This is a genomic window from Nocardia sp. NPDC058633 (assembly GCF_042717045.1).
Lineage (GTDB): Bacteria > Actinomycetota > Actinomycetes > Mycobacteriales > Mycobacteriaceae > Nocardia.
The window spans coordinates 1-56,218 of the sequence record NZ_JBHXRA010000021.1; the positions used below are offsets into that span (position 1 = coordinate 1).

Below are 56,218 nucleotides of genomic sequence, written 5' to 3' on the forward strand. Positions count from 1 at the left end.
AAGCTCGAGGGCCTGAGTCCGGTGCAGTACCGGGCTCAGGCCCTCGCGGTTTAGGCTCTTACTTGGCCAGTCCAACTATCGGGGACCAGTTCATTCCTGACAGTGGCCCCTTTTTCGTCGTCGTGGTCGTGGCCACCGATGCGGTGGGTTCGTCGGAGGAACGGGCAGCGATCGCGACGGCGACAGCGACCCCGACAACCAGCACCAGCACCACCGCTATCGCCGCGATGATCGCACCCGAGCCGCCGCGGCGACGTGGCGGAGTCGAAGAGGGTTGCGGTCCGGGCACATAGCCGTAGGGCTGCTGCCCGTACCCCGGCTGAGCGAACGGTGGCTGACCCGGCCCGAACTGCGACCCGTACGGCTGTTGGCCGATTCCGGGCTGGGAGGCATACTGCTGTCCGCTTCCGGGTGGCGGTGAATACGGGCCTTGCCCTGTTCCGGATTGTTGCCCGTACGCTTGCTGCCCGGTCCACGGCTGGCCGACCACAGTAGGCGGCGCGAACGGATGCTGCCCGCTACCGCGATGGTGCGACTGTGGATGCTGTCCGGTCCCGTACGACTGCGCACCGGCCCCCAGCTGCCCGAACACGGTGGGCGGCGCAACCGGATGTTGGCCGCTACCAGGCTGTTGCGTTCCCGGCTGCGGACCGTGTTCGGGTCGGGCGCTCGAGTGCTCGGCCGAATTGCTCGGCGAGCGCAGGATGGTGGGATCGGCGGGAGGTCGGGCGGGGTCAGGGGCGGGGCCTGACATTCCCGGCGCCTCCCACCACCGATCACTGTCGTTTGCCACGGCCCATCCTTCCTCGCCGTCTGCCCGGGCGACCGTCGAGCGGGTCACCTCCGGGCAGAGCCACTCTCAGCGTAATGGCGAATCGCCGTCACCGAGAACAGGAAATCATGGGATCGCGACCAGTTCGGGTGATCGGTCGCGCGCCTGCGGTGCCGCGCGGTCAGTCCCCCAGCCCGCCGGCGATTCGGTCGGCGGCTGCCATCGTCGCCGCGCCGAGCTCGCTCACCGCGGATGTCGACAACCGGCTGTCGGGGCAGCTCACGACAGCGGCCACGACAGCACCCGCGTGGTCGCGGATCGGCGCGGCGAGGGTGACCACGGCGTTCTCGGGGCCGAGTTCGTCGGGGAGGTAGTCGATGGTGATCAGTTCGGTGATCACCGACCCGAGCTGGGCTCGCAGGGCAGCCGTGATCGGTGAATCACGCAGACCTGCCAGCACTTCCAGCATCGGTGTCGAATCGTCGACGAGACGTTCGACGGAGTAGCCGCGGGTACGGATCTCGGCGAGGACGAGGGCGAGGCGATCGCGGTGCGCCGGATCGGCGGTGGCGAGCCAGGCCTCCTGCACGGGCGCGGCGGCCCAGGCCACGAATTCGCGGCAGACGGGGGGCGCGAGCGGGAGGCGGCGACCCGGGCGGATCCAGCCGGCCGACGGGTCCCCGACGACCTCGGTGACCACGATGCTCTCGCCAGCGCGCTCGGCCAGGAACACCGGCACCTGCATCTCCTCGGACAGGACCTGCAGGTGCGGTACAGCGGTGCGGCGCAGCGGAAACGCCGATTCGGCACGCCGGGCCACCGTCAGTAGTCGCAGTCCGATGCCATAGCAACCGTCCTCGTCGCGCGCCGTCCAGCCGTCGGCGGTGAGCTGGGTGAGCACGGCATGCGCGGTGGCGCGCGACAGCCCCGCTTCGCGCACGATGCGCGCCAACGACAGGTGTTCGGTGGCGTGGCGAGACAGCAGCTCGAGCACCTTCACCACGCGCTGGGTCGGCGGGGACGCGGCCCCGGGAATCTCGGGATCGCCCATCGAATCCGGGGTCACCTCTTGACCGACCCGCTCGGCCCGGCTTATCGTCGGTGTCACAATACCGAACAATAGCGTCGAATATTCGACATTGCAACTCTGCCGAGGAATTCTCCCTCGGGGAGATGCGCGAACGAAGAGGGTGAACAGTGCAGGCGGGGTACGAGTTATCGCATCTGGCGGCCTTGGAGGCTGAGTCGGTGCACATCTTCCGGGAGGTCGCGGCCACGCTCGCGCGACCGGCCCTGCTCTTCTCCGGCGGCAAGGACTCCGCCGTGTTGCTACACCTGGCGCGGCGCGCGTTCTGGCCCGCGCCGCTGCCCTTTCCGCTGCTGCACGTGGACACCGGCCACAATTTCGACGAGGTGATCGAATTCCGCGACCGCACCGCGGAGCGCACCGGCGCCCGCCTCGAGATCGCCCGCGTCCAGGACGACATCGACGCGGGTCGCGCGGTGGAACGTCCCGGCGGCACCCGCAACCCCTTGCAGACCACCACCTTGCTGCGCGCGATCGGTGAGCACCGCTTCGACGCGGCGTTCGGCGGCGCGCGCCGCGACGAGGAGAAGGCCCGCGCCAAGGAGCGAGTGTTCAGCTTCCGCAACAGTTTCGGCGAATGGGACCCGCGCGCACAGCGGCCCGAGGTGTGGAACCTCTACAACGGCCGCCATCAACCCGGCGAGCACATCCGGGTGTTCCCGCTGTCGAACTGGACCGAGCTCGACATCTGGGAATACATCGACCGCGAGGCCGTCGAGCTGCCGTCGCTGTACTACGCGCACCGGCGTCAGGTCATCGAACGTGACGCCATGCTGCTGTCGGCGACACGATTCATCACGCCGGCCCCCGGCGAGCGCACCTTCGAAGCCACCGTCCGTTTCCGCACGGTCGGCGACGCCACCTGCACGGGTTGCGTCGAGAGCACCGCCGATACCCCCGCGAAGGTGATCGCCGAGACCGCCGCCACCCGACTCACCGAGCGCGGCGCCACCCGTGCCGATGACCGGATCTCCGAGACCGGCATGGAAGACCGCAAGCGAGAGGGCTACTTCTGATGCGCCGCAACCTTTTACGACTGGCCACCGCGGGCAGCGTCGACGACGGCAAGTCCACCCTCATCGGCCGGCTGCTCTACGACTCCAAGTCGCTGTTCGACGATCAACTCGCCGCCATCGAACGCGTGAGCACCGAACGCGGCGGCACCGCGGCCGATCTCGCGTTGGTCACCGACGGGCTGCGCGCCGAACGCGAGCAGGGCATCACCATCGATGTCGCCTACCGCTACGTGACCACGCCACGCCGCAAGTTCGTCATCGCCGACACGCCCGGACACGTCCAGTACACCCGCAATATGGTGACCGGCGCGTCCACCGCCGACCTCGCGCTGATCCTGGTCGACGCACGCACCGGCGTTTCCGAGCAGACCCGCAGGCACGCGTTCCTCGCGACACTGCTCGGCGTGCCACACCTGGTGGTGTGCGTGAACAAGATGGACCTGGTCGACTGGTCGCAGGAGCGTTTCGAGGAGATCCGCACCGAATTCGCCGCGTTCGCCGCCAAGTTGACGGTCGGAGATCTGAGCTTCGTGCCCGTGTCCGCGCTGCTCGGCGACAATGTCGTCGACGGCTCCGAGCACATGGACTGGTATCCGGGACCGCCGTTGCTGCGCCACCTCGAGGACGTGCACATCGCCTCCGACCGCAACCTCATCGATGCCCGGTTGCCGATCCAGTACGTCATCCGGGCTCAGGAAGGACTCGACCACCGCAGCTATGCCGGCACCATCGCGGGCGGAATCTTCAAGCCCGGCGACGAAGTGGTGGTCCTGCCCTCGGGCAAGTCGACCCACGTCGGGCAGATCTGGGGACCGGGCGGTAGCAAGGTCGACGAGGCGTTCACCGGGATGGCCGTCTCGCTGACCCTGGACGACGACATCGATGTGGGCCGTGGCGACCTGCTCGCCCGGCCGGGTAACCGTCCACACATCGGCACCGATCTCGACGCGATGGTGTGTTGGTTCTCGGAGACCTCGCAGTTGCGCGAGGGCGCCCAGTATTTGGTACGCACCGCCGCTCAGACCTCGTCCGCCCAGGTCACAGCCATCGAATATCGGCTGGACGTGAACACCCTGCACCGCGTCGAGGACGTGGAGTCCTTGTCGCTCAACGACATCGCGCGCATTCGACTACGCAGCCGTCATCCGCTGCTGTCGGATCCGTATCGGGAGAACCGGCGGACCGGCAGCTTCATCCTGATCGATCCGGTCACCGATCAGACCGTCGCGGCCGGGATGGTGACGGGCCGAGAATCCGGGTTCGACCACGCTCAGCGCACACTGATCGCGTCATCGGTCGATTCCGCCACCGAGAGCGAAGAGAGTGTGCGCGTAGCCCAGTCTCTGGTCTGGCATCGCTCGGCGGTGAGTCGCGCCGAACGCGGGCATGCAGGCGCGACCGTCTGGTTGACCGGTCTGTCCGGGTCCGGAAAGTCCACCCTGGCCGTCGAACTGGAGCGCCAGCTCGTCGCGGGCGGGCGCCCCGCCTATCTGCTCGACGGCGACAATCTGCGCCACGGTCTCAACGCCGGTCTCGGCTTCTCCCCCACCGACCGGGACGAGAACGTGCGCCGGGTCGCCGAGGTGGCCGCACTGTTCGCCGATTCGGGCGCGGTGGCGATCGTGTCGGTGATCAGTCCGTTCGCCGCGCAACGGGCCGATGCCCGGACCACCCACGTCGACCGTGAACTGCCGTTCCACGAAGTCTTCGTCGACACCCCGCTCTCGGTGTGCGAACGCCGCGACCCCAAGGGCCTCTACGCGAAAGCCCGTGCGGGCGAACTGCCCGGTTTCACCGGTATCGGATCCCCGTACGAACGACCCGAGCACGCCGACCTGGTCATCACCCCCGATCTCGGCTCACCTGTCGAGATCGCCACCCATATCCTCCGAGAGCTAGGAATCGCAGACCGTTGACCCATTCCAGTACCGCCACCGAAGCCGGTAGCAGCGCGCCACCGGAGCCGCTGACCGCGCCGTTGCTCGCCGCCGTCGCCCAGGCCGAAACACTCATCGCCGGAGCCGAGTTCGTTCGCAGCGACCAGGACCTCGCCGAGGGTTACGACTATCTCGCCGCCGGCGTCGCCGCCTGCCTGCGCCTGTCCGGTGCACACGGCACCTCACATCCGTACTTCGTGTCCTCGACCGGCCCGTACGCCAAGATGGGCCTGGACAATCCGGACACCCTCTACTATCACGCCAACATCGAGCCGACCGCCGAGTACGTGGTGAGCGGGGTGCGCGGCAGCACCGTCGACCTGAGTTTCCAAGTGCTCAAAGGCGATTACACCGCGACCGATGTGCCCGGTGGCGCCGACGCGTTCGACGACCGGCGCATTCCGATCGCCGCCGACGGCAGCTTCTCGCTGCGCTTCGGGCCCGCGAAGCCCGATGCGGGCCCGGACTATTTCCCGCTTGGAGAAGGCGCGTCCATGTTGGCCGTGCGCGAGGTCTACAGCGACTGGTCCGAGCGCAAGGGCTCGATCCGGATCGAGCGGGTCGACACCATCGGCACCGCACCGGTCGAACCGGATCTGGCGCGAATCCGCAAACGGTACAGCGCGGCGGCGAAGATGCTGCTCACCCGCGTGCACACCTGGTTCAACTTCCCGAAGTGGTTCTATCTCGATCTGCCGGTGAACACCCTCACCGCGCCCCGCCTCACCCCCGGCGGGCTGAGCACGCAGTACTCCTCGGTCGGACATTTCGATCTGGCCGACGATGAGGCGCTCGTGATCACCGTCCCGAAGTCGGACGCGCCGTACCAGGGTTTCCAGCTGGGCAGTCTCTGGTATATCTCCCTCGACTACGTCAACCACCAGACCAGCCTCAATCACGCGCAGGCACAAGTCGATTCGGACGGTCTGATCCGGATGGTGGTGAGCAAGCAGGATCCCGGCATCGCGAACTGGATCGAGACCACGGGCCGCACCCGCGGAATTCTGCAGTTCCGATGGCAGCGCACCGATCGGCCGATCACCGAGGCCGACGGCCCGACGGTTGACGTCGTACCGATGGACGAAGTCACACAACACCTTCCCTATCTCGAACACAACCGGATCGACGCCGCCGGATGGCGCGACCGAATCTCGGCCCGGCAGCGGGCTTTCGCCGAAAGGATGCTGGGATGAGCGGGGCACTGTTGGACGGCAAGGTCGTCGTCGTTTCCGGGGTCGGACCGGGGCTGGGTCGGTCGATCTGCCTGGAAGCGGCCGCGGCAGGTGCGACGGTCGTGCTCGCGGCACGCACCGAATCGCGATTGCACGAGGTGGCTGCCGAAATCGAGGCTGTCTGCGGCGCCACGCTGAGCGTGCCCACCGACATCACCGACGAGGCCGCGGTGCAGAACCTCGTAGCGCGCACGGTCGACACCTTCGGCCGGGTCGACGCACTCGTGAACAACGCGTTCTCCGTGCCGTCGATGAAGCCGCTCGACCGCACCGACTTCGACCACATCCGGTCCAGTCTCGATATGACGGTGCTCGGCGGGCTGCGGATGACGCAGGGATTCGCGCCCGCCCTCGCCGAGGCCAAAGGTGCTGTGGTGATGATCAATTCGATGGTCGTGCGTCATTCCGAACCCAGGTACGGCAGTTACAAACTCACCAAGGCCGCACTACTGGCCATGTCACAAACCCTGGCCACCGAGCTCGGCGGCAAGGGCGTGCGGGTCAACAGCGTGCTACCCGGCTACATCTGGACCGACCAGCTGAAGTGGTACTTCGGTCAGGTCGCCGAGAAGTACGGCATCACCGTCGAGCAGGTCTACGAACAGACCGCGTCGAAATCCGATCTGAAGCGGCTGCCCGAGCCCGAAGAAATCGCCCGTGCCGTGGTGTTCCTCGCGTCCGACTGGTCCTCGGCGATCACCGGTCAGACCCTCGACGTCAACTGCGGCGAATACCACAACTAGGAGCTTGTAGAAGATGACTGTGCGCACCGATGTCGGCACCGTAGCCGACCTGCACGCCTCCGCCACCAAACTCACCGGTCTCACCGATTTCGGCAGCGATGATTACACCGAGGCGTTGCAGGTTCTGCTCGACTCGTATCGCGACGAAGCCGGGCTCACCGAGCTGGGCTCGAAGATGTCGCGCTTCTTCCTGCGCGGCACTCTGGTCGCCCGTGCGCTGAGTGAAGCCGCGTGGGCGGCCAATCCCGGCTATGTCGAAACACCGGTCACGAAGCCGATTTTCGTCACCGGCCTGCCCCGGACCGGTACCACCGCTCTGCACCGGCTGCTGGCCGCCGATCCGGCCAATCAGGGGCTGGAGATGTGGCTGACCGACTTCCCGCAGCCGCGGCCACCGCGCGACACGTGGGAGGACAATCCCGCCTACCAGCAGATCGACGCGGGTCTGCGCCGGCACCAGGTACAGAACCCCGAGTTCATGGGCCTGCACTACATGAGCGCCTCCGACGTGGAGGAATGCTGGCAGCTACTGCGCCAGTCGGGCATGTCGCATTCCTACGAATGCCTCGCCTACGTACCGGGATACGCGCGATGGTTGTCCGGTCAGGATTGGACACCCGCCTACGCGCGACACCGCCGCAACCTGCAGCTGATCGGCATGAACGACACCCGCCGCTGGGTCCTCAAGAACCCCAGCCACCTGTTCTGCCTTGACGCTCTGCTGGCGACCTACCCCGACGCCATCGTCATCCAAACCCACCGCGACCCCGCCACCATCATCCCGTCGGTCTGCAGCCTCAACGAGCACGCCACCCGAGGCTGGTCCACGGTCTTCACCGGCGAAACCATCGGCCGCACCCAACTCGATCTCTGGGCACGCGGCCTGTCGGAGTTCACCGCAGCCCGCACCCGCCATCCCGAAGCCACCTTCATCGACGTCGACTTCGACGACCTGCGCGCGGACCCCGTCGGCGTCGTCGACCGCATCTACACCCGAACCGGAACCGCCCTCACCCCCGAAGCCCGAGCAGCCATCACCGCCCTTGACCACGAAAGCCGCACCGGCGCCCGCAAACCCACCCACCACTACGCACTCTCCGACTACGGGCTGACCGAGGAGATGGTCGCCGACAGCTTCGGCAACTGATCTGGATCACCGCCTAGGTTCGACGGGCAAGGCGGCCCGGAGGGCGGTGAGCCTCTGTACGTCCTGTCGGTCGGCGAGGCCGGCATCGACTGCCTGCAGAGAAGGCAGACGGAGCGGGCGGCGATCCTTCGCCGCCCGCTTTCAGCTTGTGATTCGAGGCAGTGCGAACCTTCTGGTGAAACCGCGTTACTCGGGTGACGTCGTTCCAATTCGGTGGAACCATCGGAACAATGAACTCGTACAGGTGGGCGTTCAGCACTTGCCGCGGTATCGAAGGTGCGGTAGTAGACCGTGCGCGGGTGGGCGGGCAGCCCCCAGAACGAGTCGATACCCCACGTCTCGACCTGCTCGCGCGCGAAATAGTCGTCGCTGTCGAGGGGACGTACGAGTCGAGGGCTGATATCCAGCAACATCGGCTGGTACCTCCCCAACGGAAGCAACGCGGCGAACGACTCGATCACCGAATCGTCCAGCCCCGCAGCGCCGTGCGGGCTACCCCGCTCTCGGATCGCGCCACCGGCAGGCATCGTCATCAGGCCACGGCAGCCCGTGCTGCGCGCGGTTTGCGGTGCGGGACTTCACGATCCGGATCGAGGGCGGCCAATCCAAGGCGTCGGCGTCAACGAATGAATTCCAGGCGGGTCGGCACCGGACAACCGGTTTCCATTCACTCCCCAGAAGCCGACCCGCCTGCTTGTCACCGGCACTGAGCAGTGACTGACGGAACCTGTTCGGGATGTCGGCCTCGGAGGCCCTGCGCTCGGAGTTTCGATCGACCTCGAAACCACGCCTGCGCCATGTCAGCTGGAGCTACCTGGCACGTGGCACGGCGAGCAAGCCGACCTCAGGACTGGTCGGACAAGGCGGTAGCCGCCGGGTTCGTGGCATCACGGATCAAGCGCAGGCCGGTGATCAAGCCGTCGAGCTGAGTCGGGGTCAGCAGGCCGGTGAGCCATTGTTCGAGGGCGGCGAGGTAGTCGGGAAGAACCTGTTCGAGGCGGCGGACGCCCGCGTCGGTCAAGGCCGCGTAGGCGCTGCGGCGGTCGGTCGGGTCGAGTTGACGTTCGACCAGTCCCGCGGCGGCCAGACGGTCCACCAGGCGAGTGACGCCGCTGGTCGAGAGCTCGGTCTGGGTAGCCAGATCCGACATCCGCAGGCGGCGAACCGGAGATCGGCTCAGTCTCAGTAGGGCATTGAGGTCAAGGCCGGAGAGGCCGTGCGCTTTCCAGGTCGGCTCCAACTTGGCGATCAAGCCGCTGTGCGCCTCGAAGAGCAAGCCGGAGACGGTGAAGCGCGGGTCGTCGAACAGCTCGTGCACGGACATGAGGCCAGCGTAGCCGATGCTTGCTGCGCGGATAGTTGACACGCGGAATAACCACGAGTACACCTATGCATACGCATTATTCCGCACAGCAAGTATCGGAGAGATCATGCAGCACACCACGTGGGTCGCCGGCTTCCGAACCGGGGTCATCGACCCGAACGAGCAGATCAAGCTCGCCGAGCCACGGGAGTTCGGTGACGAAACCGTGCGCCACGTCCTGCGCATGGCAGGTGGCGGCGACGCGGTGCGCGTGCGGTTGACCAACCGCTACGGTGGCACACCCTTGCGGATCGGGGCCGCACGCATCGCGCGACGCAAGATCGGTTCGGCGATCGGCACCGACCGCGAGATCACCTTCGACGGCTCGGCGCAGGCAACCATCGACGCGGGCGCCGAGTTGGTGAGCGACCCCGTCGAATTGCCGGTCGCCGCAGGTGAAGACCTACTGCTCAGCCTGTACATCCCGACGTCGACCGGTCTCGCCACCTTCTCCCACCAGCCCGGCGAGATCGCCTACATCGTCGCCGGCGACCACACCTCGGATGTGGAACTCACTGATGCGCAGGAGGTTCCGCGACGCTTCTTCGTCACCGGAATCGACGTGCTGGTCACCGAGGAGACGCCGGTCGCCGTCGCATTCGGCGACTCCTGGTTCGAGGGATTCGGCACCACGCTCAGTGCCAACCGCCGCTCGGTCGACGCTCTCAACGCCCGCCTCACCCACGGGTGGGTGGTCAACAACGGCATCTCGGGCAACCGCCTCACAGCCGAGCAGATCGGCGAATCCGGCATGCGCCGTTTCGATTCCGACGCGTTGCGGGTGCCCGGTGTCACCGACATCCTGGTCAATTTCGGGATCAACGACCTCATCCTGGGCGCGATGGGCGCACAGCCCTGCGCCACCACCGAAGAATTGATCGCCGGTTTCCTCGACCTCGCCGACCGCGCCCACGCCGCCGGACTGCGCATCCACGCCGCCACCATCGGCCCCTACGCCGGGTGCGTGTACCCCGGAATGCCCCTGCTGGAAACACAGCCGACCCGCCACGCCGTCAACGCATGGCTGCGCAGCACCGACGTTTTCGACTCGACCTTCGACGTGGACAGGGCCGTAGCCGACCCCCACCGCCCTGATTACATCCGCCCCGAGTTCGACAGCGGCGACGGCATGCACCTCAACGACGCGGGCGCCGCCGCCATGGCAGCCACCGTCGACCTCACCGCCCTTTTCCGCTGACCCACTGTCGAGACCACCACGCTCGCACCGTCACTTCGGTGCGAGCGTGGTGATCGACTGCCGACCGGGAACCCGTGCGGTATCGGGCCAGTAGTGCGGGTTCGGCGAGCGCGCCGGGGTCGACAACGGCCACGCACTGCGGTTATCGGGCGCTCCACCCTCCGTCCATGACATAGGAGGAGCCGGTGACCATGCCCGCATCGCCGGAGACGAGCCAACCAACCAGTGCCGCAACCTCTTCCGGCTCGATCAATCGCTTGATCGCGCTCTCGGTGAGCAGCACTTTCTCGAGCACCTCCCGCTCCGCGATCCCGTGCGCGGCCGCCTGCTCGGCGACCTGCTTGTCCACCAGGGGTGTTCGCACATATCCGGGACTGACACAGTTGCTGGTGACCCCGTGCGGACCACCTTCGAGCGCGGTTACCTTCGACAGTCCCTCGAGCCCGTGCTTGGCCGTGACGTAGGCGACCTTGAACTGCGAGGCACGAATCCCGTGCACCGAGGAGATGTTGACGATCCGGCCGAAACGCTGGGCGTACATGTGCGGGAGGGCGGCGCGGATCAACAGGAACGGTGCTTCGACCATCAGCGTCTGCATCGCGCGGAAACGATCCGGTGCGAATTCCTCGATCGGACTCACGCTCTGCACGCCCGCGTTGTTGACGAGGATGTCGATCTCGAGCCGCGAGTCGGCCAGCGCTTCGACCTCGAGCAGATCGACAGTCCAGCAGTGCCCGCCGATCTCGTGCGCGACGGCTTTCGCACCCGCTGCGTCGATGTCGGCGACCGTGACCTCGGCGCCCCGCGCGGCCAATTCCCGCGCGCACGCGGCACCGATTCCGCTCGCACCGCCGGTGACCAGCGCCTTCCGTCCCGTGAGGTCGGTCATGCGGCAACACGTTTCGTAGCGGTGGCGTCGGCGAGGTCGACAGATTCCAGATCGATGCCGCGGGTCTCCTTCGCGCACACCACCGCGATCACCGTGACGGTCGCCGCGATCGCCAGGTACCAGGCGATCGGCACCGAGGATCCGAACTCGTCGAGGAGCTTGACCGCGATGATCGGCGCCAGCGAGCCCGCCACGATCGAGGTGACCTGATAGCCCAGCGACACCCCCGAATAGCGCATCCGGGTCGGGAACATCTCGGCCATGATCGCCGGCTGACCGGCGTACATGAGCCCGTGGAACACCAGCCCGATGATGATGGCGGACAGGATGATCACGCTGTTGCCGCTGTCCATCATCGGGAAGGCGAAAAAGCCCCAGGTAGCCGCGGCGACGGCACCGGCCAGGTACACCGGGCGGCGGCCGACGCGGTCACCGAGCCTGCCCGCCACCGGGATGACCACGATGTGCACGGCGTGGGCGATGAGCAGCCACCACAGGATGGTCTTGGTGTCGGCGTGCACGTGGACCTTGAGATAGGTGATCGAGAACGTGACGACCAGGTAGTACATGATGTTCTCGCCGAACCGCAGGCCCATCGCGGTGAACACACCGCGCGGGTAGGTGCGCAGCACCTCGAACGGGCTGAACGAGGCGGCCTTGGCCTGATCCATCGACTGCTGTGCGGCGAGGAAGATCGGGGCGTCGGTCACCTTGGTTCGCACGTAGTAGCCGACGAGAACCACCACCGCCGACAGCCAGAAGGCCACGCGCCAGCCCCAACTCAGGAACGCCGCATCCGACAGGGTCGAGGTCAGCACCAGCAGCACGACCGTGGCGAGCAGATTGCCCGCGGGCACACCCGCCTGCGGCCAACTCGACCAGAATCCGCGACTACGACTCGGACTGTGTTCGGCGACCAGCAGTACCGCCCCACCCCATTCGCCGCCGATCGCGAAGCCCTGGACGAACCGCAGGATCACCAGCATCGCGGGCGCCCAGTAACCGATCTGGGCGAAGGTCGGCAGGCAGCCCATCAGGAAGGTCGCGGCTCCGACCAGTACCAGACTCACCTGCAACAACTGCTTGCGACCGTAGCGGTCGCCGAAGTAGCCGAAGACGATGCCGCCGAGTGGGCGGGCCACGAAACCGACGGCATAGGTGACGAAAGCGGCCAGGATCGCGTCGAGGTCGCTGGTGTCCTCGGAGAAGAACACCTTGCTGAACACCAGGGTCGCCGCGGTGCCGTAGAGGAAGAATTCGTACCACTCGACAACGGTGCCCGCCATCGAGGCGGCGACCACCCGCCGCAGTCCGGTGGGAGCTTCATCCGGGTCGTCGGTCGGCCGTGTCGCGTTCCGCACGCTCATCGCACTACTCCTTCGATGTTCCGAGTCACATCCCGAGCCCACTGTGATGCGGCCCACAAGATGTGAGGAGAGTATTCGTGCAGATCGTTCTCGGTGACAATGGCCAGTTTCGCAACAGCAATCTGCGAAACTGCACACGTGAGCCGTTCTTCTTCGACTTCGGGGCGCAAGCCGAGTGCTGATGATTTGCTGGTGCTGCTCGCGGTCGGCCGATCAGGGCGCTATATCAGCGCCGCCGAGGAACTGGGCATCAACCACACGACGATTTCGCGACGCATCGCGGCGCTCGAACACGCCATGGGCGGGCGGGTGCTGACCCGGGTCAGCGGCGGCTGGGAGCTCACCGACCTGGGCCGCGAGGCGCTCACGGCCGCCGAAGCAGTCGAGGCAGCCGTCCGATCGCTCGGTTCGAACGCGGGCGAACGCATACTCGAGGGCGTGGTGCGCATTTCGGCGACCGACGGTTTCAGTGCCTACCTGGCCGCGCCGACCGCCGCGCGCGTGCAGCGCAGCCATCCCGGCATCGCCGTGGACCTCATCGCCGCGACCCGACGAGCATCCACCCAGCGAACCGGGCTCGACCTCGAGGTAGTGGTCGGCAAACCGCAGGTCCATCGCGCCGAAGCGATCGAACTCGGCGACTACTGCCTACGCCTCTACGCCTCCCGCGACTACCTCGCCGAACACGGCATCCCGGCCACTGTCGCCGAACTCGCCCGCTACCCGCTGGTCTACTTCATCGAGTCCATCCTCCAGGTCGACGACCTCGACCTGGCTCTCGCCTTCGCCCCCACCATGTCCCGGTCCGTCTCCTCGACCAACGTCTTCGTCCATGTGGAAGCCACCCGGGCCGCCGCGGGCATCGGCCTACTCCCCTGCTTCATGGCCGACCGTCACCCCGACCTCGTCCGAGTACTGCCCGACGAGGTCCGCGTCCAGCTCACCTACTGGCTCGTCACCCGCTCCGAAACTCTGCGCCGCCCCGAAGTCGCCGCGGTCGTGGAGGCACTGCGCGCCACCGTCCGCGAACGCAGCGAGGATCTACTCGGCGACCGCGCGCTGCCGGCCGGCTGACGGACCGCCGACCGCGGTACGGCGGGTATCGCTGTGCCGGGCACGGTAGGCCGGTCCCGCTGTACGGAGCGTGGTGCGCGGAAATTGTTTCCGCGCACCACGCCTGCGCGCTGCCGCGCCCTGCTCTCGCCGAATCCGCTATCCGCGTGCGGCGTTCGCGGCGGTGATGAACTCGATCTGCGCGGGTGACGGTCCGCAGAACTTGCTCTCGATGCGCTCGGCCTCCTCGGCCTGCATCCGGTACATGCTGTCGCGCAGGCCCGCGTCGCCACCATGGAACCCTTCCAAGAGCTCCATCCATCGCGCCGCCATCTGCTGCGCCTCGAGCGAGGCCGGGTCCATTCCCGCCGCGATCGCCGCGTCGACCCGGGGAATCAGCTCGGCCCAATCCGCTTCGACCTGCTGAATGTGCTGCTCTCCGAGCTCCTCCCGGCGCTGGGCGAGCTGCGTCAGCTGATCTTCGCTGAAGTATTCCTTGATGGTGTCGTCGACCATGACGGTCCTCCTGATCAGTTCCAGGAAGTGATCGGTGGATGTATCCGACCGGCTCTCCGCCGTGGCGGCCAGCGCCGCGACCAAGGCATGAAGATCCTGGGTCGCGGCCAGGTGCGCGGCCAGATAGTCACGATGAGCAGCGAGTACCTGCGGCATCGCGACAGCGCCCTCGAGCAGTTCGGCGATCTGGTCCAAGCCCAGTCCCAGCTGACGCAAGGCCAGCACCTGGTACAGCCGCTCGACATCGCCCACGGTGTAGAGCCGGTGACCGGTCCCGGTGCGCCCTGCGGGGTGCACCAACCCGATGCGGTCGTAATGATGCAGCGTCCGCACCGTCAGTCCGGCCTCGGCCGCGAGCTCGCCGACCTTCCACACGCGCTCGGATTCGCGCTGTTGCATCCGTTTCATCCCACTTCCACCAGCGCACTGTGCGCCGGTGTCATCGACGGTAGGACCTGACCTTACGTCAGGTGCAAGCCCGAATACGACCGCCGTCTCCCGGCATCGACGCACTGTTCGAACCGGTGCCGCAGTCGCGGTGCTGCCCGGTAGTTTTCCCGCTCAGCGCGGGGCGGGGCACTGGCCTTCGTAGCGGCTCAAGCCCAGGCCGTTGGCCTTCTTACTGCGGCCGACCGGGCCGTTCTTGGCGGAGCGGACCCAGGAGCCGTCGGTGTCGAGGACGGGCATGCGTTCGCTGAAGGCTCGGCTGTACTGGATGGTGCCGTCGACGGTGAGGATGCCGTCGCGGACGTCGATGTGGGCGACGGTGGCCCAGAAAGAGCTTTTGCCGTTGCCGATGACGACGGTGATCTGGTCGGCGTCCTTGTCGGGCAGGCCGTCGGGGCCGGGGCGGCCGTAACGAACGCGCACGCGAGGGTTGCCGAATTTGTCGATGGCGCCTGCGCCGTTGTCGACGGATTGGTAGACGTTGAGCAGCAGGTCGCCGTTTTCGGTGGGGCGGACGGTGACCTGTTCGGTGGCGGGGAGGTTGTTGGCGCCGGGGCCGCGGGTGTCACCCTGGTGGTGGACGAACGGCCACTTCGTGATGTCGCCCTGGTGGCCCTGCTCGCCGCTGAGGACTACATAGTCGCCGGTGATCTCGTTGCGGCAGAAGAAGTACACGTCCAGGTCGCCCACACCGAATTCGGTGACGCGGCCGTTCGCATCGTATTTCGCGCCCCGGCCGTCCCATTCGAGGCCGACGGTCAGGACATAGCCTGGATCGCCCTTGCGAAGGTCGATGGTGGCGCGACGGTCCGGAGAATCCTTGGTCAGGACGACATCGACTTTGCGCAGATCTATCGAGGAGGCAGGGGGCGTAACGCTCTGGGGTGCAGGCACTTCGGTCACCCGCGCAGGCGTGTCGGCCGGTTCGTCTTCCGCGTCGACGTCGATGCCGTGATCGGTGGCGAACGCCGCCAGCCCGGCGCTGTACCCCTGGCCGATCGCGTCGAGTCGCCACCCGCTCCCCCGGCGATACAGCGCGACAGCCTGCAGCACCGTCTCGGAGTCCAGACCCGGTGGCACGAAACTCACCGATTGGCTCGTGCCGACCGCCGAGACCCGCAGCCCGGTGACCGCACCGAACCGGATCCCCTGCGCCTCGGTGCTACCGGTGATCACCACTCGGTGGATCTCGGCGGGCAATGCCGAAAGATCGACCGCCACAACAGCATCGGACTCCAAGCGGACACCGGGAGCAGCCGGGTTGTTGAAGAACACGAAGTCGGCGTCGGAGCGCACCTTGCCGTCGGCGGTCAGCAGCACCGCGGCGATGTCCACCGCCCCGGCCGGGCTGTCGAGATCCAGTCGCACCGTGTACTGCCCGTCGACCAGATCGGTTTTGGAACCTTTGGACACCTCGACCATCGTCGTCGCGCTCCCACTCATGATCGTGCCCCTCCGCCGGTCGAATGAACCCCACGGTACCCGCACGGCCTGGTGGCGTTGCGCGCTCGGTGAACGACCCCGGGCATGTAGCTATGACCAAGCACCGTCGAAAATCCGTTGGAGTCGGTCACAGGATCGGCGCGCACGGGTAGCGGCGACAGCGACTGTGTCGTTGACTGGCCGGATGGATGTCGGAGAACTGATCGATCGCAAGGCGGGTCGTCGGGTCTCGGTGGTGGTACCCGCGCTCGATGACGAGGACACCGTCGCCGGGGTCGTTGCCTCTGTTCGCCCGCTGCTCGGTGGGTTGGTCGACGAGTTGATCGTGATCGACGCCGGGTCCGTCGACCGCACCATCGCCCGAGCACGGGACGCCGGGGCCGCGGTCCACACCGGTCAGGAGGCATTGCCCGCCGTGGCGACACGGCCGGGCAAAGGTGAGCTGCTGTGGCGGTCGATGGCGGTGTGTACCGGCGATCTGATCGTCTTCTTGGACGCGGACCTCGTCGAACCCGATCCGATGTTCGTGCCGACCCTGCTCGCACCGTTGCTCGCCGACCCCGGTATCGCGTTGGTGAAGGGCTTCTATCGCAGGCCGATAGCCGATGAGGGTGGCCGGGTGACGCAGTTGGTGGCGCGCCCGCTGCTCACCGCGCTCGCGCCCGCGCTGGCCGAGATCATCCAACCGCTCGGCGGCGAATGTGCCACCACCCGGGCGTTTCTCGGGCAGATCTCCATCGCCGGCGGTTACGGCGCGGAGATCGGGATCCTGCTGGATTGTTGGCAGCGGCGTGGTTTGTCGGCCATCGCCCAGGTCGACCTCGGGATCCGGGTCCATCGCAACCGGCCAACGCACGAACTCGCGGTGATCGCCCGCCAAGTGGTGGCGACACTGCTCGACCGACTCGGCATCCGCGATTCCGGGATCGGCCTGGTTCAGTTCCTGCCCGAGGAAACCGGTTGGCGGCGAACACCGTCGGAGGTCAGCCTCGCCGACCGGCCACCGATGTCGGGCTACCTCGCCGAGTACCGCGACATCGCCTGATACACGAAAACGCCGGCCCGAGCGGACCGGCGTTCACGCCCTACGCGGCGACGAGACCGAAGTCGAGCTTCACCAATTGGTCGGCGCAGTCGAAGTACCGGTCGTCGTGGGTGATCACGATGACGGTCTTGCCGCGGCGCTTCAGGTCGGTGAGGATCTCGCGATAGAACACCTCGCGGAAGCGCGGTTCCTGGTCGGCGGCCCATTCGTCGAAGACGTAGATCTGCCGGTCTTCCAGCAGGGCGGTGAGCAGGGCCAGGCGCTTGCGCTGCCCCTGCGACAGATCGACGGTCGACAACCGCCCGTTCTGCACGGTCACCTTGTGCGCGATCTGCAACTCGTCCAGATACCGCTGGACATCGGCGTCGATACCGGGACGGTCGAAGCCGAGGTAGTCCTCGAACAGATGGAAATCGGTGAACACCGCCGACGAATTCTGCCGGTACCACTCGATGTTGTCGTGGTCGATCCTCTCCCCGTTGAGCGACAACGACCCCGTGCGTGGCACATACAGACCGGTGATGAGCTTGGCCAGCGTCGACTTCCCACTGCCGTTGCCTCCGACGATGAAGGTGATCTGGCCCGGCTCGAAGACCAGGTCGATCGGGCCGAGCCGAAAACCGGTGTCGGAGGACTCGTCGAGCTCGGGCGGCGGTGCCAGCGGGCGTACATCGGTACCACCGTGGTCGACCCAACTCTTGCCGTTGACATCCACCTGCGCACCACCCGGATGCGCACCGGGGTGGGCGGGATGCGGATGCGGTGGTCTGCCGTTGCCCTCACGCGGTGGCATCCCGGGACGCGGCGGATGCCCGCCCGGACCGTGCGATCCCGGTGGCGGCGGCACCGCGGACGGCGCCTCGGAGCGATACACGTAGCTGACGTTGGCCAGTTCCAGCTTGGCCTCCCCCGCCCCCGGACGCTCGGTGAACGGCAGCGACTCCTCGTCGTGCAGCGTCGTCATCGACAGGTTCATCGCCCGGATCTTGTCGAGTGCGACGTCACCGCGCAGCAGATCGGGGATGCGGTGCATGAAGTTCTGCATCGGCATCGCCAGGAACGTGGTGACCAGCACGTAGCCGACCATCGTCTCGCGCGGCAGATCCAGTGCGGCCGCGATACCGAACAGGATCAGCGCCATCGTGCCCAGCTGCAACGCCTGGCCGAAGCCCTGTGCGTAGGAGAACTTCGAGCCCGCGTCGGTGTTCTGATCGCGCAGTGTCCCCGCCGAACCGAGCAGGTGCCGGTCCATGAAGTCGCGGCGACGGCCACGGTGCAGCTTCAGTTCCTTGATGCCGAGGGTGACGGCCTGGAACGATCGCAGCAGCGCGTCCTCGTTCTCGCGGGCTTCCCGGTAGATTCCGCGGACCCGCTTGAGAACCATTTCCACACACGCGATGCCGACCAGCGTGCCCGCCACCGTGACCGCGAAGATCGGACCCGAGACCACCGCGAGGAACACGAAGCAGCCGACGATGGTCGCCACGTCCACGCAGATCGAGGGAATGGCGGTGACGGCCTGCGACAGCGAGCGCACGTCTTCGGTGAGCGTCGCCATCAGCCGATGCATGCCGAGTCGTTCGAGGTGTTCCAGTGGGGCGGAGACGATTCCGGAGCTCAGATCACTGCGCAGCCGATAGATCGCGTCCTGGGACAGCTGGATCAGCAGAACCTGCGACAGCACACCACTGACGAGGATCACCAGACCCGTCGCCGCGAACTGGACCAGCAGGTTGTCCGGCTGCGGCCGCGGCGAGACGACCGCGTTGATCAGCGTCACCAAGTAGGTGTTGGCGGCGCCGCAGATCAGGCCCGCGGCGACGACCGCCGCGATCCGGGCCGGCGACAGCGCGGCGAGAAAACGGAGCAGATGCATGACTTTGCGCTCTCAGCTGCGGATGACATCGAACACGATGCCCTCGAGGGTGACACCGGGTGCGAACGAGAACGCCACACCGGTCGAGATCGGTGCCGCCGTCTGCGTGTCGCGGATCATCCGCTCCAACACGAAGATCAGCGAAACACTGAGCATGTTGCCGTGCTCGGCGAGCACCTCCCAGCTCGGCGCCGCCACCTCGGCGGGGATGCCGAGCGAATGCGCCGACTCCTCGATGATGCGGGGTCCACCGGGGTGGATCGCCCACAACTCGATGTCGGACTTGCCGAGCCCGTTGCGCGCCAGCACTTCCGAGACCACCGGATCGACACCGCGATAGATGTAGTCGGGCAGGTCGGTCGCCAGCTCGCAGGTGATGGCCGTGTCCTTCACGCCGAGCACGATGCCGTCCTCGGCGTCGTCGAACAGGTGGCTGAAGCTGTCGCGGATCACGACGCTGCCGGCAGCGAGCGGCTTGTGCACCTGGTTGGCGCCGATCACCACCGCACCGCAACCGTCACCGAACAGGCTGTGGGTGATCACGTCGTTGACGTCGTCGTCGAACACGGCGTTGACCGAGCTCAATTCGATGCACAGCACCATCGCCTTCTTGTCCGGATGCGCCCGGACATAGTCGACGGCGGCGCGGATACCGTTCATGGCCGCGGCGCAACCCATGAAGTTGATGACCATCCGGCCGACCGTCGGCGACAGACCCAGTTGCTTGACCACCGCGACGTCGACGCCGGGGGCGATGAAGCCGGTGCTGGTGACGAAGATCAGCTGGCCGATGTCGTCGGCCGGGTTCTCCAGGCCGGCGACCGCGCGTCGGGCCACGTCGACCGCCAGCGGCACCGCGTGCTCGAGGAACAGGTTCATCCGCTCCCGGATGGTGCCCGGTGTGCGGCTGAACGCGAGGAACTCGGGGTCGAGCGGGTCGATGGCCAGGTGCCGGGTGTCGATCCGGGTCTTGGCGTAGATCCGCGGGATACGTTGGCGCTGAACGGGGTCCGAGAACAGTTCGGCGACCCGCCCCGCGTTCTCGGCCTGATCGACGAGCAGCGAGGGTGACCCGGTGGCGACGGCTTCGATCACGCCGACGGTCGTCGGCGGCGTGGGAGGTAGCAGGTCGTGCCCGCGCTCGACATCGGGCGTGCGGAGCAGGTCAAGGGAAACAGACACGGGCACAAATCCTTTCGAGACAGAACAGATGTGGCAACGGCCGGGTCAGACGGTTCCGATGCCGGAGAAGCCCTGCGCGGTATAGGTGACGCAGGTCTTCAACGCCGAGGGTGCGCAGTGTTCGCGCACGAATCCCCACCGGTTCTCCTCGGCCGCACGGGAGGGCGCGAGCAGATAGGTTCGGCACAGCTTGGGGAAACGGTCTCCGAAGAAGCTCTTGGCGGGCAGCCACTCCACACCGAACTTCGCGGCCTCCTCACGCACCACGTTCTCCGAGGCGATGTTGGCGAAACCACTGCGCTGGAACGGGAGTACGTGATGGGCACGGTGTGAACTCAGGCCCGCCGAGAGGAAGCAGTCGACGTACTTGTTGCCGACCACGGTCAGGTCGTAGGCCTGCTCGAGCTGGTTCACCGCCCAGTCCTCGGTTTCGACGTGCAGATCCTCGGTCGGGATCTCGAAGTCGTGGCTGGCCACCACCATGAAGGTACTGATCCACAGCGTGATCACGAACTGCAAGCCCCAGGCGAACAGGTCGCCCGCGACAGCGAAGGCGACGAACTCGGCCACCAGCAGCAACCGCATCCCGAACGAGCCGATGAAGTGCGGCAGCGCGCCACGCCAGCTGCCGTACATGTCCTTGATGCCCACCTTGCGGGTGAGCCGGCAGACATCGAGGAGCCGGATGATCATGCCCGTCAACAGATGCCCGAACTTGTGCACCGTGTGCACCGGCACCCGATACAGGCGCGGGATCTGCATCATCATCGTGAAGACGTTCTTCTTGATGTCGACTTCACTCTGGGTGTGCGGGTGGTGCAGCAGTGCGTGGCCATCGGCGGTGACGAAGGACAATGCGACATAGTTCATGTCGAACGCGTTGACCGCGTACTTGTTCCAGCCCTTCTGCGCGCGGTGGATCGCGTAGTGGCCGAAGCCTGCCAGCGAGCTGCGCAGCAGCACCATCGCGATCACGAAGGCGGGCAACGGCATCCAGCTCGTGTCGTAGAGGCGCAGCGCCTGCACGGCGACATAGGCGAAGATCAGCACGCCGACAACGATGTTGAACGCGCGGTCCATCCGCTTCAGTCGCGCCGCCAGCTCCGGCTCCTTCAGCCGGGCCTTCACCTGGTGCAGCAGATCGGACTTGTCGTCGAACTTGTACTTGGGCGTGTCGTCCCAGCTGTTGAAGCCATCCTTGAACAGGAAATCGGGGGCGTTGTTCTTCGGGTGGATGTCCTCGGGAATGGCATCGCGACCGAGACTGTAACGCTCGATCATCCGCGCGATTTTTTCCGGATCACGGTGGTAGGAACCGATGATCGACGTGATGTCACGATTTTTCGTGCGGCCGATGAAGAATTCACCGCCCGGGTGCTTGGAGATCCAGTCACTCAGGTCGTAGGCTCTGCCGTTATAAACCCATACGTTGTTGACGGGAGGCCGACCCCCCGGGCCGGGCGGTGGCGGGAGCTCGCGCTCGGCTTCATCAGGTCGATCATCGATCGTCATTAGTTCTTCCTCCGTGTCCGATCGGCGTCCGATGCGTGTTGCCTGCCGACCAGCGTCCCGACACGTATAGTCCTTGTGGCGCCTTGCATCTCGCTGAACATTCTCTTATTGGATGCGCACTCGTGCGTGCGTGATTCGCTTACCGCCGACGACACCCAGACGACACACCGGCCCGGGGCTGCGGAGGGCACTACGTGCCAGGCTCCGCTGACCCCGGACCGGTGTGGGTTGATCCGGTATTACCGGTAGATGTCAGCCGGCGGGCTTGATGATGTTGACCGGCTTGGCCCAGTTCGACAGGCCGACGGTGACCTCGCCCTGGTCCTTCTTCACCACGGCGCGAACAAGATTCGGGCCGTCGCCGGTGGAGGGCGCGTCCGAGGGCTTGGTGGAATCCGATGCGGGCGGGGCGGTGTCCTGGATCCACACGGTGATCGGCATGGTGCCCGCGTTCTGCCCGATGCGCGGCACGATCGGATCGATCACGGCGGCGTCGATGGTGCCCGAGACCTTGACGGTGTTGATGCCGTCGATCACCTCGCGGCCCTCGGTCTTCGCGTTCTGGATATTGGCGATCACATTCGCGATGCCCTTGTCCTTGTCCAGGATGACGCCCGGATCGTAGACCTTCTCGGCCGGGCCCGCAGGCACGTAACGGCCACCGGCCTGGGTGTAGAGGACCTTGTCCACCACGAGGAATTTCGCCTCGGTGAATTCGGCTTCCGGAGTGAGCTTGACCTTCGCCTCACCCATCGCGGCGCCGGAGCCCTGGGTCTCGTTGGTCACGTCGGCGGAGACCGTCTCGACCGGCAGGTCGGGCAGGTTCTTGACGTTGATCTTCAGGTGCACGTTGTGCAGGGTCTGCGTGGTCTTCGCCGACTCCTTCACGAGCTGTGCGCCTTCGGGCAGCTGGCCGGTGGGCGCCGGGCCCGCCGTGGTGGCCGAATCGTCTTTTGTGCAGCCGGTGACGAGGGCCGCGCAGACCGCCGCCACCGCGACGACCGAAGTGATGCCGGAACGTCGCGAGAAGCGGCGACGCGAGGTGGGGTTCGGTGTCATGTCGATCAAGTTTCATCCCCTGGAGATGGTGGTATATCGGTACAGGGCAGCCGAAACCATTGTTCATCTCGTGCTCCCCCGTCGGCGATAGTACCCGAGGAATTCGATTCGCGAGTCCTCCGGACGCACTACCGATTTCGGATATCTGAGACCCGGTGGCCGATCCCGTTGCCCCAGGTCAGCCGACCGTGTGGAAGCGCCGCCGATGCTCGTCGACCGGTCGCAGACGCGCTTCGTTCGACATCGCCAGTAGCACGGACAACTTCGCGGCCTCGGCCTCGGCCTCGTTGATGGGTGTGAAGATCTGGATCCACTCGCCGTCGGTGGCGGGCAGCGCCATGATCGTGAGGTGCATCGCGAGATCGCCCACAGCGGGGTGCTGGACCACCTTGATCAGGTTCACCGGCACCGCGACGTCGTTGCGGGCCCACATGCCGGCGAATTCGACACTGGCCCCGCACAACTCGTCGACCAGCCCCTGCCAGATCGGGTCGGCGAGATGTCGGATGTACGCGCCGCGCAAGTAAGCGACCATGCGGTGTTTGTCGTCGAGGTTGTGCTGGTAGGGATTGCAGCACTCGGGCGTGAGGAACACCGTTCGCAGGACATTGCCGTCCGGGTCGGCGAGGGCAGGAAACAGTGCGCGGTAGGAGACGTTGTGAGCCAGGACCTCGTACTTGGAATCGAGCAGCACAGCGGGCAGCGGTGAGAGCTGGTCCAAGATCATCGGCAGGCCTGGCGGCATCGTCGACGGCACCGGCGGCGCGGGTACCGACGGCACATCTGCAAGTTGGTAGAGATGCGCCTTCTCGGTGTGGTCGAGACCGAGGGTGCGCGCCACCGCATCGAGTACCTGGACGCTGGGGTTGATCGGTCGGCCCTGTTCCAGCCAGGTGTACCAGGTGACCCCGATGCCCGACAATTGCGCGACTTCTTCGCGGCGCAGGCCGGGCGTACGTCGGCGCGGACCCGGCGGCAGACCGACATCACTCGGCGAGATCTTGGCGCGACGCGATGTGAGGAACGCGCCGAGTTGGGCTCGGCGCTCGGTGCGCACCGAGCGCATGGCGACCACTTCACTGATCCCACCATCGTCGCCGATACCGATCCCGGTATCCAGGCAGCGCGGGTACCTGGATGGGTGGGACGCTGCGCTTCCTTTCTCTCGGCAAGCTCACGGTTTACGGCGGTCTCATCGTCGTCACGAGAACATTGCCTGGTGCGTGGCCCACAGAAATAAAAAGCGGCCGACGATACTTCTCAAGGTGGGACAACGCAAACAGCGAACCATCGCATCGACCCACGAGGACTCATGGCTGACCGACTGACGATCATGGCTGTACACGCTCACCCGGATGACGAAGTCATCGGCACCGGCGGGATTTTCGCGCGATACGCCGCGGAAGGTATTCGGACGGTCCTGGTGACCTGCACCAACGGTGAGCAGGGCGACGGCCCGGGCGGGATCAAGCCCGGGAATCCGGGACACGACGCGAACGCGGTCAAGGCACAACGACTCGCCGAACTTCGCGAGTCGGCGGCGCTGCTGGGTATCGAGCACGTCGAACTGCTCGGCTACCGCGACTCCGGCATGGACGGGTGGGACGGCAACGACGATCCCGAGGCCTTCTGGAACACTCCGGTCGAGCAGGCCGCGACCCGGCTGGCGGAGCTCATGCGGCAGTACCGACCACAGGTCGTCGTCACCTACGACGAGAACGGGAACTACGGTCACCCCGACCATATCCAGGCCAACCGCATCGCCTTGGCGGCTACGGAATCCTCGGGCATCCCGGACAAGCTCTACTACACTGCCATCCCCCGCGAATCGGTCAACACACTGTTCGCGGCCTTCAAGGCGAGCGGGCAGGACTTGGGTGATTTCGAGCCACCGGAGGACTTCGGCACACCGATGGCGGAGATCACCACCGTGGTGGACGTAGCCCCTTACGTCCGGCGCAAGGTCAAGGCGCTCGAAGCCCACGCCAGCCAAGGTGACAGTATGCCGTTCCTGCAGCTGTCCGAAGAACTCCAGCAGCTGGTCTTCGCCACCGAGAGCTTTGTTCGCCAAGTCAACCGCGTCGAATCTGCCCCTGCCGAGGAGACCGACCTGTTCGCCGGCCTCCGCTGACTACCAGAGCAGGCATCGTCGCCCGCGCAGTCCTGGCAACTGCTGCGCACCGATCCGGCTCCGGGCGACAGCACAGCCGATTGCTCGTCCTGCGGCCCGTCAGCGGGCGATGGCCAGGTACTGCAGTTCCTGGTATTCCTCCAGCCCGGTGCTGCCGCCCTCTCTGCCCAGACCGGAGGACTTCATCCCCCCGAAGGGGGCGGCGGGGTCGGAGATCACGCCGGTGTTGACGCCGACCATGCCGGTCTGGAGGTTTTCGGCGAAGTCGAGGGTGTCGCCGAGGTTTTCGCCGAAGACGTAGCCTGCCAGGCCGGAGTCGGTGTCGTTGGCCAGTCGCAGCGCCGTTGCCGGGTCGGTGAACGTGCGGATCGCGGTGACGGGGCCGAAGACCTCCGAATTCCAGAGGCGGGTTCGGGTGTCGACGTCGGTCAGGATCGCCGGTCGCAGGAAGTGGCCGGGCGCGTCGGTGTCGGTTCCGACGGTGTGCAGGTGTGCGCCCTGGGTCACCGCTTCGTCGATGAGTGCGGTGATCCGCTGGACTGCCGCGCCGTCGATCACGGGTCCGATGCGGGTGGATTCGTCGAGTCCGTCGCCCACCGGCAGTGCGGCGACGGCGGCGAGGAACCGTTCGGTGAATTCCGCTGCTCGCGATCGATGAACCAGGAAGCGGTCGGCGGCGACGCAGGTCTGTCCGGCGTTGCGCAGCTTGGCCAGCACCGCGCCGTCGACGGCCTTGTCCAGGTCGGCGGACTCCAGTACGACGAAGGGGGCGTTGCCGCCGAGTTCCATCGAGGCCCGCAGGACTCCTGGCGCGGCTTGTGCCAGCAGCGCGCGGCCGACGGCGGTGGAGCCGGTGAAGGTGAGCTTGCGTAACCGTCGGTCGGCGAGGATCGGCGCCGACACCAGCGGGGCGCGCGAGGTGGTCACACAGTTGACGACTCCGGGTGGCACTCCTGCCTCCACCAGGATCCGCATGAATTCCAGTGCGGTGAGCGGAGTTTGGGGAGCCGGTTTCACCACGACGGTGCAGCCCGCGGCGAGTGCGGGAGCCACCTTGCGGGTGACCATGGCCAGCGGGAAGTTCCACGGTGTGATCGCGAAAACCGGGCCGACCGGCTGTTTCCGGACGGCGATGCGGCGGCCACCGCTCGGTGCGCGGAAGTAGGCTCCGCTACCGCGGGTGGATTCCTCGGCGAACCAGCGCAGGAATTCGGCGCCGTAGCCGACTTCGCCGCGCGCCTCGGCGAGCGGTTTGCCCATTTCCAGGGTGATCGTGCGGGCGATCCGGTCGGCTTCGGCGTGCAGCAGGTGGAACGCGCGCAGCAGGATGTCGCTGCGGTGGCGCGCATCGGTGGCCGCCCAATCCGCTTGCGCCGCGGCGGCGGCGTCCAAGGCGGCCAGGGCTGACGCCTGGTCACCGTCGGCGACGGTCGCGATCTGTGTGCCGGTGGCGGGGTTGCACACGGGCATCGTGGTCGTGCTGTGGACCCAGTGGCCGCCGAGGAACTGGGCGACCGGAAGGTCGGGAAGGATGGGGTTCATCGTGCCTCCGTGCCCGATGCGAAGACGATCACCTGACGCACGGCCGCACCGTCGGCGAGCTGATCCATGGCCTCGTTGAGATCGTCGAGCCCGATACGGGCGGAGATCAGCTTCTCGACGGGCAGCCTGCCTGCCCGCCACATCTGCTCGTAGCGAGGGATGTCGCGTGCCGGGACAGCCGAGCCGAGATAGCTCCCGACCACGGTGCGCGCCTGCGCGGTGAACATCAGCGGTGACAGGGTCACGGTGGCCGACGGCGCAGGCAGGCCGACGGTGACGGTGGTTCCACCGGGGGCGGTGGCCAGGAAGGCGGTTTCGAACGCGGCCGGATGACCGGCGCATTCGATCACGTAGCGTGCCCGAATACCCTCCGCCACAACCTGTTCGGGTGTGTAGGTTTCGGTGGCACCGAGGTCGCGGGCGGCCTCGAGCTTGGCGGGCAGGCGGTCGACGGCAACGATGCGCCGCACCCCGATCGCGGTCGCGGTGAGCAGCGCGGCCATGCCCACACCGCCCAGCCCCACCACCATCAGGTCGTCGTCGGGCCCCGGGTCGGCGACATTGAGCACGGCGCCGCCGCCGGTCAGGACGGCGCATCCCAACAGTGCTGCCACCTCCGGCGGCACATCGTGGCCGACCGCGACGACCGAAGCCTGGTCGATCACCGCGTGCGTGGCGAATCCGGAGACGCCGAGATGATGGCGCACAGGCTGTCCGGCCCTGGTCAGCCTGCCGGGATGGTGCAGAAGTTCGCCTGCCGTATTCGCCCGGGTCCCTTCGGTGCACGGAAGCGCTCCGTCGCGGGCGCACGCCGCACAGCGTTCGCAGCGCGGCAGGAACGACATGACCACCCGCTCACCGACGACCAGATCGTCGACCTGGTCGCCGAGTGCCACCACGATGCCCGCTGCCTCGTGACCGAGCAGCATGGGCAGCGGCCGCACCCGATTGCCGTCGACCACACTGAGATCGGAATGGCACACACCGGCCGCTTCGATCCTGACCAGTACCTCGGTCGGGCCCGGATCGTCGAGTTCGAGGTCGTAGACCCCGATCGGGCGCGACGTGGCGAAGGGCCTCGGCCGGTCGTGGTGGTCGAGGACCGCGCCACGGATGCGCATCAGATTTCCGCCTTCCGGTGCTCGGCGGCCGGACCCGACAGGTAGCGCAGGTGGTCGCCCGCATCGCCGAGCGTGTGCTCGATAGTGGTGAGCCTGGCGGTGTAGTGGCCCACCGGGTACTCGGCGGTCATTCCGATCCCGCCGTGCAGCTGGATCGCCTCTTGGCCGATGTGCTTGCCGGAGAGGTCGATTCGACGTTTCGCGCGGGAGGCCACGGTGGGATCGACGGCTCCGTCCGCCAACGACATCACCGCGTACAAGCTCATGCTGCGGGCCAGTTCCAGGCAGACGTACATATCCGCGGCCCGGTGGGTGAGGGTCTGGAAGGTACGCAGCGCGACACCGAACTGCTTGCGGGTCTTCAGGTATTCGGTGGTGAGGCGCAAGGCCTCGGCCATGGCACCGACCGCTTCGGCACCCAGTGCGGCCTGGGTGGTGATCACGGCTTCGTCGATGATCGCAGCGGCGTCGAGGTCGGTGCCGAGCAGCTCGGCCGACGCACCACGGAATTCGATGTCGGCTCCACGGCGCCCGTCGTAGGTGCGGTAAGCGGTGCGCACGACGGCCGCGTCACGGGCATCGACGAGGAACAGCGCGGTCTCGCCGGTGGGCACGACGGCTGAGACGATCAGCCGGTCGGCCCGATCTCCATAGGCCACAGGGCTTTTGCGGCCGGTCAGCGTCCACCGACCACCGGTGTCCACGGCCAGGGTTTCGCATCGCGGGTAAGGCCAACGAACACCGGGCTCGGCATGCGCGAAGGCGAACAGCTGCTCGCCGTCGACGATGCCGGGCAGCAGGTGTGCGCGCTGGTCCGGCGTGCCCGCCCGGCCGATCACCAGGGCGGGCAGCAAGGCGCAGTCGAAGACCGGTTCCGGCGCCAGGGTGCGACCGAGTTCCTCCAGGGCGAGCATCGTTTCGATGGGGCCGCCGCCGATGCCGCCGTCGTCGACCGACACGGTCAGCCCGAGCACACCGATCTCGGCGAAGGCAGCCCACACCTTCGGATCCCAGCCGGGATCGTCGGCGATGACCTCCGCGCGGCGTTCGGGGGTGTAGTGGCGGGTCAACACGCTGCGCACGGTGTCGCGCAGCAGGGTCTGCTCAGGGGTGAAGGTGAAATCCATAGCGGTTGCTCACAGTCCGAGAATCGTCGAGGCGATGATGGTGCGCTGCACTTCGTTCGATCCTCCGTAGATGGAAGTCTTGCGGTAGTTCAGGTAGCCGGCGACGGTGCGGCGCGCCCAGTCGTCGGTCTCCCCCACCCGGGCGACGGCGGCGGGGCCCGCGATGTCGACGAGCAACTCGGTGACGGCCTGCTGCAATTCGGTGCCACGCAGTTTGAGAATCGAGGACACCGGGTTCGGGGCGCCGCCGCTCGAGCTCGCCGCGACCCGCAGTTGCACCAGCTCCAGCGCCAGCAGTTCGTTGTCGAGATCGGCGATCCGGGCCGCGAAGGCGGCGTCGTCGAGCAGCGTGCCGGCGCCGAGCCTGGTCTGGGCGGCGTATTCCTTCGCCAGCTCCAGGCGGACCTTGGTCTGCCCGACCGCGGCGATGCCGGTGCGTTCGTTGCCGAGCAGGAATTTGGCGTAGGTCCAGCCGTGGTTCTCCTGGCCGACCAGCTGATCGGCCGGAACGCGCACGTTCTCCAGGAACACCTCGTTGACCTCGAAGCCGCCGTCGATCAGCTCGATCGGCCGCACGGTCACGCCCGGGGAGTCCATCGGGAACAGCAGCATCGAGATCCCGGCCTGCTTCTTCGGCGCCGTGGGGTCGGTGCGAACAAGGCAGAACATCCAGTCCGCGCTCTGGGCGGCGGTGGTCCAGGTCTTCTGTCCGTTGACCACGTATTCGTCACCGTCACGCACCGCCACGGTGCGCAGCGAGGCCAGGTCGGACCCGGCGTCGGGCTCGGAGAAGCCCTGGCACCACCAGATGTCGAGGTTCGCGGTCGCGGGCAGGAAACGCTGCTTGAGCTCCTGCGAGCCGAACTCGGCCAGGACCGGGCCGATCATGTTGGCGTTGAAGGTGAGTGGCTCGGGCACCGAGGCGAGTTGCATTTCGTGATGCCAGATGTGGTGCTGCACCGCCGACCAGTCACGGCCGCCCCACTCGGTGGGCCAGTGGGGTACGGCCAGCCCGGCGTTGTTGAGGATGCGCTGGGTGGCGACGTAGTCGTTCTTGCTCAGCTCGTGCATGTGCCGGTGGCGCCGACGGATGTCTGCGGGGATCTCACGGCGGAAGAAGGCGCGCAGCTCGTCGCGGAAGGCGAGCTCGTCCTCGGTGAAGGCCAGTTGCATGGTCCAGTATGTTACATAGAGTTGTGTGTGTATCAAATAGAGGCAGGGATCAAGTACATGAGCACTTCCTTCGCGACGGCTCCACGGAACCGCGGCCGGCGCGGTCGGCTTCTCACCGCTGCGCGGACGGTCTTCACCGCGCACGGCTTTCACGGCGCGAACATGGACACCGTCAGCGCCGTCGCCGATGTCACCAAACCCGTGCTCTACCGGCACTTCTCGACCAAGAGTGAGCTCTACCTCGCGGTGATCCTCGACTACCTCGACGAGCTCGCGGACACGCTGCGCGATGTCCGTGACGAGACAACTTCCGATTTCGACCGGGTCCGGCGCACGGTGACGCTGCTGTTCGATCTGGTCGAATCGAGCCCGCACTCCACGCCGGAGCTGGTTTTCGGTGCCGCCGCCATCGGCGACCCCGCTGTCGAGTCCCGAATCGCCGCTGCCATAGCGGAATTCGTCGCCACCCTGGCCACTCATCTGCATCCGGACGACGTCGGCCGGCACCGCACCCGCCTGCTCGCATTCGGCCTCATCGGGGCAACCCTGGCGGCGGCAGGTGAATGGCACCGTATGCGGCAACCGATTCCGCGACAGTCGGCCCTGGAAGCCATTGCCGGGTGGTACTGCTCGGGCGTGCGCGAGACCAAGAGCGTCGGCACCGCGTAGGGGCGCAGGGGATACCGCGGCCGGCGGGTTACCCGGATTCGCCGGACAGCAAGGAGAACTGTCTGGATTTCACGAGACCGGCAACGGCGTTCACTTTCGAGTCGGGGCAGGCGTAGTCCGGATGAACGCGGATCACCGCCGCGGCGTCGTGTAGCGCGATCATCTGCTGTTCGGCTTCCGCAGCGCTACGGCCCGAGCTGGTGACGGGGTGGGTGGCCAGTTCTGGCCGCTGCCGATCTATCCGCCCGGTCGACACAGCGTGGGCGATACGCCGCGAACACCGACATCGGGCCTGCTCGCTCGCGTGCCCGCAGGTCGAGGTCAAGAATGCGCGCAGGCGCTTCCTGGCCCGCTCGAGACGTTTTCGGTAGGCGGCGGGTGTGAGGTCCAGAATCCAGGCAGCATCGGCGGATCCGACACCGAACACGTCGTCGAGGACGAACGCGATTCGCTCGGCACGGTTCAGGCACTGCAACATCGCTTGGCTGCACTGGAGGCGAACTTCGGTGGCGAGCAACTCCGCGTCGGGTTCCCGGTGGTCGGCTGCCAATCCCTCGGCCAGCGCGTCACCGAACGCGTCGAGGCTGAGTTGCGCCGCCTCCTGTATCGACTGCCTTCGTTGATCGAGCAGGTGGTTGACGCCGATGCGGTACGCCCAGGTGAGCAGTTTCGCCTCGCCGCGCCACGTGGCGAGCCTGGTGAACACACGCAGGAGAATCTCCTGTGTGGCGTCCTCGGCGTCGGCGCGCCGACCGGTCATCCGCAGCGCCAGCCGATAGATCGGATCCTGCAGCCTGCGCATCACCTCCGCGGCCGCGTCGGCGTCACCGTCGACGGCTTCGGCGACGAGCGCGACCTCGCTCGGGTCGACTGAACTGAGGTCGGTCGCGTCGTCGGTCATCGATAGATCGTCCACCTGCGGCGGGGTGGGCGCAACGTTCACCGGTTCGGTGTTGCGGTGAGGGCGTGACGCTGCACCCATCGGGCGATCGCGGTGCCGATCTCGTCGGGGCGGTCCTCGGCGGCGTGATGTCCGGCCCGGCCGCAAGCGACGACGTCCAGTGCCGCGATGTGGTGTCGGCACCACTCGGCCATCGCTTCGTCGATGAGCAGGGTGGGGGAACCTTCGAATGTCATCAGCAGCTTCGGGGTGCCGGTGCTGGTCGCCAGCCACCGGTCGTAGGCCTCGATGCGAGCGACGAGCTCGGCGGGATCACCGCCGAGCGGCATCTGGCGCGCCCAGGCGAGGATGGGCCTGCGGCTGTCCCGGGTCGGGTAGGGCGCGAGATAGGCCTGCAGATCCGCCTCGTCCACGGGATCGAGCACGCCCCCGGTGAAGGCTTGGCGAATGAACAGGTCCTGCTCGAGCACCATCTCCTCGCCGATGCCCGGGGTCCGGATGGATTCGGACCGGGCGCGTGCCTGCGGGGAAAGCTCCTCCCATGCCATCGGTTTGATGATGGTTTCGAAGAAGGCCAGTCCGCTCACCCTTTCCGGGTGGCGGGCGGCCCAGTCGCAGGCGAGCGCGCCACCCCAGTCGTGGCCGACGAGGACGACACGGTCGAGGTCGAGGGCGTCGAACCAGGCGTCGAGGTAGCGGGCGTGGTCGGCGAAGGTGTAGCCGATGTCGGGTTTACCGGATCTGCCCATGCCGACGAGATCCGGCGCCAGCAGCCGCCCGTCAGCGATGTGGGGCAGGATGTTGCGCCACACATGCGAGGAGCTCGGGTTGCCGTGCAGGAACACGAGCGGGTCGCCGGCGCCGAGTTCGGTGTAGGAGATGTGCGAGCCGAGAACTTCAGCGGTCTTCACGATCTGGCCTTTCTTGTCGGGCGATCCGTATCCACAGGAGGCCAGCGCGATCCCCGCGGCGATACCCCCGAGCAGCGCCCGTCGAGATACCGGCCGACCGGGGTCGGGTGCGTCCGAGCGAAGGTGCCTGCGCATAGTGATCCCTTCGCGCCCCTACAGGGGCGGGTGTCGAATGACTGGTACACCTCTTTCGACACCGAAAACCGACAGCCGTGACACACCCGGACGGTGATCTACATCACCCGGTTGCTCGACGCGGTGGACGGTGAGCAGCGAATGTCCACTCATCTGAGAAACGTTGCGGTATTCATGCCCGCAGCAGAGCGGCCTGGACGCGGCTCAACCGCTCGACGTCACCTTGGAAGCCCGCCACGGCGTCGTTGTACAGGAACGCTTCCCACAGCCGGACCAGCGCGTATGCCAGGGTGGCACGATCGATGGGCGGCCGATATCCCTGCCCTTCGGCGCGTTCGAGCAGCCCCTCGACGATCGAGACCGCCGCCGGGTGCACCACCCCGTCGCTGCGGGTGATCACGCGCAATGCCGCGGTGGATTCCTGGTCGAAGTAGGTGCGCAGCGAACCGTCCTCGACCAGCCAGTGAATGGCGTTGTCGAGGATCTCGACGAGCCGTTCCCCGCCGGTGGCGGTGCTGCGCCGTTCGGCGTAGGCGACCATGCGCTCGAGCTGGCGCGCCAAGGCGGCACCGAGCAGCCCGTCCCGGGATCCGAACCACCGGTAGATACTGGTGCGGCCCAGACCGAGCTGGGCGGCAATGGCATTCGCGTCGACCCGTTTTCCCGCCAGGAATGCCGCGACGGCCGCGTCCAGCACCGCGTCACGGCTGGCCGCGGCCGGGCGACCGGGCGCTCGAGTTCCTTCGGTGCGTGCCACGCTCGACAGCATAGGGTGCGGTCCGTGTCCGGCCGCGCAGCCGCTGCGGCCTACTCTCCGAAATCGTTGTCGCCGGTGAGTCCCACCGATGGGCTCACCGCGCCGACCCCCGATCCAGGTACTCGTACCCGAATCGACGCGGCGTCTAGGGCTTGCGTCCGACGCCGCCGACGATGCAGTGGCGGACGTCGGAGAGCGGGGTGAGGTGTGGGCCGTCGGACCACCAGTCGTCGCAGCGGACGAGGCCGGGCTCGATCATCTCGAGATTGCCGAACATCGCCTGGATTTCGTCGCGGGTGCGGAAGCGTCCACTACCCATCGGGCTGTGGATGAACTTCTCTTCCATCTTCTGGGCGAGCCCGCTGTATTCGGGGGTCTCCGGATCGTAGAAGTGGGCGATGGCCACGAACGAACCCGAGGGCAGTGCGTCGATGTAGGTCTGCATCAGGGCGGGGCCGTCTTCGCCCAGGTAGTGGTGCAGGGTGCCGATGTGGAACAGAGCGAGGGGTCGGGTGAAGTCGAGTTCGCGGCGCACCGTGGCGTTGCCGAGGACTTCCAAGGGTCGAAAGATGTCGGCTTCGGCGATGCGGGTGCGGTTGTTGCTGGCCAGCAACGCCTGTGCGTGCACGAGCACCGACGGGTCGTTGTCGACGTAGACGACCTTGGACTTCGGATTCACCCGCTGAACCACCTGGTGGGTGTTCTCCGCGGTGGGCAGACCCGATCCGAGGTCGAGGAACTGGTCGATGCCCGCCCGGGCCAAGAACCGGCACGCGCGGATCAGGAAGTCACGGTTGGCCCACGCCAGGTCGTTGACCTGGGGCGCGACCGTGCGGACCTGGTCGAGCACCTGCCGATCCACGTCGAAGTTGTCCTTGCCGTTGAGTGCGGCGTCGTAGACACGCGCGATGCTCGCGCGGGTGGTGTCGACCCCGACCGGGACAGAGCTGGGGTAGGCGGCAGAAGAATGCGACATCGGGGAGCGCCTTTCGGGCATCGGAGCCGACTGGTCGAATCCAGCGTAGAGCATCGGTTACGTTGGCAGACAAGCTATTCCGACACGAGCCGGGGCGGGCATGGAACCGGGTACCCAGGGTACCCGCATCAGCGGACTCCTGTTCCCGCAGGCCTACCCGTCCCACGATCAGAACATGATCCGGATACTCGAACCGTCCCCGATGCCCGAATCGATGACGGGCAGGCGTCCGCTCCAGCCTCGATACCGACGAGGCCGCACTGCAATTGATCGTGACCGGCTCTGTGATCGCCCGCCGCCTCGGCCGCGGTCGCCGTGCGAAGGATCGGCCGCTGAGTGTGCCGATCGCGAGGTCACCGGTCCTGAGCTAGCGTGACACCATGCACGAGCTCAGCGCCGGTGACATCTTCGCCGGTTTTCGCATCGAGCGGGTGCTCGGGTCGGGTGGGATGGGCAGTGTGTACGCCGCCAGGCACCCGCGGTTGTCCAGACTGGTCGCGGTGAAACTGCTGCACTCGTCGTACTCGGCGGATCCGGTGTTCCGTGGCCGGTTCGAGCGTGAGGCCGATCTCGCGGGGCGGCTCGATCATCCGAACATCGTGGCAATCCACGATCGGGGCAGCGAGGACGGGCGGCTGTGGATCGCGATGCAGTACATCGCGGGCAGCGACGCGGAATCGGCACTGCGGACAGGGGCTTTGGCAGCGGACCGGGCGTTGCACATCGCACGGTCGACGGCGCAGGCCCTCGATTGCGCCCACGCGGCCGGGTTGCTGCACCGCGACGTCAAACCGGCCAATATTCTCCTGAGCGAGAGTGCCGGCCGCGGCGACGAACGAGTACTGCTCACCGATTTCGGCATTGCGAAGGCCATCGACGAGGGCACCGCGCTCACCCGGACCGGGACGTTGGTGGCGACGCTGCGGTACGCGGCACCCGAGCAGCTCGACGGCCGTGCCGCGGGCCCGCGCTCGGACCAGTATTCCCTGGCGTGCACGCTGTTTCACCTGCTCGCCGGTCGGCCACCGTATACCGCCACCAACGCGGGTGCGTTGATCGGTGCGCACCTGATGCACCCGGTGCCGCGGATCAGCGAGATGGTGCCGGGTCTACCCGTCGCTGCGGACGCGGTGTTCGCGCGGGCGCTGGCCAAGAATCCGGATCAGCGCTTCGCCAGTTGCGCGGAGATGGTCGCGGCGGCGACCACAGCGCTGACGACCGGAATCGCTGCGCTGCGCCCGATGACCGGCCCCGCCGACAATTCCTGGCCCGGAGATCAAGGGCCGCAGGTGATGCCAGTGGGCGGACGCGGTCCGCAGGGAGGCCGGGTCGCGGGCGGCCGAGCGTTCGGCGGGGACCATCGGGTGGGCCTCGACGGCTCTGCTGTGGCGGGCTCTCGTCGAGGGAACGCGGCGTGGTGGGCGGCGGGCTCGGTCGGGGTGGTCGCGGCGCTCGCGATCGTGACGGCGATCCTCGTGAGTCGAGATTCCGGGAGCACCGGCCAGGCTCCGACGACGACCGTCGCCCCGACCACGACCGTCGACGCGTGGGCCGCGGCGCGGCCGACTATCGCGATGTTCCCCGACCTGCTCCCCGCGAGTCCGGACAGTGCGGGGTATCGGGGCTTGCGGTGCAGTTTCGCGACGAAGAGCCCGGAGGCGGTGTGGGACACAGGGTTCGACTGCACCGATCGTGAGGGCATCAACTTGCAGGTGATGGCACACGAGGACGCCGAGACCGTCGGGCGGTTCGTAGCGACGCTGCCGGCCGGAGCGACCCGGCAACTGCGGTCGAGGTACGGCAATTCGCTGACCGTGCACAGTTTCAACGGCTCCACCGGACCATGGCTGCTGGTGCGATTCGACGCCGCCCCGTATTCGACCGTGCTGCTCCAGGTGTACTGGAAGGGCCACACCCATCAGGAGATGATCGACCAATGGTTGAGCACCGCACCACTGTGACCGCGCGACTGGCCCTGGGCACGCTCGCCGTGCTGCTGGTCGGCTGCGGCACCGTCGACGGCGCCGCGATGCCGGGTGAGATCGATGTTCGGTCCCTCGACGTGGGCAGCTATACGACGGTGCCCGCCGACATCGAGACGGGCCGAAAGTCCACGGACGGGCCGATTCTGGAAGGTCTGCGGATGGCGGGCGCGGTGGTGTTTCCGCACGACGTCGACCCGGCGCTGACCCACAGCTGGGGCACAGATGTCCTGGACACGCCACGACGGGCCTCGGATGCCTCGGCGATCTCGAATGTCAATCTCGCTGTACTGGAACGGCATCGGATGATCGTCGGTTTCGACATCGCCGAGGGCTCCCGGCCGTTCGACAAGGCCACACCGGCGATCGAGACCGACGCGCGGATCACCCGGGTGGTGCTGTTGCGGTTTCCCGGCGCCACGATCGCCGAGCAGGCGGCACGGGAACTCGAGGCGACCGACTTCGGGGTCAACCCGGACAACCAGCCGGTACCGATCCCCGGTTACGCTGCCGCACACGCACATTGGCGACCGGGTATCAAGACGATCGGGGCGACCTTCGCCCACGGCGAGATCGTGGTGAGCCTGTTCCTCCAGCATCCCTCGCCCGACATCGACGCACTCGCCAAGCGTGTCGCGGCAGTCCTCGATGCCCAGATCCCGCTCCTCGACGCCTTCACCCCGACCGCGCCCGACCGGATCGCCGAACTACCCCGCGACCCCGACGATCTGTTGCGCCGCACCTTGATTCCCGGTCCGGCCAATCAGCAGATCGCCATCTCCTCGCGTGAGTTCGCACCGTGGACAGGTCGCGCGAGTCGGCACTACCGCCCCACCGAGCCCGTCGAGCTCGGTGCGGCCTGGGATCGCGGCGACGTGGACGGCGTGGCGCATTCCTACAGCACCACGCTGTTCCGATTCCGTGACGACGCCGCGGCCGAGGCTTTCGGCACCGCCTGGCATGACACGCTCAGCGCGGCCGCGCATCCTGTGTCGGCGCCCGAGGGCGTTCCGCGGGCGCGGTGTGCCGAACGTCGCGCGGGCAACGCGCCTGCGCTGACCCGCTGCTATGTGAGCTACCGCCGCTACGGCGCGTTCGTCAGCGGGGCCGAACCCGCCGGAGTTCGCCAGCAGGCGGCAGCGCAGTACGCGCTGCTGGCGAACGCTCAGTAGTTCAGAGCTGAGCTTCGATCGCCCGCACGACCTCGTCGGCGTCGGGGGTCGTGCGCGGACGGAACCGGCCGGCGACTGTGCCGTCGCGGCCGACGAGGAACTTCTCGAAGTTCCACTGCACGTCGCCCGCCGTGCCTTCGGCGTCGGCTGTCTCGACCAGGGCGGCGTAGAGGGGGTGCCGGTCGGCGCCGTTGACGTCGGCCTTGGCCAGCAGCGGGAAATCGACGCCGTAGGTGACCGAGCAGAATTCCTGGATCTCCTCGGCGCTGCCCGGCTCCTGGCCCATGAACTGGTTGCTCGGGAAGCCGATCACGGTGAAACCGCGCTCGCCGTAGGTCTTCTGCAGCTCCACCAGGGCGCCGTACTGGGGCGTCAGGCCGCACTTGGAGGCAACGTTGACCAGCAACACGGCCCGCTCACCCGCCAGCTCGCCCAGCGTGGTGTCCTCGCCCGTCAGGGTCTGCACCGCAATGTCTCGAATGTTCGCGCTCATCACATCACCACCAGATCTCGTCGATGTCGCCTTCGACCGTCACCGTACCGGAGCCGATCGGTACACGAGTGTCCCGCTGGGCGGGAGAATCTGTAACACGTTCTTGTTTTGTGGCGCGGTTGACGGCACCATTCCTGTCATGGGCTGTGACGCCCGCACCCCGAGCACCGGAGGAACCCGTGAGCGAACAGCCCCATCGGATCGACACCGTCCGCCCGCTGCGCGCGAGCGAGGTGACGCACTGGGATTTCGAGGCCGACGTGGTGGTGGCCGGCTTCGGCATCGCCGGCGTGTGCGCGGCGATCGAAGCGGCGCGAGCGGGTGCGAAGGTCCTCATCCTGGAACGCACCGGGGGTTGGGGCGGCGCCGCGGCGCTGGCGGGCGGGTTCGTCTATCTCGGTGGCGGCACACCGCTGCAGAAAGCGCTCGGATTCGACGACACCCCGGAGAACATGGCGACCTTCCTCACCGCGGCCCTCGGGCCCGGTGTCGACGAGGCGAAGATCAACGACTACTGCGCGGGCAGCGTCGAGCACTACAACTGGCTCGTCGACTGCGGTGTTCCGTTCAAAGAGTCGTTCTGGGGTGAGCCCGGCTGGGAACCGCCGCACGACGAGGGCCTGATGTACTCCGGTGGCGAGAACTCCGCGCCCTTTCTCGACATCGCCGAACCCGCTCCACGCGGCCATGTTCCGGAACTGGCAGGCAAGAAGATCGGTGAGCGCAGCGGCGGCTACATGCTGATGAAGCCGCTCGCCGACACCGTCGCCGGGCTCGATATCGACGTCGAGTACGACACCCGGATCCGTCGGCTCGTCGTCGACGACGAGGACCGGGTGGTGGGCGTGCTGGCCACCACCTACGGCAAGCCGGTCGCGGTGCGCGCCGCACGCGGCGTCGTCCTGGCCACCGGCAGCTTCGCCTACGACACCGAGATGATCGATCGCTACACCCCACGCCTGAGCGGCAGGCCCGGCGCGGCCATCGAGGAACACGACGGCATCGGCATCCGGCTGGCTCAAGCGCTGGGCGCCGAACTGGCGCACATGGATGCCAGTGAGGTCGCTATCTTCGGCGATCCGCAGATGATGGCGCGCGGCATCCTCGTCAACGGACGCGGTCAGCGCTACATCACCGAGGACACCTACCCCGGCCGCATCGGTCAGGCGACGCTGTTGCAGAACGACAACCAGGCGTTTCTGATCATCGACGAGGCCTCGCTCGAGGAGGCGCTCGCGACCGAGAGCGCCACCCCGTTCTTCCGCTTCCAGCCGAAGTGGGTCGCCGAGACGGTCGCCGAGCTCGAGGCCGAGATGGGGCTGCCCGCGCAGACGCTGCAGACCACCGTCGCCACCTACAACCAGCACGCCGAGCAGGGCAGCGACCCCCTGCTCGGCAAGAAACCCGAATGGGTGCGCCCGATCACCGGTTCGCTCGCCTGCTTCGACCTGCGCGGGTTCACCGCCGGATTCACCCTCGGGGGGTTGCGCACCGACCTGGATTCGCGGGTGCTGCACGTCAGCGGTGAGCCGATCGCCGGGCTGTTCGCGGCGGGTCGCTGCACGTCGGGGCTGTGCGCGTACGGCTACGTCAGTGGGGCTTCGCTCGGCGACGGCAGCTTTTACGGCCGCCGGGCCGGGAAAGCCGCGGCCGCGGGCTGAACGGCGCACAGCCCGCCACGCGCCGACTGTCAGTACTCTGCTTGCAGCGCTACGCCCGACGACGAGTCCGGCTGGGCTCACGGTCTTTTCATGTCCGGGAGCAGGCGCGCCGAACGACAGACGCAGTGCAGATCGGAGTTGGACAGTGCAAGCAGGTGGGACGTCCGCGGATTACGTGATCGTCGGCTCCGGATCGGCGGGGGCGGTGCTCGCGAATCGGCTCAGCGCCGAACCCGGCACCACGGTCGTACTGTTGGAGGCCGGGCCCGACGACGACGACAAGTTCGCCCATATCCCGGCCGCGTTCTCGAAACTGTTTCGCAGCGAACGCGATTGGGACTATCTGACCGAACCGCAGCCCGAGCTCGGCGACCGGCAGATCTACTGGCCGCGCGGCAAGACCTTCGGCGGCTCGTCGACGATGAACGCGATGATGTGGGTGCGCGGCTTCCGCGCCGACTACGAGGAATGGGGGCTGCTGGCAGGAGAGAAGTGGAACTTCGCCGCCGCGGTGGAGCAGTTCCGCAAGATCGAGAACGTCCAGGACGCCCAGTTCCCCGACGAAGGTTCCAAGGGGCCCCAGCACGTCCAGCGTCAGCGCAGCCCACGCGCCTCGACGCACGCGTTCCTCGAGGCCGCGCGCCAGGCGGGCCACGACCTCGAATCGGCGAACAGGCCCGCACCCGAGGGCTTCACCCAGACCATGGTCACCCAGCGTGACGGCAGGCGCTGGAGCACCGCCGACGGGTACCTGCGCCCGGCGATGAAGCGGCCGAACCTGACCGTGCTGGCCGAATCTCTGGCCACCCGCGTGCTGTTCGAAGGCACCAGGGCGGTCGGCGTCGAGTACCGCAACGGCGGGCAGACCCACACGGTGACCGCCGCTCGCGAGGTGATCCTGTGTGGTGGTGCGGTGAACAGCCCGCAGCTGCTGCAGCTTTCGGGCATCGGCGATCAGGACGAGCTGAAAGAGCACGGCATCGAACTGGTCGCCCACTCCCCCGAGGTCGGCGCGAACCTGCAGGACCATCTCATCGCGGCGCTCGGCTACAGCGTGGAATCGGATTCGCTGTACACCGCGGAGAAGCCACTCGAACTGATCAACTACCTGGTCCGCCACCGCGGCATGCTCACCTCCAATGTCGGTGAGGCATACGGTTTCGTGCGCAGCGAGCCCGACCTCGAGCACCCCGACCTCGAGTTGATCTACGCCCCGGCACCGTTCTACCACGAGGGTCTGGTCGAGGCCACCGACCACGGAGTGGTGCTCGGCGCGATCCTGCTTCGCCCGCGCAGTCGCGGCAAGATCAGCCTGGCCTCGGCCGATCCAACGGCCAAGCCGGTGATCGATCCGCGGTATCTGTCCGATGCCGAGGGCGCCGACCGGGCAGCGCTGACCACCGGGCTCCGCGTGTGTGCCGGGCTCGCCGGGCAGCCCGCGCTCAAGAGCGCGCTCGGCGCGCTGATCTACCCGCCCGAGGCACCCGCGGACGATCCCGAGGCCACCATCGCGCTGACCATCGAGCAGTTCTCGCACACGCTCTACCACCCGATCGGCACCTGCCGGATGGGCACCGACGCCGCCAGTGTCGTCACCCCGGACCTGAAGGTGCGCGGTGTCGAGGGTCTGCGCGTCGCCGATGCCTCGGTGATGCCGTTGATCATCCGCGGCCACACCAACGCCCCCGCCATTTTCATCGGCGAGCAGGCCGCGGATTTCATCCTGGCCCAGGCCTGACCCAGGTGCGGGTGGCGCGCCCGCCGGGGCGCGCCACCCGGCGCCTCATGCTGCCGCGAGACCCAGCGAAGCGGCCGCGAGCAGCAGATACGGCAGTGGGTAACCCAGATCCGCGTACCGGCGCGCCCGCAGCACGGTGAGTTCGGCGGCGACGAAATACAGCACGAGCCCGGCTGCGGCCGCCACCGCCAGCGGCCGATAGGCCAGGCCGGCGAGCAGGCCGAGTCCGCCCGCCGCCTTGACCAGAGCCAACGGTGTGAGCGTCCAGGGCGCAATGCCGTAGTGGCGCATGTTCTCGCGCACCCAGTCGGCACGGACGACATCGATCAGCGCGGCGGCCAAGGCCGCTACCGCGGCGAGCACGGTGACGACGAGATAGGTGGTGTGCATCGGATCAGATCCTCCGGTTCGGGTGATCGGCGCCTCTGTCATCGTGGAGACAGCCGCCGTGACGGACAGCGAATGCCGTCCCTTCGATTGACGACCGGCGTGAGCGAAAGGTGACCGATGCGCGCGGAACTGTTGGAGGCGTCGGCGAACGCGTTCGAACAGCGGCGCGATCGGCTGCGCGGCGTCGCCTTCCGGCTGCTCGGTTCCGGGGCCGAGGCCGAGGACGCGGTCCAGGAGGCCTGGTTGCGCTTGGCCGGGACCGACACCGAGATCGCCGATCTCGACGGCTGGCTCACCACGGTGGTGTCGCGGATCTGCCTCGATATGCTGCGCGCCCGCGGCCGTCGCGCCGAGGTCGCGGCATCGAACGCTCCCGCTCGGGCGGCGACCGGCGCGGGCACCGATCCCGAAGCCGAAGCGCTGCGGGCGGATTCCGTCGGGCGGGCGCTGCTGGTCGTTCTCGACGCGCTCGGCCCCGAGGAACGGGTCGCCTTCGTGCTGCACGATCTGTTCGCCGTCCCGTTTTCCCACATCGCGCCGATGCTCGGACGCACGCCCGCCACCACCAAGAAACTCGCCAGCCGCGCCCGACTGCGGGTGCACGCGCCCGCCCGGATCGAGCCGACCGAACTGCTCGCCCATCAGGCCGCGGTGACGGCCTTCGTGCAGGCTGCCCGCGGGGGCGATCTCGGCGGACTGCTCGCGGTGCTCGCACCCGATGTGGTGCGCACCGCCGACCCGACGGCGCTCTCACCCGGAATGGCCGCGCTCGTGCGCGGGGCCCGGGCCGTGGCGCAGGGCGCTCTCGCGCTGCGGCGACGGTCGCGGGACGCGGTGCTGATGCTCGTCGACGGCAAGCCCGGTCTGGTGGTGGCCGGAGCGGGTGGCCCGGTGTTCGCGGTGACGTTCGTGGTGCGTGACGGGCGGATCGCGGCTTACGACGTCGTCGCCTCGCCGCGACGTTTGGCCGCGCTCACGCTGTCGTTGCCGCCGGCATTGCCGTGATCGCGGGCGCGAATCGATCGGGCCCTACCATTTTGGCAGTCGCTGCAATCATGCAGCCGGTGCCGCATTCACCTACTCGTGAACCGACACCGACGCGGTGTTCCTGGTCAGTGGGCCGGGACGCGGGCGAACCCCAACGGTGGAGTCGGTACCCGACCGGAACGCAGGTCGTGCCGGAAATCGGGCAGCAGCGGAAGCACTTCGACATTGCGGGCGGCGTAGCAACGCACCATCGGCAGTGCGCGCGAGACCTCGGCGCGTTCGACCGGCTCGGCATCGACGAACGCGAGTGCGTCCAGGCCGAGACCGAGGGTCCCCGCGATACGGACGATCGAGGCGGATTTGCGGCCCCAGCCGACCTCGACCGCCGAGAACATCTCGTACAGTCCGTGGCGATACAGCGTGTGCAGGGTTCTCGCCCGGTCACCGCGCGCGGCGACAGCATGCAGCACACCGCGCTCGCTCAGTTTCGTCAGCGTGCGCAGTGCCGGTGGGTGCGGCGTGGTGCCGGTCTCGTCGTGGACGACACCCTCCCACAGGGTCTCGTTCAGTTCCCAGACCAGACATCGAACGGCAGGTCGCATGGCGCTGAACTCTACAACCACTGATAGCGAAGAACCAGACTTGTGACCGGTCACTACGTCAGCAGCGACCCGTGGGCCCTATACCCAGAACATGACAATCCATTCCGGTTTCGTTTGTAGTTCGTTAGGGTGGGGTTCGCTGGACAGCGGGGGGTACAGCCGAACTGGCGAAGGGAACACAGATGTCCGTCCACAACCCGCCCCGACCGTCGCTGACTGTCTCGGGCAGGCCGATGTCGTTGCCACTCAAGGATGTTCGCGCGCTATCGCGGCAGATGGTCGGCCATTTCGTCGCCAACGTCGCGCCCTGCGGCACCCTGCCCGGCGACGCGATCTCCGGCGATGTCACCACCATCACCCGGATCTGCCTGGAATTCGCGGTGGGCATGCTCGACGGGCGCGATGTCCCCAGCCAGCTGCAGCGCCTACAGGACGCGGCCAGCGCGTGGGCACGTGAAGGCGTGCCGATCGACACGATCCACCACTCTATCGCCGAAGGCTTCAAAATCGGTCTCGACCTGGTGGTATCGAGCGCTTCCGGCAAGGACTTCGACAGTCTCGTCGGCGGCGTCAAGGTCGTGATGGAACTGCTCGACACGATCACCGCGCAGATCTCGATGGCCTACGTTCGTGAGCTGCGCGGCGTGGTGAGCGAACACCACACCGCCGTCCACACCCTCACCTCGGCGCTGCTCGGCGGCCACAGCACCTCGACGATGGCTCGCGAATGCGGCATCACCATCGCTGAGACCTATGCGGTCTTCGCCCTGGCTATCCCGCAGCATCGTGAGGAAGCCAACCCGGCGCTCGATTCGAAGGTGGTCGCCCGCCGCAAGCTGCGCCGCGTGCAGGCTGAACTGGCCAAGCGCTGCGGCGACTCGGCACTGTCGCTGCTCAGTGTCGACGGTGGAACCGTCTTGATTCCCGCCGACACCTTCGACCGCGAGGGCCTGACCGCGCTGGTCGCCCAGCTCTCCCAGGCCGCGCAGGTCGGTATCACCGCCGCGATGGTCGAAACGAGCACCACCGGGGTTCCCGATGCCGCCGACCAGGCCCACGAACTGCTGGACATGGTGCAGCGGCTCGAGGTGACCTCCGGTCTGTACCGCTTCGACGAGCTGGCCCTGGAATACCAGCTCACCCGCCCCGGCCCGGGGCGCGAATTCCTCGGCTCGCTGCTGGACCCGCTGGATCAGTACCCCGAGCTGCTCGAAACCCTGCAGCGCCATATCGCCAACAACCTCAACCGCCAGCGCACCGCGCGCGTACTGCACGTACACACCAACACCGTCGACTACCGGCTCAAGCGGATCGGCCAGCTCACCGGCTTCGATCCCACCCAGCCCTCGGGGCTGTGGTACCTGCGTTCCGCGCTCGTCGCGCGCAGTTACCGTTCCGTCCCGGCCTGACCCCCGACACGACGAAGGCGCTGTCCACCGAGGTGGGCAGCGCCTTCGTCGTTGTCAACGGGGGCGGGTCAGAGCGCGCCGCCACCGCCGACCAGCCACGGGTTGAACGTGCAGCTCAGCTGCGGGTTCTGCACCGGGTCCAGTGCGCGAAGCGCGATCGACAACGCGCGCGGCGAGTACATCATCGTCAAGTGATCGGAGATGTCCTGCTCGCAGCCGTCCTGCAGGGTGATGTTGTCCACGCGCGCCCCCGGACCCGCCTTCAGGAAGGTGAGTTCGTAGGGGTTGGTGACCTCGTCATAGCGGGTACCGACGATGGTGTAATCGACGCCGGGGACGGTGTCACCCACCGAGTTGAGGTTGTTCACGAAATCCGAGCCGATGGTCTGCTGGATACCCGCGTGCCCGACGAAGATCTCGATCGGACCCAGGATGTCGATACCCAGGTTGTTGATCATGCGACCCAACGCACCGATACCGTCGAGGCTGGTGCCGTGGTGCGTGGCACCGAAGGTGATGAGCTTGTTCACCTTCGCCGCGCCACCTTCGAACTTGGTGTACCAGTTCGCCATCGCGCCACCCTGCGAGTGCGCGACGATGTCGACCTCGTCGGAACCCGTGGCCGCGAGCACCCGGTCGATGAACGCCGCGGTCTGCTCGGCCGAATCCTCGATGTAGCCGGTACCCATCACACCGGGCAGGAACGAACCGACCCCGCCACCTTCCATCATGTTCGAGCGACCGTAGTTGAACGTGAACGTGCAGTAGCCCGCGTCCTTGATCGGCTGACCCATGAAGGCGTAACCGTTGTAGGCGTTCATCCAGGTGCCGTGCAACAGCACAACGGGGCGAGGATGTTCGGCGGTCGGCTTGCAGTTCCAATCGTTGGTCCCGGGCGCCCCGGCATCGGGATTGTTCAGCCCGTAAGCGAACGCGGCGAGAAACGCCGTCGACGCCGGCCCGTGCGCGCCGGGATCAGAGGAATAGCCGCCCGAGGAACCCGAGCTCGAACCCGAACCGCCGTAGCAGTCACCGGACCCGTTGCCGGACCCCGCGCCGCTGCCGGAGGTGCACGCCGAACCGGACCCCGCGACCTGACGGCCCTCGGAGACGATCACGGCGAGATCGTGCTCGGTCGGCGCCGCCGCGGGAGCCGCGCTCGCCCCCGGCCCGGTGAATACCATGGAAAGGGCGCCGACTCCGGCGAATACCGCCGTGTGCAGCGTGCGCCTGCGACTGGGAGATTTCATGTGTTGACTTGTCTTCCTGTGCGATTCGAATATTCGTCGCCCTTTTCTTCGGGGAGAACGAATGGCTTGTCGAAACCGCCCAAAACATAAGCCGCAGAATTCCTTACGAGACGCTTGTCACGTGCGGTCTGGGCAGGTCACCACGTCCTCTCGAAAACTGCCATGACGAGGCACAGGAAAATTTCCAGCCGTTCGGTTGGGCGCAGGTTCGAGTCGCGAAGGCGCTGTGTCCGACCATTGTTCCACGCGAAATGCTCTGTGAATTATCATCTCGCCGTTGCGCATTCGCTGCGCGCGGCGACCCCGAGGAGTCGCTCGTCGAGCCACAGCATCGCCTCCGGATAGCCGGTCACCGCGCCGATGATGTGTTCGCCGAGCACGCCGCGATAGACCGCGTTCGCACCGAGGTCGCACTGTTCGAGGTAGAGATTGTGCGCACCCTCCGCGGGGATCCAGAACTCCTGGTCACCGTTGTAGATGTAGAGCGGAGTAGCCGACCGTAAACCTTGCATACGGGTGATCTCGTAGATCTCGGTGGCCAGTTCCGAACGCAGCGGGTCGGCGATATTCGCGCCGACGTCGATCGGCAGATGCAGAATCCCCGGCAGTGCGAACACGCTGGCGCACGTATCTTTCATGATCGACGTCGTGACCCAGCGCCCGAGATTGTTCATCGCGGCAAGGATTTCGGGGCGCTCCCGGCCGATCGCGAAGGTCGCTGCCATAAATATTCCCGATGCGAGGTTGGCATTCATACTGCGCGAGAGGATCTCGAAGTCGGCCGGTACACCGCCCAGCGCCGCGCCGACGATCGCGTCGGCCAGTTCCGGTGCGTAGGAATCGATCAGTTTGGCCGCACCGTGGGTGGCGATCGCGCCGCCGGAATAGCCGGTCATCGCGAAGCGGCTCTCGCCGTAGGACGTGGGGTCCACCCCGCGCACCGCCCTGATCGAGTCGAGCACCGCGTGCCCGGCGACATATGGTTCGGCGTAGGCCATCCACGGGCCCTGATGGTCGGGCACCAGGACCGCGTACCCACGCAGTACCGCCAGTTGGGTGGTCGGCGGCATGAATTCCGTCGCGCTCGACTGTGTGGTCAGTCCGTGCGCCAGTGAGTAGCCCGGGGTGCACTTGCGGCCGAGCGCGTCGATGGGCAGGTTGTTCACCAGCACGGGGCGGTCGCCGGACCCGGTCCACTCGGTGGCGGGCACGATCAGGGTCGCCGTGGCGTAGGACGGCCTGCCGTGCGCGTCCTCGGTGCGGAATTTCAGCAGCGTCGCCGAGCGAATGGGCACCACGGTGAGCCAGGCCGCGGTCGCGGTGATGTCGCGGGATTCGATCAGATCGCCGGGCGCGAGCTCGTTCAGCCCGGCGGGCCACTGGTCGAAGATCGGATCGCCGACCGGCGACGGCAGGACTGCCGCGTGCAGTGCCGCGAGTTCGGCGGCCGGATCAGCGGTGTTCGGCTGGATCGGCGAGGGGATCACCTGATCGATCCAGCGCTGCAGGTCGGGCAGGAATCCGGGTGTTCCCAGCTGTGGCACCGGGAATTCGTGGGTCGGCGGCGGATCGGCGGCGGCGGTGCCCGCCGTCACCGAGCACAGCAGCAACATCGAACCGACAAGTACTCGAACAGATCTCATGGCACACACGCCTTCGGGTGGCAACGGATTCGTCGATGACGTGCCACTATGCGGTGCTTCGACCCCGCCGAAACTCCCCCACCGCGCCGTCGTCAGAGCTTTTACGCTACGTGCAGCGAGGAAAGGACTTCGGCGTTGTGCCCGAGTCGTGTGCGCAATGCCGCTGTATCGCAACAAGAATCGCCCCACCCGGCATCGATCGACCCGAATCCGCATCAGGGGGGCGCGGATCCGGGTCGATCGAACGCGGGCTCAGCAGGTGCTGGGCGCCGGTTCCCCCCGTAGCCGCGCGTCGAGCCACCCCAGCGCGGACGGCAGGCCGAGCACCGCGGCGGTCAGATGATCCGGGGTCGGTGTGTGCTGGCTGACGACCTTGGCGCCGGCCGCGCACCAACGCGCCACGGTGGCGGTGATCGCGTCGACCGGGATGAGTCCGTCGATCGGCGAATGCCATTCGAAGACAGGCATTGTCGGCGCACCCGGATACAGTTCGAGGCTGTTCTCCTCGACCACGGCGCGCGCCTGGGGATCCTCCACCAGCGAGGTGGTGGCCGCGAAGTCGAGGATTCCGCGCCCGGCTCCCGCGCCGAGGATGTCGTTGGTGCAGGCGTCGCGGATCGAGGCACGGGCGGCCAAGCCGCTGGCATTCATCTGGTCACTGATCGGAAACCGTTGCGGGTATTCACGTTCAAGGCCGATCCCCGCCGCCAGTGCGAGTCCGAAGACCGGATGCGAGCCGAACCCGAGGCCCTCGAGCATCGACACCAGGTTCATCGGCACCCCGCCCATGGCCGCACCGGCGATCTCGAGCTCGGGCGCGTACTCGGGCTGCAGAGCCGCCGCCCACGCCGTCGCCATGCCGCCCCCGGAATACCCGGCCATCGCGACCCGGCTACCGCCGACCCGCAACTGCTCGACCTGGCGCACCGCGCGGATGCCGTCGAGGGTCACCTGACCACCCAATTTCGCCGCACCGTAAGCGAAATTGGGGCCGAGGTGGTCGGGCACGGCCATCGTCCACCCGCGCTGGAGCGCATAATTCCAGGCCACCGCCTCGCGCACCATCAGGTCGGGGTCGTCGGTGTAGAGGACTTTGGAGACCGAACAGCGCGTGCCGAGGCCGTTGATGATGTGCTGGTAGGACAGCACGGGGGCATCGGCGTGGTGGTCGGTCGGTTGCAGCACCGTCGTCGTCGCGGCGATCGGCTCGCCCGCGGAATTGGTGGAGCGGAACTGGATCAAGGTGACGTCGGTGTCGGGGAACATGGCCAACGGCGGCATCTTCCGCACGTCGAGCACGTCTCCGGGTTGGTGCGCGTCGAGGTCTGCGGGCTGACTGTAGAAGGGGTCGGGATCGGCGGTCGGGTACAGCGGCGAGGCGTTGCCCGCCGCGGCGGGGACCACAGCCAGTACCGCTGCCGCCGAGCCGACCAGGAGCGCTCGGCCCAGCCGAGTACGTCGTGGCGCGGCAAACCAGATCATGCGGCTTTCCCTCCCGTGTCGCTGCTGTCGAGAGCGATCTTCGCCGGTACCGTGGCTCCTCGTCGACGGGTCGGCGCGAACATCGGCGGAGCTCACAACCTCACTCTGTGCGTAGTTGTGATCGAAGGCAGCACGCCGATATGCGTGTGCACCGCCGCGGCGACAGGTGGATTGTGAGATCTCCAAGCGAAATCGGAACGTGTTCCTCTCGATGGTGCAAGACCTACTGTCGAGTAGGAAGGCGCTCACCAGTGCCGGGGCGAAAGGAGCACGCCATGATTCCCACCGACGAGAACATCGCCGCCACCCTCCACCGCATCGACCCGAACGAGATACCGACCCGGCGGATCACGGTCTACTTCGACGGCTCGACGCCCGAGGACGCACTGGTCCTGGAATACGCCGCGACCCAGGCCGAGGCATGGGAGTTCACGTCGGCGGCCGTGCATTCCGGCCTACTGGTGACCGTCGACGGGCAGGTCGGCCCTGGCCTGCGTCGGCTGCCGTGCCGGTCCCTGTGGCACTGACGACGGCGCCGCCCCGCCGATCGCACTAGGCTGACACGACGGGCCCTCGTCGGCTCGCGGTGACAGAAAGGGCGTTCGTGACACGGTGGCAGTTCCTGCTCGCATTCACCGCGGCGGCCGCACTCACCGGCTGCGGCCCGGCTGAGACCGCCGATGTCGCGGACCCGCCCGACACGGCCACCCCGACAACCACCACCACACGGGTTCGGGCCACCATCGCGCCACCCACCACAACGGTCGACCCCTACGCGGGCCTTCCTCTCATCGATCACGTGACCTGGACCGAAAACGTCGACGGCTCCCGACTGCTCGTCTTCCCCACCCAGGCGGGCCGCAAGACCGCCGCGCCCGGTACCGACGAGTCGGCCTGGCAGGAAGTACGCGCCCTCGACGCCGCTGCCGACGCACCGGGCATGCGCGACCAGTTCCTGTGCCACTGGGTATGGGCGAGGATGGTGGCGCCCGACAAACCGAGCTGGAATCTCGAACCGTGGCGCCCCGACGTCGGCTATCAGGCCACGGTGGCGGCGAACTGCAATCCAGGCGGCCCCGAACGCTGATAGGAGCACACCATGCGCATTGTCATCGCCGGTGGACACGGCAAGATCGCTCTACTGCTCGCGGCGGTGCTGACCCGTCGCGGTGACCAGGTCCACGCGCTCATCCGCGAACCGGGCCAGGCCGCCGACATCGCCGCGACCGGCGGTGTGCCGGTCATCTACGACATGGAACGTGACAGCCCCGCGGACCTCGCGGCCGCGGTCGCCGGGTCGGACGCGGTGGTGTTCGCCGCGGGGGCGGGCGCGGGCAGCGGCGCCGCGCGCAAATACGCCGTCGACCTCCACGGTTCCGTGCAGTTGGCCGACGCCGCCGAGCACACCGGCGTCGCGCGGTTCGTGCAGATTTCGACCATGGGCGCGGGGAGCCCGCCTGCAGCGGGGACCGACGAGGTGTGGGCCGCCTATATCGACGCCAAGACCCGCGCCGAGGAAGACCTGCGGACACGCGATCTGGACTGGACGATCCTGCGCCCCGGCCGGCTCACCGACACCGAAGGCAACGGTCTGGTCACGCTCGGACCGCCGCCGATTTCGCGCGATGCGGTGCCGCGCGCCGATGTCGCCGCGACACTCGCGGCGATCTTGTTCGCGGGCAACACCTTTCGTCGCACGCTCGAGCTGGTTTCCGGAACGGACTCGATCGAGTCCGCCGTCTCAGCGATCCGATAACCAGAAATTAACTATCGCAGCATATTTCGCCCACTCGACTCATTCGCGGGCAACCCGCGCCACATTGTCGCCACCCGTCGAACTCGGCGAGCCGCCGGTCACACCACTATTTGCGAATCACCTGCGGTAAGGGCGACGGCGAGAACCTGCATTCGCCGCTCAGAAGCCGGAAAATACGCTGCATCGAGACGGAATCGATCGTGCAGATGTGCTTGCATCTGAAAGTGGCTCCGTCCTAAACTCAGGGCCGCAACACAATTCAGGGAAAAGTAAGGGGAGGCCGCGAGCGGCACACCCGGGGTAGCGATTGCCTTGGGTTTGCCACTGCCTTAGCACAGGGGCATTCACATGAACAACACCACAGGTCGTCACAGCCTCGCTGATCGCGCAGCGACCACCCATCCCGTCGCCGCGGGGTGGTCGAGGGAAAGCGCGGTCGCCTTCGTCATCGACGCCGTGGAATCCACCGGCGCGGCGACCCGCAACGATTTCGATATAGACCGCATCGTGACCACCGCGCACGAGCTGGCCGATGACTGGGATCTGCAGACGCTGACCCCTGATACCTTCTGGCGCATCGCCGCCGGCTGTATCCGATACTGACTCAGTCGCGCTCTGCGTACTCCAGCAGGATCGCCCGCGAACGGTCCGGCGGTTCGGCCTGCACACTGAGCTGATCCATCACCGACAGGTACAGCGCGAGGTCCTGGCGACGCTCGAGATAGAGCGCGCTGGTCAGTTGCTCCAAGTAGACGATGTCGGGCAGCTCCGGCTCACCGAAGCGCAAGATGCTGAACGAGCTACCGGCCGCGGCGTGTCCACCCGCCGCGTACGGCAGCACCTGCACCGTCACATTCGGTAGCTTCGACAGTTCGACCAGATGGCGCAGCTGCGCCCGGTGCACCTCGCGTCCACCGATCGGCCGATGCAGGACGGCTTCGTCGATCACCGCCCAGACCACCGGCGGGTCGACCCGGCGCAAGACGTCCTGGCGCCGCTGACGAACCTGCACACGGCGATCGGTTTCGGCGTCGTCGACACCCAGGGTGACGACTGCCCTGGTGTACTCCGGCGTCTGCAACAGCCCTGGCACCAACTGCGCCTCATAGGTACGGATCTGGCTGGCCGCCTGCTCGAGACCGAGGTAGGTGCTGAACCACGACGGCAGCAGATCACTGTAGCGATGCCACCAGCCGGGCTCACTCGCCTGTCTGGCCAATTCGAAGAACGACGTGCGTTCGGCGGGGTCGTGCACGCCGTAGAGCGTGAGCAGATCCCGGATGTCGCGTTCCTTGAAGCCGGTGCGCCCCAGCTCGAGCCGACTGATCTTGGCATGCGAGCCGCGGATCGCGTCGCCGGCGGCCTCGCGGGTGATGCCTTTGCCCTCGCGTAGCTTGCGCAACTGGCCACCTAGCGCGATGCGCAATACGGTGGGGCCGCGGTCGACAACAGATTGCACGCGACCGATCTCGTCGGGTTCAGCCGTCATGGACCCAGATCCTACCGATTACCCGGTGAGGTAGTCGAACTCTCCGGCCTTCGCGCCGCGGATGAACGCGTCGATTTCGGGCCGGGTATAGAAGATCACCGACCCCTGCGGGTCGCGCGAGTTGCGCACGGCGACCGAACCGTCCGCCGCCTCGGCAACCTCGACGCAATTGCCGCTCGGGTTGCTGTAGGTGCTCTTGCGCCACGCACCGTCTCCCGGGCGTTCACGCTGATCATGCTGCATTCCGGACATACCGCACTCCTCCTTCTCGAATGATGCCCATCGGTACGAAAATTGCAGATGCACGCACAAACGTTCTTGCATCTGCTTGCGCGATGGGGACATTAACATGCGAAACGCCGCCGCGCACCGGTCGGTACTTACCTGATGTCAGGACCGGGGACGCCCCTCCACCGAGCCGTCCACCCCCCTGAATTCCTAAGCGCCACAACCCCATCGCGGCCCGACACGGCCAGAACGAACGTGCAGATGTGCTTGCATTCGAAAACAACTCGCCCGTAGACTCACGGCGCAAGATCACCGGGAGGTCATCGGCTACACCGGCCGAGCACCCCTCCCGTCGCCGGATGGGAGGGGACTAGATGAGTGGTCCATTTCAGCGACACCTCGGTGCCGCAGGTGCACCGCCCACGGCGTGTAGCGACGAGCCGAACGGGCTCACCTACCGTCAGGCGCGCGAGATGCTGCGCCAACACGACATCCACGGTCCACAGTGTCGCCAGTGGCTGGCCGCGGCGGCGTACCTGTCCGCGGGGCTGGACGACGAATAGTCCGGTCGTAACGTCTTCGTGCTGGTCAGGTCGGTGTCGACCGGTCATGCTGGGGAGCGACTATCGATCCGGACAGGTGGTGCGCGTATGCGGATAGCGGAGATCCTGCGCAACAAGGGCACGGCGGTCACGACAGTGCCGCCGCCGACCACGGTGCGTGAGTTACTGGCGGTGCTGGACGAACACAATATCGGCGCGGTGGTCGTCTCCCCCGATGGCGCGGTGATCGCGGGCATCGTCTCCGAACGCGACGTGGTGCGCCATCTACACACCCACGGTGCCGCACTGCTGGACCGGCCGGTCACCGACATCATGACCGCCAGGGTTCGCACCTGCGGGCCCGACGAGGACGTGTCCTCCCTGCGCGATGTGATGACCGAGCACCGGATCCGGCACATGCCGGTGGTGGAGTCCGACCGGCTGATCGGCATCGTCAGCATCGGTGACGTGGTGAAGAGCGAGATCACCGAACTGGCGGCCGAACGCGAACATCTCGTCGAGTACCTCCAGGGCAACTACTGAGCCGTCGGCTGGACTCGGAGCCGAAAAGCCTTGCGCCTGAAAACTCTTCGCGAGTCGTAGTAGAAACGTGCGTATCGTTGAGCGGGTGCACCCCGCCCGGCCCGAGCTCGCCGCCGTCTCGGTGATCCGGCACGCGCCCACCTGTTCGCGCGCGGCTCTCCACCATTCCCACACCCTCGACGAGGTCGAGCGTTTCGTCGCGTCCGTGGCCGGCATCGCCGAGTACGGGCGTTGATCAGACCTGTCCCGAAGCCCCCTGACGCCGAGGAGGAACGATGGGCACGCCCACCGTGCAGCACTACGATCGTCGCGCCGCGTCCCGGGTACTGGCCGGATTGGCCGCCCCCGGGCTCTTCGCCACCACCGATCCGCCGGATCGGGCCCGAATCACTGTCCGCGCCACGGCGTTACAGTTCGAGACCGGCGCCACCCTGACACAGTCCCAGCGCATGTACCTGGAACGGTTCATGCGGCCGTGCCGACCCGATCAGGTGAGGAGCGCGACCCATCGCCTCACCTGGACCGACAGTGCGGGCATTCCCAACACCGGGTACTTCCACACCGCGGGCGCGGGCCCCGAACTCGCGGTGATCGCCCGGGAAACCGTGCTCGCACTGTGGCATTCGCTGTCGGCCTCCGGCATTGCGGCGCGGGCCGCGGCGCTGTCCGCCCACGATCGGCGTGTCCTTTCGGCGACGACCACCGATCACGATCCGCACGAGATCTTCCGGGTCGGCATCGAGGCCACGGGCCGCGCGTTGGTCCAGCACGGACTGATCGCCGACGACACCCCCTGTCGCGACGTCGTCGCGTTCGCCAGGGGGATGCGAGATTCCGGCATCTTCACGGCCGTCGCCACCCGTTGGTTCTGGGAACTGCAGGCGTCCACCTTCCGGCGCGGGATGATTCCGGTGCGATTGGCCGCCCAGCCCGACGGCTCCGTCCGCTACACCGCCGACTCGATCACCGTCCTGCGCGCGATGAAGGACGCCACCATCGCCGACGCGCACGCGGTGATGCTGCGCGCGACCACCGAGGAAGGCCTCGAGATCGAGGCTGCTGTCGCGAAGTATCACGACGATCTGGACCTGATCTCCCGGCAGTACGCGCTCCTGCCTGCCGACACCCAACCGACCTGTCCGGCCGCGACGCAGCACGAGATCGACGGTGCCGGCGTGCATGTGCTGGCCGCGGTGGTCGACCGGTTCGTCGAGACGTTCGCCGCGCTGGCGGACACGGTGGAGGTGGTCGAGGACCACACCCAGCAGCGACCCGAAACCGCGCCGACAGGCGACGACGGGGTCTTCTACGTCCCCGATATGAGCTGTCGGCACTGCGTCCGCACGATCACCGCCCTGCTCGAGTCGATGGAAATCACCGTCGTCGACATCGATCTGGAATCCAAGCGGGTCATCGCGCGGATTCGGAGTCCGCGCAACAGGTTCCGCGTGTTCGAGGCATTGCGCGACGGCGGCTACAACCCGGTCGACGACGTGCCGGCACCGGTGCCCGGCGCGTCGGTGGGATGATCCCGCCCGCCGTTCCCGCCGCGCTGCATCCGCTCGTCGCCGCGTTCCTCGCCGACCGCGACGGTGTGCGTACGGCGTTGCGGCACTACGGCTCTCCTCTGCACCTGGTGTTCCCTCAGGTCTTCACCGACAACCTCACAGCGCTGGGCAGCGCGCTGGACACCGCAGCCGTCCGACACCGGATCTGCTACGCGCACAAAGTGAATCGTTCGGCGACGTTCGCCCGCACCGCCGCGCACGCGGGGATCGCCGTCGATGTGGCGTCCGCGGGGGAACTGCGTGCTGCCCTGTCCGCCGGATTTCGCGCCGATCGGATAGAGGTGACCGGGCCCAAGGGCACCGCGCTGTTGCGGGCCGCACTCGCGGCCGCAGTGACGGTCAATGTGGACAATCTGTGGGAACTGGCGACCATGGCCGAGCTGGCGCGCCCGGACCCGCCCGCGCCGGTACTACTGCGTGTTTCGGGATTCGCCGGTAGCTCGCCGAGTCGATTCGGCATCGATCTCGCCGAGGTGACGACAGCGCTGGAGCTGCTGGTGCGACATCGCGATCGGTTGCGGCTGCTCGGCTTCGCCTTCCATCTCGACACCGCTGCCACCACCGAGAGAATCAACGCCGTCGGTGACTGTCTCGAACTGATCGAACGAGCCTACGGGCACGGTCTGGCACCGACCGTGCTCGACATCGGCGGCGGCCTGCGCCAGGTCTTCGCCGCCGACGCCACGGGTTACGACGCCTACGACCACGCACTGCGGGCGGGTCTGCTCGGGCGTGGCCCCGCGATGCACTGGGGCAACAACACGTTCGGCTACCACCTCGCCGAGGGCAGAGTGCACGGCGGACCGGTGTTCCACAAGTACGCCAATACCGAACCCGCCGCCGCCACCCTCGCCGAACTACTCGCCGCGCCACTGAGCGGGCACGGCGGCCGGGCGCTGGGGACGGTGCTCACCGACAATCTTCTCGATCTGTGGCTCGAGCCGGGCAAAGCACTG

53 protein-coding genes (1 of these 53 cut by a window edge) are annotated in these 56,218 nt (G+C 67.1%); 25 read left to right on the plus strand and 28 right to left on the minus strand.

The annotated features are described in order from the left end of the window. Positions 1-58: 58 nt before the first annotated feature. Together ACFWUR_RS24990 and ACFWUR_RS24995 are read right to left on the minus strand one after the other, a co-directional pair. Complete coding sequence (locus ACFWUR_RS24990) at positions 59-793, minus strand: hypothetical protein (protein ID WP_378910002.1); 735 nt, start codon at positions 791-793, stop codon at positions 59-61. A 160-nt stretch (positions 794-953) separates the two neighbouring features. After that, positions 954-1,880 (minus strand): IclR family transcriptional regulator, encoded by a 927-nt coding sequence (locus ACFWUR_RS24995; RefSeq protein ID WP_378910003.1) that lies wholly within the window; start codon positions 1,878-1,880, stop codon positions 954-956. Positions 1,881-1,969: 89 nt separating this feature from the next. Here ACFWUR_RS24995 and cysD point away from each other — a divergent pair, with 89 nt between their 5' ends. From cysD to ACFWUR_RS25020, 5 genes are read left to right on the plus strand one after another with little or no spacing between them, the layout of a single operon-like run. Beyond that, complete coding sequence (gene cysD, locus ACFWUR_RS25000; protein ID WP_378910004.1) at positions 1,970-2,875, plus strand: sulfate adenylyltransferase subunit CysD; 906 nt, start codon at positions 1,970-1,972, stop codon at positions 2,873-2,875. Beyond that, a complete protein-coding gene (cysC, locus tag ACFWUR_RS25005; RefSeq protein ID WP_378910005.1) occupies positions 2,875-4,791 on the plus strand; it encodes an adenylyl-sulfate kinase in 1,917 nt (638 codons plus the stop codon). Before cysD ends, cysC begins: the two co-directional genes overlap by 1 nt. Further along, positions 4,788-6,005: a hypothetical protein gene (locus ACFWUR_RS25010; protein ID WP_378910007.1), complete on the plus strand. Its 1,218-nt coding sequence runs from the start codon at positions 4,788-4,790 to the stop codon at positions 6,003-6,005. The genes cysC and ACFWUR_RS25010 overlap by 4 nt, the downstream gene beginning before the upstream one ends. Continuing rightward, complete coding sequence (locus ACFWUR_RS25015; RefSeq protein WP_378910008.1) at positions 6,002-6,787, plus strand: SDR family oxidoreductase; 786 nt, start codon at positions 6,002-6,004, stop codon at positions 6,785-6,787. The genes ACFWUR_RS25010 and ACFWUR_RS25015 overlap by 4 nt, the downstream gene beginning before the upstream one ends. A gap of 13 nt (positions 6,788-6,800) precedes the next feature. Next, the gene (locus tag ACFWUR_RS25020; protein WP_378910010.1) at positions 6,801-7,934 is read left to right on the plus strand and encodes a sulfotransferase family protein; all 1,134 of its coding nucleotides are present in this window, start codon (positions 6,801-6,803) and stop codon (positions 7,932-7,934) included. Positions 7,935-8,778: 844 nt separating this feature from the next. Here ACFWUR_RS25020 and ACFWUR_RS25025 read toward each other — a convergent pair. Continuing rightward, complete coding sequence (locus ACFWUR_RS25025) at positions 8,779-9,258, minus strand: MarR family winged helix-turn-helix transcriptional regulator (protein ID WP_378910012.1); 480 nt, start codon at positions 9,256-9,258, stop codon at positions 8,779-8,781. A 106-nt stretch (positions 9,259-9,364) separates the two neighbouring features. Between ACFWUR_RS25025 and ACFWUR_RS25030 the strand changes: the two genes are divergently transcribed. Then, a complete protein-coding gene (locus ACFWUR_RS25030; protein WP_378910014.1) occupies positions 9,365-10,495 on the plus strand; it encodes a GDSL-type esterase/lipase family protein in 1,131 nt (376 codons plus the stop codon). Positions 10,496-10,637: 142 nt separating this feature from the next. Here ACFWUR_RS25030 and ACFWUR_RS25035 read toward each other — a convergent pair whose 3' ends face one another. Further along, the gene (locus tag ACFWUR_RS25035; protein WP_378910015.1) at positions 10,638-11,384 is read right to left on the minus strand and encodes a 3-hydroxybutyrate dehydrogenase; all 747 of its coding nucleotides are present in this window, start codon (positions 11,382-11,384) and stop codon (positions 10,638-10,640) included. Next, positions 11,381-12,751, minus strand: coding sequence for an MFS transporter (locus ACFWUR_RS25040; RefSeq protein WP_378910017.1), 1,371 nt, complete (start codon positions 12,749-12,751; stop codon positions 11,381-11,383). Before ACFWUR_RS25040 ends, ACFWUR_RS25035 begins: the two co-directional genes overlap by 4 nt. 99 nt (positions 12,752-12,850) lie before the next feature. Here ACFWUR_RS25040 and ACFWUR_RS25045 point away from each other — a divergent pair, with 99 nt between their 5' ends. Further along, complete coding sequence (locus ACFWUR_RS25045) at positions 12,851-13,825, plus strand: LysR family transcriptional regulator (protein ID WP_378910018.1); 975 nt, start codon at positions 12,851-12,853, stop codon at positions 13,823-13,825. A gap of 138 nt (positions 13,826-13,963) precedes the next feature. Here the strand turns inward: ACFWUR_RS25045 and ACFWUR_RS25050 are convergent, their stop codons facing one another. Continuing rightward, positions 13,964-14,728: a MerR family transcriptional regulator gene (locus tag ACFWUR_RS25050; RefSeq protein ID WP_378910020.1), complete on the minus strand. Its 765-nt coding sequence runs from the start codon at positions 14,726-14,728 to the stop codon at positions 13,964-13,966. A 153-nt stretch (positions 14,729-14,881) separates the two neighbouring features. Then, positions 14,882-16,210: a TerD family protein gene (locus tag ACFWUR_RS25055; protein WP_378910021.1), complete on the minus strand. Its 1,329-nt coding sequence runs from the start codon at positions 16,208-16,210 to the stop codon at positions 14,882-14,884. Between the two features lie 184 nt (positions 16,211-16,394). Here ACFWUR_RS25055 and ACFWUR_RS25060 point away from each other — a divergent pair, with 184 nt between their 5' ends. After that, on the plus strand, positions 16,395-17,255 hold the full coding sequence (locus ACFWUR_RS25060; protein ID WP_378910022.1) for a glucosyl-3-phosphoglycerate synthase: 861 nt from the start codon (positions 16,395-16,397) through the stop codon (positions 17,253-17,255). A 40-nt stretch (positions 17,256-17,295) separates the two neighbouring features. Here ACFWUR_RS25060 and ACFWUR_RS25065 read toward each other — a convergent pair whose 3' ends face one another. The 5 genes from ACFWUR_RS25065 to ACFWUR_RS25085 all read right to left on the minus strand — a co-directional run bounded on the left by ACFWUR_RS25065 (position 17,296) and on the right by ACFWUR_RS25085 (position 23,950). Further along, on the minus strand, positions 17,296-19,131 hold the full coding sequence (locus tag ACFWUR_RS25065) for an ATP-binding cassette domain-containing protein (RefSeq protein WP_378910023.1): 1,836 nt from the start codon (positions 19,129-19,131) through the stop codon (positions 17,296-17,298). 12 nt (positions 19,132-19,143) lie between these two features. Continuing rightward, on the minus strand, positions 19,144-20,313 hold the full coding sequence (locus ACFWUR_RS25070) for a type III polyketide synthase (RefSeq protein ID WP_378910024.1): 1,170 nt from the start codon (positions 20,311-20,313) through the stop codon (positions 19,144-19,146). 45 nt (positions 20,314-20,358) lie between these two features. Continuing rightward, complete coding sequence (locus ACFWUR_RS25075; RefSeq protein ID WP_378910025.1) at positions 20,359-21,825, minus strand: fatty acid desaturase; 1,467 nt, start codon at positions 21,823-21,825, stop codon at positions 20,359-20,361. A 252-nt stretch (positions 21,826-22,077) separates the two neighbouring features. Beyond that, positions 22,078-22,884 carry an LppX_LprAFG lipoprotein gene (locus ACFWUR_RS25080; protein WP_378910026.1) on the minus strand — a complete coding sequence of 269 codons (807 nt, stop codon included), beginning with the start codon at positions 22,882-22,884 and terminating at the stop codon, positions 22,078-22,080. 178 nt (positions 22,885-23,062) lie between these two features. Beyond that, positions 23,063-23,950, minus strand: a complete 888-nt coding sequence (locus ACFWUR_RS25085) for a helix-turn-helix transcriptional regulator (protein WP_378910172.1) — start codon at positions 23,948-23,950, stop codon at positions 23,063-23,065. A gap of 246 nt (positions 23,951-24,196) precedes the next feature. Here ACFWUR_RS25085 and ACFWUR_RS25090 point away from each other — a divergent pair, with 246 nt between their 5' ends. Next, on the plus strand, positions 24,197-25,015 hold the full coding sequence (locus ACFWUR_RS25090) for a PIG-L family deacetylase (protein ID WP_378910027.1): 819 nt from the start codon (positions 24,197-24,199) through the stop codon (positions 25,013-25,015). Between the two features lie 99 nt (positions 25,016-25,114). Here ACFWUR_RS25090 and ACFWUR_RS25095 read toward each other — a convergent pair whose 3' ends face one another. Genes ACFWUR_RS25095 through ACFWUR_RS25110 form a run of 4 tightly spaced genes read right to left on the minus strand, consistent with a single transcriptional unit; the run spans position 25,115 to position 29,978 of the window. Further along, positions 25,115-26,557, minus strand: a complete 1,443-nt coding sequence (locus ACFWUR_RS25095; protein WP_378910028.1) for an NAD-dependent succinate-semialdehyde dehydrogenase — start codon at positions 26,555-26,557, stop codon at positions 25,115-25,117. Next, entirely contained in the window at positions 26,554-27,678 is a 1,125-nt protein-coding gene (locus ACFWUR_RS25100; RefSeq protein ID WP_378910029.1) for a zinc-binding dehydrogenase, read from the minus strand. Before ACFWUR_RS25100 ends, ACFWUR_RS25095 begins: the two co-directional genes overlap by 4 nt. Further along, positions 27,678-28,805 carry an acyl-CoA dehydrogenase family protein gene (locus ACFWUR_RS25105; RefSeq protein ID WP_378910030.1) on the minus strand — a complete coding sequence of 376 codons (1,128 nt, stop codon included), beginning with the start codon at positions 28,803-28,805 and terminating at the stop codon, positions 27,678-27,680. Before ACFWUR_RS25105 ends, ACFWUR_RS25100 begins: the two co-directional genes overlap by 1 nt. Before the next feature lie 9 nt (positions 28,806-28,814). Further along, a complete protein-coding gene (locus ACFWUR_RS25110; protein WP_378910032.1) occupies positions 28,815-29,978 on the minus strand; it encodes an acyl-CoA dehydrogenase family protein in 1,164 nt (387 codons plus the stop codon). Between the two features lie 57 nt (positions 29,979-30,035). Between ACFWUR_RS25110 and ACFWUR_RS25115 the strand changes: the two genes are divergently transcribed. Then, positions 30,036-30,647, plus strand: coding sequence for a TetR/AcrR family transcriptional regulator (locus ACFWUR_RS25115; protein WP_378910033.1), 612 nt, complete (start codon positions 30,036-30,038; stop codon positions 30,645-30,647). 28 nt (positions 30,648-30,675) lie between these two features. Here ACFWUR_RS25115 and ACFWUR_RS25120 read toward each other — a convergent pair whose 3' ends face one another. The 4 genes from ACFWUR_RS25120 to ACFWUR_RS25135 all read right to left on the minus strand — a co-directional run bounded on the left by ACFWUR_RS25120 (position 30,676) and on the right by ACFWUR_RS25135 (position 34,327). Then, the gene (locus ACFWUR_RS25120) at positions 30,676-31,548 is read right to left on the minus strand and encodes a sigma-70 family RNA polymerase sigma factor (protein WP_378910035.1); all 873 of its coding nucleotides are present in this window, start codon (positions 31,546-31,548) and stop codon (positions 30,676-30,678) included. A 38-nt stretch (positions 31,549-31,586) separates the two neighbouring features. Continuing rightward, positions 31,587-32,594, minus strand: coding sequence for a haloalkane dehalogenase (locus tag ACFWUR_RS25125; protein WP_378910036.1), 1,008 nt, complete (start codon positions 32,592-32,594; stop codon positions 31,587-31,589). A 172-nt stretch (positions 32,595-32,766) separates the two neighbouring features. Continuing rightward, positions 32,767-33,351 (minus strand): QsdR family transcriptional regulator, encoded by a 585-nt coding sequence (locus tag ACFWUR_RS25130; RefSeq protein WP_378910038.1) that lies wholly within the window; start codon positions 33,349-33,351, stop codon positions 32,767-32,769. Between the two features lie 145 nt (positions 33,352-33,496). Beyond that, the gene (locus ACFWUR_RS25135; protein WP_378910039.1) at positions 33,497-34,327 is read right to left on the minus strand and encodes an SAM-dependent methyltransferase; all 831 of its coding nucleotides are present in this window, start codon (positions 34,325-34,327) and stop codon (positions 33,497-33,499) included. Between the two features lie 380 nt (positions 34,328-34,707). Here ACFWUR_RS25135 and ACFWUR_RS25140 point away from each other — a divergent pair, with 380 nt between their 5' ends. Together ACFWUR_RS25140 and ACFWUR_RS25145 are read left to right on the plus strand one after the other, a co-directional pair. Further along, positions 34,708-36,288, plus strand: a complete 1,581-nt coding sequence (locus tag ACFWUR_RS25140; RefSeq protein ID WP_378910041.1) for a serine/threonine-protein kinase — start codon at positions 34,708-34,710, stop codon at positions 36,286-36,288. Beyond that, positions 36,264-37,481, plus strand: coding sequence for a hypothetical protein (locus tag ACFWUR_RS25145; RefSeq protein ID WP_378910042.1), 1,218 nt, complete (start codon positions 36,264-36,266; stop codon positions 37,479-37,481). Before ACFWUR_RS25140 ends, ACFWUR_RS25145 begins: the two co-directional genes overlap by 25 nt. 1 nt (position 37,482) lies before the next feature. On the opposite strand, the gene ACFWUR_RS25150 is transcribed toward ACFWUR_RS25145, so the two are convergent. After that, positions 37,483-37,974 carry a glutathione peroxidase gene (locus ACFWUR_RS25150; RefSeq protein ID WP_378910043.1) on the minus strand — a complete coding sequence of 164 codons (492 nt, stop codon included), beginning with the start codon at positions 37,972-37,974 and terminating at the stop codon, positions 37,483-37,485. Between the two features lie 179 nt (positions 37,975-38,153). On the opposite strand from ACFWUR_RS25150, the gene ACFWUR_RS25155 reads away from it, so the two are divergent. Together ACFWUR_RS25155 and ACFWUR_RS25160 are read left to right on the plus strand one after the other, a co-directional pair. Next, positions 38,154-39,635: an FAD-dependent oxidoreductase gene (locus tag ACFWUR_RS25155; RefSeq protein ID WP_378910045.1), complete on the plus strand. Its 1,482-nt coding sequence runs from the start codon at positions 38,154-38,156 to the stop codon at positions 39,633-39,635. Positions 39,636-39,780: 145 nt separating this feature from the next. Then, entirely contained in the window at positions 39,781-41,373 is a 1,593-nt protein-coding gene (locus ACFWUR_RS25160; RefSeq protein WP_378910046.1) for a GMC family oxidoreductase, read from the plus strand. Between the two features lie 45 nt (positions 41,374-41,418). Here ACFWUR_RS25160 and ACFWUR_RS25165 read toward each other — a convergent pair whose 3' ends face one another. After that, positions 41,419-41,763, minus strand: a complete 345-nt coding sequence (locus ACFWUR_RS25165; RefSeq protein ID WP_378910048.1) for a DoxX family protein — start codon at positions 41,761-41,763, stop codon at positions 41,419-41,421. 117 nt (positions 41,764-41,880) lie between these two features. Between ACFWUR_RS25165 and ACFWUR_RS25170 the strand changes: the two genes are divergently transcribed. Continuing rightward, positions 41,881-42,768, plus strand: coding sequence for a sigma-70 family RNA polymerase sigma factor (locus ACFWUR_RS25170; protein ID WP_378910050.1), 888 nt, complete (start codon positions 41,881-41,883; stop codon positions 42,766-42,768). Positions 42,769-42,875: 107 nt separating this feature from the next. Here the strand turns inward: ACFWUR_RS25170 and ACFWUR_RS25175 are convergent, their stop codons facing one another. After that, complete coding sequence (locus ACFWUR_RS25175) at positions 42,876-43,352, minus strand: hypothetical protein (RefSeq protein ID WP_378910052.1); 477 nt, start codon at positions 43,350-43,352, stop codon at positions 42,876-42,878. A gap of 182 nt (positions 43,353-43,534) precedes the next feature. On the opposite strand from ACFWUR_RS25175, the gene ACFWUR_RS25180 reads away from it, so the two are divergent. Beyond that, entirely contained in the window at positions 43,535-44,761 is a 1,227-nt protein-coding gene (locus ACFWUR_RS25180; RefSeq protein ID WP_378910053.1) for a PucR family transcriptional regulator, read from the plus strand. Positions 44,762-44,829: 68 nt separating this feature from the next. Here ACFWUR_RS25180 and ACFWUR_RS25185 read toward each other — a convergent pair whose 3' ends face one another. The 3 genes from ACFWUR_RS25185 to ACFWUR_RS25195 all read right to left on the minus strand — a co-directional run bounded on the left by ACFWUR_RS25185 (position 44,830) and on the right by ACFWUR_RS25195 (position 49,136). Then, on the minus strand, positions 44,830-46,011 hold the full coding sequence (locus ACFWUR_RS25185) for an esterase/lipase family protein (RefSeq protein ID WP_378910055.1): 1,182 nt from the start codon (positions 46,009-46,011) through the stop codon (positions 44,830-44,832). Positions 46,012-46,277: 266 nt separating this feature from the next. Continuing rightward, positions 46,278-47,654: a lipase family protein gene (locus tag ACFWUR_RS25190; RefSeq protein WP_378910056.1), complete on the minus strand. Its 1,377-nt coding sequence runs from the start codon at positions 47,652-47,654 to the stop codon at positions 46,278-46,280. Positions 47,655-47,906: 252 nt separating this feature from the next. Continuing rightward, positions 47,907-49,136, minus strand: a complete 1,230-nt coding sequence (locus ACFWUR_RS25195) for a lipase family protein (protein ID WP_378910058.1) — start codon at positions 49,134-49,136, stop codon at positions 47,907-47,909. 275 nt (positions 49,137-49,411) lie between these two features. Between ACFWUR_RS25195 and ACFWUR_RS25200 the strand changes: the two genes are divergently transcribed. The 4 genes from ACFWUR_RS25200 to ACFWUR_RS25215 all read left to right on the plus strand — a co-directional run bounded on the left by ACFWUR_RS25200 (position 49,412) and on the right by ACFWUR_RS25215 (position 51,495). Then, a complete protein-coding gene (locus ACFWUR_RS25200; protein WP_378910059.1) occupies positions 49,412-49,663 on the plus strand; it encodes a hypothetical protein in 252 nt (83 codons plus the stop codon). A gap of 77 nt (positions 49,664-49,740) precedes the next feature. After that, positions 49,741-50,223, plus strand: coding sequence for a DUF2599 domain-containing protein (locus ACFWUR_RS25205; RefSeq protein WP_378910061.1), 483 nt, complete (start codon positions 49,741-49,743; stop codon positions 50,221-50,223). A 12-nt stretch (positions 50,224-50,235) separates the two neighbouring features. Continuing rightward, positions 50,236-50,892 (plus strand): NAD(P)-binding oxidoreductase, encoded by a 657-nt coding sequence (locus tag ACFWUR_RS25210; RefSeq protein WP_378910063.1) that lies wholly within the window; start codon positions 50,236-50,238, stop codon positions 50,890-50,892. A 348-nt stretch (positions 50,893-51,240) separates the two neighbouring features. After that, positions 51,241-51,495, plus strand: a complete 255-nt coding sequence (locus ACFWUR_RS25215) for a hypothetical protein (protein ID WP_378910064.1) — start codon at positions 51,241-51,243, stop codon at positions 51,493-51,495. A gap of 1 nt (position 51,496) precedes the next feature. Here ACFWUR_RS25215 and ACFWUR_RS25220 read toward each other — a convergent pair whose 3' ends face one another. Further along, complete coding sequence (locus ACFWUR_RS25220; RefSeq protein ID WP_378910065.1) at positions 51,497-52,381, minus strand: helix-turn-helix domain-containing protein; 885 nt, start codon at positions 52,379-52,381, stop codon at positions 51,497-51,499. An 18-nt stretch (positions 52,382-52,399) separates the two neighbouring features. Continuing rightward, positions 52,400-52,633 (minus strand): DUF397 domain-containing protein, encoded by a 234-nt coding sequence (locus ACFWUR_RS25225; protein WP_056817490.1) that lies wholly within the window; start codon positions 52,631-52,633, stop codon positions 52,400-52,402. 350 nt (positions 52,634-52,983) lie between these two features. On the opposite strand from ACFWUR_RS25225, the gene ACFWUR_RS25230 reads away from it, so the two are divergent. From ACFWUR_RS25230 to ACFWUR_RS25250, 5 genes are all read left to right on the plus strand, one after another. Next, the gene (locus tag ACFWUR_RS25230; RefSeq protein WP_378910066.1) at positions 52,984-53,172 is read left to right on the plus strand and encodes a hypothetical protein; all 189 of its coding nucleotides are present in this window, start codon (positions 52,984-52,986) and stop codon (positions 53,170-53,172) included. 87 nt (positions 53,173-53,259) lie between these two features. Then, the gene (locus ACFWUR_RS25235) at positions 53,260-53,694 is read left to right on the plus strand and encodes a CBS domain-containing protein (RefSeq protein ID WP_378910068.1); all 435 of its coding nucleotides are present in this window, start codon (positions 53,260-53,262) and stop codon (positions 53,692-53,694) included. A gap of 67 nt (positions 53,695-53,761) precedes the next feature. Further along, the gene (locus ACFWUR_RS25240; RefSeq protein ID WP_378910070.1) at positions 53,762-53,929 is read left to right on the plus strand and encodes a hypothetical protein; all 168 of its coding nucleotides are present in this window, start codon (positions 53,762-53,764) and stop codon (positions 53,927-53,929) included. A gap of 40 nt (positions 53,930-53,969) precedes the next feature. Continuing rightward, the gene (locus tag ACFWUR_RS25245) at positions 53,970-55,223 is read left to right on the plus strand and encodes a heavy-metal-associated domain-containing protein (RefSeq protein WP_378910071.1); all 1,254 of its coding nucleotides are present in this window, start codon (positions 53,970-53,972) and stop codon (positions 55,221-55,223) included. Beyond that, on the plus strand, positions 55,220-56,218 hold the 5' portion of the coding sequence (locus tag ACFWUR_RS25250) for a decarboxylase (RefSeq protein WP_378910073.1). The gene runs 411 nt beyond the window's last position; 999 of the gene's 1,410 nt are visible here — the first part of the coding sequence; its start codon is at positions 55,220-55,222; its stop codon lies off the right edge, out of view. The genes ACFWUR_RS25245 and ACFWUR_RS25250 overlap by 4 nt, the downstream gene beginning before the upstream one ends.

Excerpts from the sequence above, each read along its gene's own strand:
- ACFWUR_RS25085 (WP_378910172.1), bottom strand. The coding sequence starts at position 23,950 with ATGCGCTCGGTGCGCACCGAGCGCCGAGCCCAACTCGGCGCGTTCCTC.
- ACFWUR_RS25045 (WP_378910018.1), top strand. The coding sequence starts at position 12,851 with ATGGCCAGTTTCGCAACAGCAATCTGCGAAACTGCACACGTGAGCCGT.
- ACFWUR_RS25200 (WP_378910059.1), top strand. The coding sequence starts at position 49,412 with ATGATTCCCACCGACGAGAACATCGCCGCCACCCTCCACCGCATCGAC.
- ACFWUR_RS25110 (WP_378910032.1), bottom strand. The coding sequence starts at position 29,978 with ATGCAACTGGCCTTCACCGAGGACGAGCTCGCCTTCCGCGACGAGCTG.
- ACFWUR_RS25050 (WP_378910020.1), bottom strand. The coding sequence starts at position 14,728 with ATGAAACGGATGCAACAGCGCGAATCCGAGCGCGTGTGGAAGGTCGGC.
- ACFWUR_RS25235 (WP_378910068.1), top strand. The coding sequence starts at position 53,260 with ATGCGGATAGCGGAGATCCTGCGCAACAAGGGCACGGCGGTCACGACA.
- ACFWUR_RS25065 (WP_378910023.1), bottom strand. The coding sequence starts at position 19,131 with ATGCATCTGCTCCGTTTTCTCGCCGCGCTGTCGCCGGCCCGGATCGCG.
- ACFWUR_RS25125 (WP_378910036.1), bottom strand. The coding sequence starts at position 32,594 with ATGCGCAGGCACCTTCGCTCGGACGCACCCGACCCCGGTCGGCCGGTA.
- ACFWUR_RS25170 (WP_378910050.1), top strand. The coding sequence starts at position 41,881 with ATGCGCGCGGAACTGTTGGAGGCGTCGGCGAACGCGTTCGAACAGCGG.
- ACFWUR_RS25030 (WP_378910014.1), top strand. The coding sequence starts at position 9,365 with ATGCAGCACACCACGTGGGTCGCCGGCTTCCGAACCGGGGTCATCGAC.
- ACFWUR_RS25220 (WP_378910065.1), bottom strand. The coding sequence starts at position 52,381 with ATGACGGCTGAACCCGACGAGATCGGTCGCGTGCAATCTGTTGTCGAC.
- ACFWUR_RS25060 (WP_378910022.1), top strand. The coding sequence starts at position 16,395 with ATGGATGTCGGAGAACTGATCGATCGCAAGGCGGGTCGTCGGGTCTCG.
- ACFWUR_RS25230 (WP_378910066.1), top strand. The coding sequence starts at position 52,984 with ATGAGTGGTCCATTTCAGCGACACCTCGGTGCCGCAGGTGCACCGCCC.
- ACFWUR_RS25015 (WP_378910008.1), top strand. The coding sequence starts at position 6,002 with ATGAGCGGGGCACTGTTGGACGGCAAGGTCGTCGTCGTTTCCGGGGTC.
- ACFWUR_RS25115 (WP_378910033.1), top strand. The coding sequence starts at position 30,036 with ATGAGCACTTCCTTCGCGACGGCTCCACGGAACCGCGGCCGGCGCGGT.
- ACFWUR_RS25095 (WP_378910028.1), bottom strand. The coding sequence starts at position 26,557 with ATGAACCCCATCCTTCCCGACCTTCCGGTCGCCCAGTTCCTCGGCGGC.
- ACFWUR_RS25215 (WP_378910064.1), top strand. The coding sequence starts at position 51,241 with ATGAACAACACCACAGGTCGTCACAGCCTCGCTGATCGCGCAGCGACC.
- cysC (WP_378910005.1), top strand. The coding sequence starts at position 2,875 with ATGCGCCGCAACCTTTTACGACTGGCCACCGCGGGCAGCGTCGACGAC.
- ACFWUR_RS25055 (WP_378910021.1), bottom strand. The coding sequence starts at position 16,210 with ATGAGTGGGAGCGCGACGACGATGGTCGAGGTGTCCAAAGGTTCCAAA.
- ACFWUR_RS25025 (WP_378910012.1), bottom strand. The coding sequence starts at position 9,258 with ATGTCCGTGCACGAGCTGTTCGACGACCCGCGCTTCACCGTCTCCGGC.
- ACFWUR_RS25040 (WP_378910017.1), bottom strand. The coding sequence starts at position 12,751 with ATGAGCGTGCGGAACGCGACACGGCCGACCGACGACCCGGATGAAGCT.
- ACFWUR_RS25185 (WP_378910055.1), bottom strand. The coding sequence starts at position 46,011 with ATGAAATCTCCCAGTCGCAGGCGCACGCTGCACACGGCGGTATTCGCC.
- ACFWUR_RS25190 (WP_378910056.1), bottom strand. The coding sequence starts at position 47,654 with ATGAGATCTGTTCGAGTACTTGTCGGTTCGATGTTGCTGCTGTGCTCG.
- ACFWUR_RS25210 (WP_378910063.1), top strand. The coding sequence starts at position 50,236 with ATGCGCATTGTCATCGCCGGTGGACACGGCAAGATCGCTCTACTGCTC.
- ACFWUR_RS25165 (WP_378910048.1), bottom strand. The coding sequence starts at position 41,763 with ATGCACACCACCTATCTCGTCGTCACCGTGCTCGCCGCGGTAGCGGCC.
- ACFWUR_RS25175 (WP_378910052.1), bottom strand. The coding sequence starts at position 43,352 with ATGCGACCTGCCGTTCGATGTCTGGTCTGGGAACTGAACGAGACCCTG.
- ACFWUR_RS25090 (WP_378910027.1), top strand. The coding sequence starts at position 24,197 with ATGGCTGACCGACTGACGATCATGGCTGTACACGCTCACCCGGATGAC.
- ACFWUR_RS25080 (WP_378910026.1), bottom strand. The coding sequence starts at position 22,884 with ATGACACCGAACCCCACCTCGCGTCGCCGCTTCTCGCGACGTTCCGGC.
- ACFWUR_RS25135 (WP_378910039.1), bottom strand. The coding sequence starts at position 34,327 with ATGTCGCATTCTTCTGCCGCCTACCCCAGCTCTGTCCCGGTCGGGGTC.
- ACFWUR_RS25120 (WP_378910035.1), bottom strand. The coding sequence starts at position 31,548 with ATGACCGACGACGCGACCGACCTCAGTTCAGTCGACCCGAGCGAGGTC.
- ACFWUR_RS25105 (WP_378910030.1), bottom strand. The coding sequence starts at position 28,805 with ATGGATTTCACCTTCACCCCTGAGCAGACCCTGCTGCGCGACACCGTG.
- ACFWUR_RS25035 (WP_378910015.1), bottom strand. The coding sequence starts at position 11,384 with ATGACCGACCTCACGGGACGGAAGGCGCTGGTCACCGGCGGTGCGAGC.
- ACFWUR_RS25180 (WP_378910053.1), top strand. The coding sequence starts at position 43,535 with ATGTCCGTCCACAACCCGCCCCGACCGTCGCTGACTGTCTCGGGCAGG.
- ACFWUR_RS25245 (WP_378910071.1), top strand. The coding sequence starts at position 53,970 with ATGGGCACGCCCACCGTGCAGCACTACGATCGTCGCGCCGCGTCCCGG.
- ACFWUR_RS25075 (WP_378910025.1), bottom strand. The coding sequence starts at position 21,825 with ATGACGATCGATGATCGACCTGATGAAGCCGAGCGCGAGCTCCCGCCA.
- ACFWUR_RS25225 (WP_056817490.1), bottom strand. The coding sequence starts at position 52,633 with ATGTCCGGAATGCAGCATGATCAGCGTGAACGCCCGGGAGACGGTGCG.
- ACFWUR_RS25140 (WP_378910041.1), top strand. The coding sequence starts at position 34,708 with ATGCACGAGCTCAGCGCCGGTGACATCTTCGCCGGTTTTCGCATCGAG.
- ACFWUR_RS25100 (WP_378910029.1), bottom strand. The coding sequence starts at position 27,678 with ATGCGCATCCGTGGCGCGGTCCTCGACCACCACGACCGGCCGAGGCCC.
- ACFWUR_RS25145 (WP_378910042.1), top strand. The coding sequence starts at position 36,264 with ATGGTTGAGCACCGCACCACTGTGACCGCGCGACTGGCCCTGGGCACG.
- ACFWUR_RS25150 (WP_378910043.1), bottom strand. The coding sequence starts at position 37,974 with ATGAGCGCGAACATTCGAGACATTGCGGTGCAGACCCTGACGGGCGAG.
- ACFWUR_RS25020 (WP_378910010.1), top strand. The coding sequence starts at position 6,801 with ATGACTGTGCGCACCGATGTCGGCACCGTAGCCGACCTGCACGCCTCC.
- ACFWUR_RS25195 (WP_378910058.1), bottom strand. The coding sequence starts at position 49,136 with ATGATCTGGTTTGCCGCGCCACGACGTACTCGGCTGGGCCGAGCGCTC.